Here is a 54,452-nt window from a genome sequence, read left to right as displayed (position 1 = left end):
TGGGCAAGGAAGTGCCGCATCGCTTCCTCGATGTGCAGAAGAAAGGACTCTTGCAGCGGCTGTTTGGAGGCCGGGAATGAATATTTTTGACTTCTTTCGCGAGCGCAAGAAGGAAACCCCTGCCTCGATCGCCAAAGAGCGTCTGTCGATCATCGTCGCCCACGAGCGCGGCCAGCGCAGCCAGCCGGACTACCTGCCGGCCCTGCAGAAAGAACTGGTCGAGGTGATCCGCAAGTACGTCAACATCGAGCAGGATCAGGTGCACGTTGCGCTGGAAAACCAGGGCAGCTGCTCCATTCTTGAACTCAACATCACCCTGCCGGATCGGTGAAAGCTACTGCGCTCGGTGATGCTGCGTTGAAATCAGGCTCAGACAGTGGCTTGCCACTGAGCGCCCAAGGGGCGACCCGCAAGGGCGAGCAGAGCGAGTAATGCTCATTTACGGCATGTAAACTCCGCTTCTTCGCCTGATTTCGCCTTGCCTGACCTTCGCTCGCTACGCTTTCACTGCACTGATGTTGAACAATGGCGGCCTTAATGGCCGCCATTTCATTTTGGGTCTCCTATGCCGCTGTCGAATGTCGAAATTCTCCACCAGGACCCTGCCCTGCTGGTGATCAACAAGCCCACCCTGCTGCTCTCGGTGCCCGGCCGCGCGGAAGACAACCGCGATTGCCTAGTGACCCGCCTGCAGGAAAACGGCTACCCGGAGGCGCGCATTGTCCACCGCCTGGACTGGGAAACTTCCGGCATCATCGTCCTCGCCCGCGACGCCGACAGCCACCGCGAGCTGTCCCGCCAGTTCCACGACCGCGAAACCGAGAAGGCCTACACCGCTCTGTGCTGGGGCCAGCCCGAACTAGACAGCGGCAGCATCGACCTGCCGCTGCGCTACGACCCACCGACCAAGCCGCGCCATATAGTCGACCACGAGCAGGGCAAGCACGCCCTGACCTTCTGGCGCGTGCTGGAGCGTTGCGGTGACTGGACCCGCGTGGAGCTGACGCCAATCACCGGCCGCTCGCACCAGTTGCGCGTGCATATGCTGTCCATCGGCCACCCGCTGCTCGGCGACGGCCTGTACGCCCACGAACAAGCCCTGGCCGCCTGGCCGCGTCTTTGCCTGCATGCCAGCATGCTCAGCCTGACCCACCCGCAAACCGGCGAGCGCCTGCGTTTCGAGTGCTCGGCGCCGTTCTGACCGCTGCCCCTGTAGGAGCGGACTCCCGCAAGAGCTTCGCGAGCAGAGCTCGTTCCTACAGGCTGCTAATCCCAGGCGTCATGGATGCGCATCCGGGCTCCTTTCCCCAAGCCAGTGCGATAAACTCGGCCATCGTTGTCTGGAGTCCGTTATGCGCGCCGAGCTGAATCAAGGCCTGATCGAGTTCCTCAAGTCCTCGCCTACCCCCTTCCACGCCACCCGCAGCCTGGCCCAGCGCCTGCAAGCCGCCGGCTACAAGGCACTGGACGAGCGCGAGCCGTGGCAGACCGAGCCGGGCGGGCGCTACTACGTGACCCGCAACGACTCCTCGATCATCGCCTTCCGTCTCGGCCATCGCGCGCCACTGGACGGCGGCCTGCGCCTGGTTGGCGCGCACACCGACAGCCCCTGCCTGCGCGTCAAGCCGCAGCCCGAGCTGCAGCGCCAGGGCTTCTTCCAGCTTGGCGTGGAAGTCTACGGCGGCGCCCTGCTCGCGCCGTGGTTCGACCGCGACCTGTCGCTGGCCGGGCGCGTAACCTTCCGCGAGGGCGGCAAGGTGCAGAGCCAGCTGATCGACTTCGAACTGCCAATCGCCATCGTCCCCAACCTGGCCATCCACCTCAACCGCGAGGCCAACCAGGGCTGGCCGATCAACCAGCAGAACGAACTGCCGCCGATCCTCGCCCAGCTCGCCGGCGAAGAGCGCGCCGACTTCCGCGCCCTGCTCGCCGACCGCCTAGCCAGCGAGCATGGCATCGCCGCCGACGCGGTACTGGACTATGAACTGAGCTTCTACGACACCCAGTCCGCAGCCGTGATAGGCCTCAACCAGGACTTCATCGCCGGCGCGCGCCTAGATAACCTGCTGTCCTGCTATGCCGGCCTGCAAGCGCTGCTGAATGCCGAGGGTGATGAAAGCTGTGTGCTGGTGTGCACCGACCACGAGGAAATCGGCTCCTGCTCGGCCTGTGGCGCCGACGGCCCGTTCCTCGAGCAGGTGCTGCGCCGCGTGCTGCCGGATGGCGATGCCTTCGTGCGCACCATCCAGAAATCCCTGCTGGTATCGGCCGACAACGCCCACGGCGTGCACCCCAACTACGCCGACAAGCACGACGCCAACCACGGTCCCAAGCTCAACGCCGGCCCGGTGATCAAGGTCAACAGCAACCAGCGCTACGCCACCAACAGCGAAACCGCTGGCTTCTTCCGCCACCTGTGCCTGGCCGAGGAAGTGCCGGTACAGAGCTTCGTGGTGCGCAGCGACATGGGCTGTGGCTCGACCATCGGCCCGATCACCGCCAGCCAGCTCGGCGTGCGCACCGTGGACATCGGCCTGCCGACCTTCGCCATGCACTCGATCCGCGAACTGGCCGGCAGCCATGACCTGGCCCACCTGGTCAAAGTGCTCGGCGCCTTCTACGCCAGCCCGGAGCTGGCGTAATGGCCCTGGCGATATTCGACCTCGACGAAACCCTGATCCACGGTGACTGCGCCAGCCTCTGGTGCCAGCACATGGCCGACTTGCAGTGGGTCGATCGCGAGTCCTTTCTCGGCCGGGAAGAGGAGCTGATGGCCCTCTACGCCGAAGGCAAGCTGGCCATGGAAGACTACATGGCCTACACCTTGTCGCCCCTGGTAGGCCGTACCCCGGAAGAAGTGGATTACGTGGTCGGCCCCTTCGTCGAAGACGTGATCGAACCGATCATCTACAGCGACGCCATGCGCTACCTGGCCAAGCACCGCGCGGCCGGCGACCGCCTGCTGGTGATCTCCGCCTCCGCGCATTTCCTGGTCAGCGCCATCGGCGAACGCCTGGGTGTCGAAGAGGTGCTGGCCATCGACCTGGAGCAGCAACATGGCTGCTACAGCGGCCAGACCTCGGGCGTGTTGACCTACCGCGAAGGCAAGGTGCAGCGCCTGCAAGACTGGCTGGCCAGCGAAGGCGAAAGCCTGGATGGCGCGCACTTCTACTCCGACTCGCGCAACGACCTGCCACTGCTATCGCTGGTCGAACATCCCCACGCGGTCAACCCCGACCCGACGCTCAAGGCCCACGCCGAGCAGCAGGGCTGGGAAATCCTCAGCTGGAAGTAACCTGCCCGCCGCTGTAGGCGCGAGCGCTGCTCGCACCTACAGCGGCGCACGCATGCCTATCAGGCCAGGCTTTCGTCGATCACCAGCACCAGCTTGCCGGACACCTGGTTGCTCGCCAGCGCGACAAATGCCGCATCGGCATCTTTCGCCGCAAATGCCTGCTCAAGCTGCGGCTTAAGACGCCCCTCACCGAACAGCGGCCAGACATGCTGCGCCAGGTCAGCCAGCAGATCGGCCTTGAACTGATCATCGCGATTGCGCAGGGTCGAACCGATCAACTGGATGCGTTTGCCCAACAGCAAGGCCATATCCAGCTGAGCCTTGCTGCCTCCCATCAGGCCGATATTCACCCAGCGCCCATCGCGCGCCAGCAATTGCAGATTGAGCTCGGCATAGCCGGCGCCGACCGGGTCGAGAATCACATCGAACGGGGCAAAGTCGCGCAGGCTGTCAAGGCTCTCGCCGCGTAATGCTCCGCCCTGGGCACCGAGGCCTTCGCAGTAGGCCAAGCGCTCGGCCGAACCCACGCTGACCCAGCAAGGGTTGCCGAATGCCTTGCACAACTGGATCGCCGCCGAGCCCACGCCACTGGCGCCAGCATGCAGCAACACCTTCTCGCCCGGTTTCAACCCGGCCAGCTGGAACAGGTTGAGCCAGGCCGTGGCATACACCTCGGGCAACGCCGCCGCTTCGATCAGCGACACACCCTCGGGCACCGGCAGGACATGGCTGGCATCGACCACCACTTCCTCAGCCATGCCGCCACCGGCGAGCAAGCTGCACACCCGGTCACCCACCTGCCAGGCGCTGCCCGCGCCCACTTCGCTGATTACCCCGGAACATTCCAGGCCGAGAGTCTGGCTGGCACCTGGCGGCGGTGGGTACAGACCACTGCGCTGCAGCAGATCGGCCCGATTGAGACCGGCCGCCGCCACCCGAATGCGGACCTGCCCCACATCGCAGACAGGACTGGGCTCCGCACGCCACTCCAACTGCCCCTCAACGCCTTGCAATGCCTTCATGCTGCCTCCATAGTGAGTTGAGCCCCCGGCACGCCAAGGCCCGGGGAAGACAGCCGCATCAGTTTTTTGCCGAGGCGGGAACAGTATTTTCTGCTCCCGGGCCTGTAATACTGACGCCGTCTTCCCGCTGACCGCTGGCCGCCGGGTTTCTGCATTAGCGCCGCCAGGCTCGCATGGAACCGGCGCCCGAACATACGGCCTAATATGCGTTATCAACTGCCATCGCGTCGAATCACTATGCAGCGTTTCCTTCCCAGTACCGCACTCGCCCTTCTCATCGGCCTCCAGGCCTTGCCGGCTGCCGCCAAGACGGGCCCGGAGAGCTGGGAATATCTGCAACCCGACCGTGAGCAGGTGATTGCCAGCCTCAATGTGGTCGAACTGCTCAAGCGCCATCACTACAACAAACCGCCGCTGGACGACTCCCGCTCGGTGAAGGTGTATGAGGGCTACCTGAAGATGCTCGACCCGGCGCGCAGCTACTTCACTGCCGCTGATATCGCCGAGTTCAACCAATGGCAGAAGAAGTTCGACGACTTCCTCAAAGGTGGTGATCTGGAGCCCGGCTTCAGCATCTACCGGCGCTACCTGCAACGCGCCCAGGAACGCCTGGACTACTCCCTCGGCCTGCTCGACAAGGGTGTCGATCAGTTCGATTTCAGTGTCGATGAAAGCCTGCTGGTGGACCGCGAGAAAGCCTCGTGGGCCAAGGACAACGCCGAACTGGACGACCTCTGGCGCAAGCGCGTGAAAGACGAAGTCCTGCGCCTGAAAATTGCCGGCAAAGAGCCCAAAGCGATCCAGGAACTGTTGACCAAGCGCTACAAGAACCAGCGCTCGCGTCTCGACCAGACCAGCGGCGAGGACGTGTTCCAGGCCTACGTCAACGCCTTCGCGCAGACCTACGACCCGCACACCAACTACCTCTCTCCGGACAGCGCGGAGAACTTCGACATCAACATGAGCCTGTCCCTGGAAGGCATCGGAGCAGTGCTGCAGAGCTCCAGTGAGTACGTTCAGGTGGTGCGCCTGGTGCCGGCCGGCCCGGCGGAAAAGAGCAAGCAGGTTGCCCCAGCGGACAAGATCATCGGCGTCGCCCAGGGTGACGGCGAAATGGTCGACGTGATCGGCTGGCGCCTGGATGAAGTGGTCAAGCTGATTCGCGGTCCGAAAGGCTCCAAGGTACGCCTGGAAGTGATTCCGGCCACCAACGCACCGAGCGACCAGACCACCAAAGTGGTCAGCATCATCCGCGAAGCGGTGAAGCTGGAAGAACAGGCCGCACAGAAGTCGGTACTCAAGCTCAAACACGAGGGCCACGACTACAAGCTCGGCATCATCAAGGTCCCGGCCTTCTACCTGGACTTCAAGGCGTACCGCGCCCAGGACCCGAACTACAAGAGCACCACCCGCGACGTGAAACGCCTGATCGGCGAGCTGAAGAAAGAGAAAGTCGACGGCCTGGTCATCGATCTGCGCGACAACGGCGGCGGCTCCCTGCAGGAAGCCACCGAGCTGACCGGCCTGTTCATCGACCAGGGCCCGACCGTACTGGTGCGCAACAGCGATGGCGAAGTCGACGTGCTGGCTGACGAAGACCCCGGCGTGCTCTACGACGGCCCGATGGCCGTACTGGTCGATCGCCTGTCCGCCTCGGCTTCAGAGATTTTCGCCGGCGCCATGCAGGACTACCACCGCGCCCTGATCCTCGGCGGCCAGACCTTCGGCAAAGGCACCGTGCAGACCATCCAGCCGCTCAACCATGGCGAGCTGAAACTGACCCTGGCCAAGTTCTACCGGGTTTCCGGGCAGAGCACCCAACACCAGGGCGTGCTGCCGGATATCGCCTACCCGAATACCGTCGACACCAAGGAAATCGGCGAGAGCGCCCTGCCCGAAGCCATGCCGTGGGACAGCATCAAGCCGGCCATTGGCCCGGAGAACAACCCGTACAAGCCGTTCCTGGCCGAGCTGACCAAGCGTCACGACGCGCGCACCCAGAACGATCCGGACTTCGTCCTGACCCGCGAGCGCCTGTCCCTGGCCCAGGAGCTGATGAAAGAAACCACCGTCAGCCTCAACGAGCAGAAGCGCCGAGCCCAGCACGCCAGCATCGAAGCCCGTCAATTGGCCCTGGAGAACGCCAACCGCACCGCCAAGGGCCAGGAGCCGCTCAAAGAGCTGAAAGAAGAAAGCGACGACGAGGTGCCCAAGGAACCGGAGAAAACCAAGCCGGAAGACGACGCCTACCTGAGCGAGAGCGGCCACATCCTGCTCGACTACCTGGGCCTGCAAACCTCGGTTGCCAAGCACTGACCGTCATTAAAGCGTCATAGCGCTGTCGTGAAATAAGGGGCCGGTAGCAATACCGGCCCCTTTGTTTTTATCGAGAGCCACCATGACCGTCACCGAGCAGTTGAGCGCATTGGGCCTGATCCTCGCTCACGGCGACCTGCACAGCCTGTTTCAACCCATCGTCTCGCTCTCCGAGCGACGCATCCTCGGCTACGAGGCGCTGACCCGCGGCCCGTCCAACAGCCCATTGCACGCCCCTATCGCCCTGTTCAGCGTGGCCCGCAACGCCGGCCGCCTGAGCGAGCTGGAGCAGGCTGCGCGCAAGAGTGCCTGCCGACGCTTTCGCGAGCTACAACTGGGCGGCAAGCTGTTCCTCAACGTCTCGCCGGAATCCCTGCTGGAACCCAGCCACCAGCCGGGGCGCACCCTCAAGCTGCTGCAGGACCTCGGCATCTCGCCGGATCAGGTGGTGATCGAGTTGACCGAGCAGGCACCCATCGACGACTTCAGCCTGCTCGACACCGCCCTGCACCACTACCGCGCCATGGGCTTCTCCATCGCCCTGGACGACCTCGGTGCCGGCTATTCGAGCCTGCGCCTGTGGTCGGAACTGCGCCCGGACTACGTGAAGATCGATCGCCACTTCATCGATGGCATCCACCTCGACGCGGTCAAGCGCGAGTTCGTCGGCTCCATCCTGAAAATGGCCAAGGCCTCGCGCGCGCAAGTGATCGCCGAAGGCATCGAACTGGTCGAGGAACTGGCCGTACTCATCGAGATGGGTGTGGACCTGGTCCAGGGCTACCTGCTCAGCCGTCCGCTGGAACAACCGCCGCGGGATGCGCACAAACTGCTGCCGCGCCTGGACGGCATCGCCACCCCACTCAGCGAAGACAGCGTCGACCTCAGCGCGCTGCTCAACGAGCAACCGGCCGTAAGCCAGGGCACCGCCACTGCCGAGGTGCTGGAAGCCTTCCGGGCCCAGGCCAACCTAAACTCCCTGGCCGTGCTCGATGAGCTGGCCCAGCCGGTCGGCATCGTCCATCGCTACTCGCTGTCGGAAGCGCTGCTCAAGCCATTCGCCACCGACCTGTTCGCGCGCAAGCCGATCAGCCGGCTGATGAGCACGGACTTCCTCGCCGTGGACATCGGCCAGTCGCTGCAACAGGTCAGCCGCCTGCTCACCAGCCGTGCGCGCCAACGCATGGAAGAAGACTTCATCATCACCCAGCACGGCCGCTACCGTGGCCTGGGCCGCGTGATTGACGTACTCAAGCTGATCACCGAACGCAAGATCCAGCAGGCCCGCCACGCCAACCCGCTGACTCTGTTGCCCGGCAATGTGCCGATCCAGCAGTGCCTCACCCGCCTGCTGCAGCAAGGGCGTGAGGCCGTGGTGTGCTACGTGGATATCGACAGCTTCAAGCCATTCAACGACCTCTACGGCTACGCCAAGGGCGACGAAGTGCTGCTGTGCCTGGCGCAGTGCCTGAACGAGCGAGTCGATCCCAGCCGTGATTTCGTCGGCCATATCGGCGGCGATGACTTCCTCCTGGTGCTCGGTTCGACAGACTGGCGCAAACGCCTCAACCACTTGCTGGAAGACTTCCAGAGCCAGTGCCGGCGCTTCTATCACGACGAACACCTACAGGCCGGCTGCTTTGTCGCGCACAACCGCCAGGGCAAGCGCGAGGAATTTCCGCTGCTGTCACTGTCGATTGGTGTGGTGCATCTGCATCCGCAGAGCTGTGCGCAGCTGGATGCCAGTCAGTTGGCCGGGTTGGCGTCGGAGGCCAAGCGCCATGCCAAGGCGGTGCCGGGCTACAGCCTGCACATCCTCGATACGCTCAGTCTTTCCGCGTGAAGCCCAGGGTCTCCGCGCGCTGAGCAAAGCGCTCGGCGAGAACGCTGTCGGCAGCCAGGCCGGGGCCGCCCTCGCGGTAGAGCGTCGCCAGTCGCTGTGCCGCGAGCGGATGACCGGCATCGGCGGCCAGCCCCCACCAGCGCGCGGCCTCGGCCGCATCAGGTGCCTGCCGCGTATCACCGGCCAGGCAGGCCAGGCCGACCTGATAGGCCGCCTTGCCCTCGCCATTGCTGGCCGCCAGCCGCAGCAGGCGCAAACCTTCCTCGCGTGCGCCGAAGCCCTGGCCGCGGAACAGCAGGATATGTCCGTAGAAGCTCTGTGCAGAGACGTCGCCGAGTGCGGCCATGCGGGCGTATTGTCCCTGCATCCAGGCCCACGCACGTGGCTGCTGCAGGAGCCAGCGCCAGTGAAACATGCGTCGGGCAGCCCAGTAGCCCAGGCGCGCCCGCAGCGGCCAAAGCACTCAGATTTCCTCGGGGTAGGTGAACTCGAAGACTCGCGCCACTTCTGCCGCATGCCAGGAGGCCGCGGCGATACCATCGGAAGGGCCGCTGAAACGCCCGAGGCGAGTGGCGCATTCGAAGAACCCGGTACGCGGCAGGCGACTGGCGCCCTGGCTGATCACCAACGCACTGCGCAGGGGCCGTTCGCCTTTGGCATCCAGTGCGGCCAGGTGCTCCAGGGCAGCGGTCAGGGTCTGCATGGCCGGGGTCGGCAACTGCAGGCGCTCGACCAGAGCCCGATAGGTCAATAGGTGACGTTGACGGCGGGCATCTTCCAGCTCGGTGAGCAGGGCCTGCCAGTGCTGGCGATGGATGCGCACACTCAAGAGTCTTGCTCCCAACCATCGATGCCGAGGGTGAACGCCAGGGAACGGCGAATCGCCGCATCCGGCTCGCGCTCGCCGCTCTCGATCATGTTCAGGTAGTGCGGGCTGATGCCCACTGCCCGGGCCAGGTCGGCCTGGGCCATGCCGCGCGCTTCACGCAGTGCGCTCAACTCACTTAGAGACGGCGCAGTCGCAGTCGCGGTATTGGCAGCCGCTGGAGCAACCGCCAGGGTCGCAGGCGCACGACCGGCAGCCTGCAGCAGCGCCTGGTACTCGGCCCAGGGCAGCACGGCGTATTCCGCCTGGCCTTCGCGCATGATCACTTGCACGCTCATTACTACTCTCCGTGGACAGCAGCGCCGCTGAGTACGGCGCTCTCCCTTGCAAGACGCCATCTTAACAGCCTGCTCCACGGATAGGACACGACCACTACACAGCCATGCAACGAGCGCCTAACGCTGGTGCACCTCGTCCTCGCCGGGGAGTTTCTCGATGCGCGACAGCGCCTGGGCGCCCTGCTGTTCACGCCACACACGATAGGCCTGCAACTCGCTATCCCAGGTACGCAGCACCCAGGCCAGCACGGCCAGATCATCGAGCAGCCCGACGCCGAGCAACCAGTCCGGCACCGCATCGAGCGGCATGAGGAAATACAGCAGGCCGGCAACAATGCTCAGCAGGGCCTGCGAACCCAGCGCCCGGTATTCACCGCGCCACCAGGCAACGCACAGCCCGAGAAGTAGGTCGAGATCCTCGCGCAGGCGACCGACCCGACCATCCTTTAGCGGCATCTTGCGAGATACCGCCAGCAGCAATGAAGGCAATCGCCCACCGGCGAGCAAGCGCTGCGCCAGGGCGAGGTAACGCGTCATATTCTCAGGAATTGCCATGCAAACTCTCCGTCATGCCGCATGCCTGCTGGGCTCGCCAATGTTATCCACCAAGCCTGTGGATAACCCTGTGCACAGAGTCGTGACAGCTCTGGCAAACGCCCACGCCACGCGGCCCCGCAACAGATCGGGCGTTTTTTGCTCAAGAACAAAAAACATTAAAAATCAGCTACTTACTGACCGAGCATTGCTCAGGAAAACTGTAACAGTCGGGACAAGGCAAGTAACCCGCACGATGTGCATAACCGTAACACCCGCGCAGTCCATACCCCTATTCAGACTGCCAGGTCGCACCGGGGTTCGCCCGCAGAAACGACAACGCCCCGACTGGCGGGGCGTTGTTGATCAGGCAGCAGGCTCTTATTGAGCAGGAGCGGCAGCCGGATCCTTGATGGCGATCAGTTCCAGATCGAAGACCAGGACCGAGTTGGCCGGAATGGTCGGGCTCGGGCTCTGCTCGCCGTAGGCCAGCTCACTCGGGATGTACAGTTTGTACTTCTCGCCAACGTGCATCAGTTGCAGGCCTTCGACCCAACCTGGGATTACACCACTGACCGGCAGATCGATCGGGCTGCCACGCTCAACGGAGCTGTCGAACACGGTGCCATCAGTCAGCTTGCCTTCGTAGTGAACGGTCACTACATCGGTAGCTTTCGGCTGGGCGCCGTCGGTTTTCTTCACGACTTCATATTGCAGGCCGGACTTGGTGGTAACCACGCCTTCCTTCTTGCCATTCTCTTCGAGGAACTTCTTGCCGGCCTCGGCCGCTTTATCGTTCAGCGCCTTCATGCGCTCTTCGGAACGCTTCTGCAGGAAGGAGAACGCTTCAGCCAGCTCTTCGTCCTTGATCTGCGGATCTTTCTTCGCCATGGCGTCTTCGATACCCAGCGCAACAGCTTTCGGATCGAGATCGTCCATGCCTTCGCGGGACAGGCTCTTGCCCATGTTCAGGCCGATGCCATAGGAAGCTTTCTGCGCCGGAGTCTTGAGCTCCACAGTGCTGGTCTGCGAGTCGCAACCAGCCAGTACCAGGCTTACCAGAGCAACCGCAGCCGCAAGACGATGTTGTTTCATGCTTGATCCTTGTTATAGCCGCGATGGGCCGGGGGGAGTGCGCGAGCTTAGCAGTCTGCGCCAAGCACTGGCTACGGCACAGTAGGAACCACGCAAGCGCGATTAGTTCATACGTCATCGAGAGAAAATGGGCACGCTGATATTGCCGACGGTAAATCGCGGGCAAAAAAAAACGACCTTTCGGTCGTTTCTTCCAGTCTTGGTCTTCAGTCTAACCAAGGCTTATGTATGGCGCAGCGGACGGGACTCGAACCCGCGACCCCCGGCGTGACAGGCCGGTATTCTAACCGACTGAACTACCGCTGCGCGTAACCTCGTGGAGCGAGATGGTGGGTGATGACGGGATCGAACCGCCGACCCTCTGCTTGTAAGGCAGATGCTCTCCCGGCTGAGCTAATCACCCTTCACTCTCGAAGTGGGGCGCATTCTAGACAGCGACCCGAACCTTGGCAAGCTCTTTTTTAAAAAGAATTTTCAGCAGTTCCAAAGGCTTAGGAGAACGGGGGCTGCTCGTCATTTTAAGCAGCAGATGACTCGACTGCAGCTTGGACAATCCGCCCCGGCGGAGAATAATGCGCGCTTTGCGCAATTGGAGAGTCAGCCCCATGTGGTTCCGCAACCTGCTTGTCTATCGCCTTACTCAGGATCTGCCCTTCGATGCCGAGGCGCTTGAGGCTGCACTCGCCACCAAACTGGCCCGTTCCTGCGCCAGCCAGGAACTCACCACCTACGGCTTCATCGCCCCGTTTGGTAAAGGCGAGGACGCTCCTCTGGTACACACCAGCGGTGACTTCCTGCTGGTTGCCGCGCGCAAGGAAGAACGCATCCTGCCGGGCAGCGTGGTGCGCGATGCACTGAAGGAAAAGGTCGACCAGATCGAAGCCGAACAGATGCGCAAGGTCTACAAGAAAGAGCGCGACCAGCTCAAGGACGAGATCATCCTGTCCTTCCTGCCGCGCGCCTTCGTCCGCCGCTCGGCTACCTTCGCCGCCATTGCGCCCAAGCTCGGCCTGATCCTGGTCGACTCGGCCAGCGCCAAGCGTGCCGAAGACCTGCTGTCGACCCTACGTGAAGTACTCGGCTCGCTGCCGGTGCGCCCGCTGTCGGTGAAGATGGCGCCGACCGCGACCATGACCGATTGGGTCAAGTCGCAACAGGCCGCGCCGGACTTCTTCGTACTCGACGAGTGCGAGCTGCGCGACACGGCCGAAGACGGCGGCGTGGTGCGTTGCAAGCGCCAGGACCTGACCAGCGAGGAAATCCAGTTGCACCTGTCCGCCGGCAAGCTGGTTACCCAGTTGTCCCTGGCCTGGCAGGACAAGCTGTCCTTCGTCCTCGACGACAAGCTGGTGGTCAAGCGCCTGCGCTTCGAAGACCTACTGCAGGACCAGGCCGCGCAGGATGGTGGCGACGACAACCTCGGCCAACTGGATGCCAGCTTCACCCTGATGATGCTGACCTTCTGCGACTTCCTGCCGGCGCTGTTCGAAGCCCTGGGCGGCGAGGAAGTCCCAGAGGGTATTTGACCCTTCAGACAATTCTCGCAACACCTGCCAGGGCCCGCTCATCCCGGTGAGCTTGCCCTGTGCAGTGGTATGTGCAAAATAACGCACAACGCAAGGACGACCTTGCAACTCCTTTCGAGTGACCATCCGGGACGGCCCGCAATTCCTTAGCTGTACTGCGGAGCACCTCATGTCCTGGATCATCCTGTTTCTCGCCGGCCTGTTCGAAGTCGGCTGGGCTGTCGGCCTGAAATACACCGACGGCTTCACCCGCCCCATCCCTACCCTGCTCACCGTTGGCGCGATGATCGTCAGCCTGGCCCTGCTCGGCCTGGCGATGAAGGAGCTGCCTCTGGGTACCGCCTATGCGATCTGGACCGGGGTCGGCGCCGTCGGCACGGTGATCGCCGGGATCATCCTGTTCGGCGAGTCCATGGCGCTGGTACGTCTGCTCAGCGTTGGCTTGATCGTCGCAGGCCTGCTCGGCCTCAAGCTCAGTCACTGAGACACAGGCAGAAAAAAGCCCGCCAATTGGCGGGCTTTTTCATTCCGGCAACACTCAGCGCACGCTGCCGCGCAAGGCTCTGACCTGTTCCTGCAGCACCAGTCGCCCAGTATCCGCCGGCAGCGGCTGGCCAGCCACCACGGTGATGCGCGACCAGAAGCGGCGGAACAGACCCTTGCTCGGATCACGACTGAAGAAGCTACCCCACAGGCCCTGCAGGGCCATGGGAATCACCGGTACCGGGTTGGCGCTGAGGATGCGTTCCACCCCGGCCTTGAACTCGTCGATCTCACCAGTGGTGGTCAGCTTGCCCTCGGGGAAGATACACACCACCTCGCCATCCTCCAGATATTGGGCGATGCGCTTGAACGCCTGCTCGTAGACCTCGGGGTCTTCGCTGCGCCCGGCAATCGGCACAGTGCCGGCGGTGCGAAAGATGAAGTTGAGTACCGGCAGGTTGTAGATCTTGTAGTACATGACGAAACGCATCGGCCGGCGCACCGCACCACCGATCAGCAGCGCATCGACGAACGACACGTGGTTGCACACTACCACCGCCGCGCCCTCGTCCGGGATCGCCTCCAGCCCCTGGTGCCGGACCCGGTACATCGAGTGGCCGAGCAGCCAGATGAGGAAGCGCATGGTGAATTCGGGGACGATCTTGAAGATGTAGGTGTTGACCGCCACGTTCATCAGCGACACCACCAGGAACAGCTCGGGAATGCTCAGCCCGGCGACGTTCAGCAGCACCATCGCCACCAGTGCCGACACCACCATGAACAGCGCATTGAGAATATTGTTGGCAGCGATCACCCGGGCGCGTTCGGTCTCCACGGTGCGCGACTGGATCAGCGCATACAGCGGCACGATATAGAAGCCGCCGAACACGCCGATGCCGAAGATATCCGCAAGAATCCACCAGGCCTGGCCGATGCCCAGCAGGCCCAGCCAGTCATGCGCGGCAGTGGCCGCCGGGAAGTCGCTCGAATGCCACCAGAGCAGGATGCCGAACAGGGTCATACCGATCGAGCCGAACGGCACCAGGCCGATCTCCACCTTGCGCCCGGAAAGCTTCTCGCACAGCACCGAACCGAGGGCGATACCCACCGAGAACACGGTGAGGATCAGGGTGATCACGCTCTTGTCGCCGTGCAGCAGATCCTTGGCGTAGGCCGGGATCTGCGCCAGGTAGATCGAGCCGAGGAACCAGAACCAGGAGTTGCCGAGCAGCGAGCGTGACACCGCCGGGCGCTGACGCAGGCCCAGCTGCACGGTCGCCCAGGTCTGGCGGAAGATGTTCCAGTCCAGCGGCAGCTCCGGCATCGCCGCCGCTGAGCGCGGGATCTGCCGGCTGGCGAAGTAGCCGAGGCAGGCCACCAGCACGATGGCCGCCGAGACCAGGCCGGCGGAATGACTACCGGACATGATCAGCCCGGCGCCGATGGTGCCGGCCAGGATCGCCAGAAAGGTGCCCATCTCCACCAGGGCGTTGCCGCCCACCAGCTCCTCCTCGCGCAGGGTCGCCGGCAGGATCGAGTACTTCACCGGGCCGAACAGTGCCGAGTGGGTACCCATGCCGAACAGCGCCAGCAGCAACAGGTAGAGGTTGTTGTAGAAGAAACCCAGGGCGCCGACCAGCATGATGGCGATCTCGGCCAGCTTGATCATGCGGATCAGCGCGTCCTTGGCGAACTTCTCGCCGAACTGCCCGCCAAGGGCGGAAAACAGGAAGAACGGCAGGATGAACAGCATGTGGCAGAAGTTGACCAGCAGGTTGCCGGTCTTGTCCGAGAACGCCATGCCGAACAGCACGACGAAGATCAGCCCCTGCTTGAATACGTTGTCGTTGAAGGCGCCGAGCAGCTGGGTCACGAAGAACGGCAGGAAGCGCCGGGTGCGCAGCAAGGCGAATTGCGAGTGTTGGGTCATCGTCCGTGTACCTGGCGGCGAAGCCGCCTTCGAGTAAAGAATCCAGGAGCAGAGCTGGGCTGAAATTTGGCCCGTCTGCTATTGGATTGCAATACCGCGCGCAGAGCCACATCCATGGCCCCGCGCACACATGATCAACCTCTCAGTACCGTAGCCCTGACTTCAGTCCGGGGCTGGCTGAGGGGCCCCGGACTGAAGTCCGGGCTACCGACGGGGTTATCGAGACTCGCTGCCAATCAGAGCGGCAGTTGCCCCAGCACCCAGCGCAGCACAAAGAACACCAGCAGGCCGCCGCCGATGGTCGCCAGCAGATGGCGGGTAACCGCGGCAATGGCAATCGTCGCCAGCCCTGCCAGCAGGTAGGCGTTATCCAGGCTCAGCGCCAGGTGCTGGCCATCGGGAAACAGCATGCCGGGCACGACGATGGCGGTGAGCACGGCGGTCGGCACGTAATGCAGGCCCTGGCGCACCAGCGGCGGGAAGCGCAGGTCGGGAAAGGCAAACAGGCTGTAGCGGGTAGCGAAGGTGATCGCCAACATGCCGAGAATCAGAATCCAGTTGTCCATCAGGCCACGTCCTCCACCATCAGGCGATCCCGCCGTTCCAGCACGATACCGACCAGGATGCCGCTGAAGGCAGCCGCCATGAGGCCAAGTTTGTACGGCAATCCATGACAGGCCAGCGCCACCGCCCCTGCCACCAGCGCGGCCGCCACCTGTGGGCGGTTGCGCAGCATCGGCACGACGATGCCGATGAAGGTCGCGAGCATGGCGAAGTCCAGCCCCCAGGCTGCGATGTTCGGTACGGCCTGGCCGAACACCAGGCCGATCAGGGTGCACAGCTGCCAATTGACGTACATCGCCAGCGCCGCACCTAGGAAATACCAGTGCTTGTAGGGTGATGCGTCGTTCTCCGCATAGCGGTGCTGAACCACGGCGAAGGCCTCGTCGGTCAACCAGAAGGCCAGCGGCACGCGCCAGCGCTTGGGCAGATGGCGCACGAAGGGCTGCAGGCTAGCGCTGTACAGCGCATGACGCAGGTTGACTACGACGGTGGTGAGCAGCAAAACGGCCAGGGTCGCACCACCACCGAGCAGGCTGATGGCAATGAACTGCGCCGAGCCGGCGAACACCAGCACGGACATGCCAATGGTCTGCCAGGGCGTGAGCCCGGCCGCGCCGGCCAGGCTGCCGAAGATGATGCCGAACGGCATCGCACCGAGCAGCATCGGCAGCATGTCGCGGACGGCTTGCAGGAATTCGTGTTGACGGGACATGGGGCCTCCTTGAGGTAGCGAGGCTAGTCGGTCGCAAGCGAGGCGTCTTGAACGATCTTGCGCAATTGGTCAGCTACTTGTGCGTTCAGCTGGCGCAGGCGCTGCGGTACTCGCCGGGACCAACGCCATAGGCCTGCTTGAACTGCCGGGTCAGATGGCTCTGGTCGGCAAAGCCCAGCTGCATGGCCACGCTCAGCGGCATGCAGCCGGACTTGAGCAAGGCGCGCGCCTGCTCCAGGCGACGCTGCTTGAGCCAGGCATGCGGCGGCAGGCCCGTGGCACGGCGGAACACCCGCGACAGATAGAAGGGCGAGAGATTGACCCGCGCCGCCAGCTCCTCCAGCGACGGCGGCTCGGCCAGGCTGGCGGCCAGCAGCTCCTTGGCCTGCGCCACGGCTTGCGGCTCACGCCCGGCCGGCGGCGCGACGGGAATTCGCGCGTGACGCTGGAACAGCAAAAGAATCGCCTCACGCCAGGCGGTCTGTTGCTGCAAGGCGCTGGCCGGACCGTCCAGCAGCCGATGCAGGGCACCAAAACAACGATGCAGCTCGGGGTCCTGCAGCACGCTGGCGGCGAACGATGGCATGCCGCCCGTGGCCAGCCCCAACTCGTCGAGCACACCGCTGACCTGCGCGTTGTCCGGGTAGAAGGCGCGGTATAGCCAGCCCTCGTCGTGGGCCTTGGAGCCGGTGTGCAGTTCGTCCGGGTTGATCAGCACCATGCTGCCGACCGGCGCCAGGTGGTCGCTACCGCGATGGCGAAAGCGCTGGGCGCCCGCCTCGATCACGGTGAACACGAAGCCCTCATGCACATGCGGGGCAAAGCGCTGCTGCACGTAGCGCGCGTGCAGCAGCTCGACCCCGGCCAAGCCGTCGGCCTGCCAGAAGCGCGTCTGCTCCGGGTTCAATGCCACAACGGATCAGGCGCCGAAGCGCGCTTCCAGTTGCAGTTTGACCTGCGGCCACTCGCTGTCGGTGATGCTGTACATCACCGTGTCGTCGAGGCGGCCATCGGCCAGGCGGCGGTGGTTGCGCAGCACGCCTTCGCGCTGGGCACCGAGTTTCTCGATGGCCCGCTGCGAGCGCAGGTTGCTGCCGGCGGTTTTCAACTGCACGCGCACCAGCTGCCACTCCTCGAAGGCGTGACGCAGCATCAGGTACTTGATCATGCTGTTCAGGCCGCTGCCATGCTGAGTGCTGGCGAGCCAGGTGTAACCGATCTCGGCGGCTGGCAGCGCCGAATTGAAGTCGAAGAAACGTGTGGTGCCGACCAGCTCGCCAGCCAGACGAATGACGAAGACCACGGCGCCGTGCGCCTTATGGTCAGCCAGGGCGCCGCGGTACCAGTCCGGGCGCTGGGTGCCGCTCATGTATTGCTGCGACTCGCTGTTAGCCTCGGCCAACTCCAGCAGCGCGGGCAAATCGGCTTCGCTCAGGGGGTCGAGGCGCAGAGCGCCCTGTTGCAGGGTGATCGGTTGGGGCTTGAACATCGCCAGACTCCAGAAAAAGCATCAGACAGGCTGACGGCAAAAATATCGCATGCAAAGGCGCCGACCGTGCAAAAAGGCGCTCGGCGGCCAAAGGCGGTCACGCTAGCAGGCTGAAAGGGACGGCTCAAGGGGCCTGCGACCTTGGTCGGCCTGACGTTGCGCGCGGCGCGTGCGAGACTAGCCTAACCCCGCAATCGCCTTGGCAGCCTGAGCTGCCCCCGCGCCGGCGGGCCTCTTCCATCCGCGCGCCCTGCTCCTGGAGTTTGCATGTCGCTGTCCGGCGGACTGATCGCCTTTGTCGCCCTGGCCTACATGGCCGTCCTGTTCTGCATCGCCTTCTATGGCGACCGTCGCCGTGCGCCGCTGTCGCCACGGGTGCGCGCCTGGGTCTACAGCCTGTCGCTGGCGGTCTACTGCACCAGCTGGACCTTCTTCGGCGCGGTTGGCCAAGCCGCCGGCGAGCTGTGGTCGTTCCTGCCGATCTACCTGGGGCCGATCCTCCTGCTGCTGTTCGCGCCCTGGGTGCTGCAGAAGATGGTGATGATCAGCAAGCAGGAAAACATCACCTCGATCGCCGACTTCATCGCCGCGCGCTACGGCAAGTCGCAAGCCCTGGCGGTGGTGGTGGCGCTGATCTGCCTGGTCGGCGTGCTGCCCTATATCGCCCTGCAACTGAAAGGCATCGTGCTCGGCGTCAACCTGCTGATCGGCGCCACGCCCAGCCCGACCCGCGCCCAGGACACCGCACTGATCGTGTCGCTGGTGCTGGCCCTGTTCACCGTGCTGTTCGGCACGCGCAACCTGGATGTCACCGAGCACCACCGTGGCATGGTCCTGGCGATTGCCTTCGAGGCGCTGGTCAAGCTGCTGGCCTTCCTCGCCGTCGGCGTGTTCGTCACCTGGGGGCTGTTCGATGGTTTCGAAGACCTGCTCGGGCAAACCACTCAAGCCCCCGCGCTGAACGAGTTCTGGCAGCAGACCGTGAGCTGGCCGGCGATGCTGGTGCAGACCGGCCTGGCCGCCACGGCCATCGTCTGCCTGCCCCGCCAGTTCCACGTCACCGTGGTGGAGAACATCGAACCCAAGGACCTGCGCCTGGCGCGCTGGGTGTTCCCGGTCTACCTGCTGCTGGCCGCGTTGTTCGTCATCCCCATCGCCCTGGCCGGCCAGTTGCTGCTGCCGGCCGGCATTCAGGTCGACTCCTTCGTCATCAGCCTGCCGCTGGCCGAGGCGCATCCGGCGCTGGCCCTGCTGGCATTTATCGGCGGTGCGTCGGCCGCCACCGGCATGGTCATCGTCGAGGCCGTAGCGCTGTCGACCATGGTCTCCAACGACATGCTGCTGCCGGTGCTGCTGCGCCGGCAGAACACCGAGCGCCCGTTCGAGGCCTTCCGCCACTGGATGCTCAGCGCGCGGCGGGTGAGCATCGTGGTGATCCTGCTGCTGGCCTACGTGTGCTATCGCCTGCTGGGCACCAACGCCAGCCTGGCCACCATCGGCCAACTGTCCTTTGCCGCCATCGGCCAACTGGCGCCGGCCATGTTCGGCGCCCTGGTGTGGAAGCAGGCCAACCGCCGTGGCGTGTTCGCCGGCCTCGCCGCCGGCTGCGCACTGTGGTTCTACACCCTGGTGCTGCCGCTGGTGGCCGGTGGCCTGCGCTGGTCACTGGACAGCTTCCCGCTGCTGCCGGAGCTGCTCTATTACCCGATCGGCATCGAGGTCGACCCGCTGACCCGCGGCGTGCTGATGTCGCTGGCCGGCAACTGGCTGCTGTTCGCCGGGGTGTCGTGGTTCTCCCGCACGCGGGTCTCGGAACACTGGCAGGCCGGGCGCTTCGTCGGCCAGGAACTGACGGCCAAACCTGGCGCCCGCAACCTGCTGGCGGTGCAGGTGGCCGACCTGATGGAGCTGGCCGCCCGCTTCGTCGGTGAAGACCGGGCCCGGCAGAGCTTCGTGCGTTTCTCCTACCAGTTGGACAAGCCCTTCAACCCCAACCAAAACGCCGACAGCGAGTGGATCGCCCACACCGAGCGCCTGCTCGCCGGCGTGCTCGGTGCGTCGAGCACCCGCGCCGTGGTACGCGCAGCCATCGAAGGCCGCGAGATGCAGGTCGAGGATGTGGTGCGCATCGTCGACGAAGCCAGCGAGGTGCTGCAGTTCAACCGCGCCCTGCTGCAAGGTGCGATCGAGAACATCACCCAAGGCATCAGCGTGGTCGACCAGTCCCTGCGCCTGGTGGCCTGGAACCGCCGCTATCAGGAACTGTTCGCCTACCCGGAAGGGCTGATCAGTGTCGGCCGGCCCATCGCCGAGATCATCCGCTACAACGCCGAACGCGGCCTGTGCGGCCCCGGCGATGTCGAAGAGCATGTGACCAAGCGCCTGTACTGGATGCGCCAGGGCAAGCAGCACACCTCCGAGCGCCTGTTCCCCAATGGTCGGGTCATCGAACTGATCGGCAACCCCATGCCGGGCGGCGGCTTCGTCATGAGTTTCACCGACATCACCGCCTTCCGCCGTGCCGAACACGACCTCAAGGAGGCCAACGAAGGCCTCGAACAACGGGTCGAGGCGCGCACTCGCGAGCTGTCGCAACTGAACCAGCAACTGGGCGAAGCCAAGGGCGTCGCGGAAAGCGCCAACCAGTCGAAGACCCGCTTCCTGGCGGCGGTCAGCCACGACCTGATGCAGCCGCTGAACGCCGCCCGGCTGTTCTCCGCCGCCCTCTCCCACCAGCAGGAAGCCCTGCCCCGTGAAGCCCAGGAACTGGTGCGTCACCTCGACAGCTCGCTGCGTTCGGCCGAAGACCTGATCACCGACCTGCTGGATATCTCGCGCCTGGAAAGCGGGCGCATCACCCCGGACATCAGCGCCTTCGCCCTGAGCAGCCTGTTCGACACCCTCGGCGCCGAGTTCAAGGCACTGGCCCAGGAACAGGGCGTGGATTTTCGCCTGAGCGGCAGCCGGCTGCGCATCGACAGCGACCCACGCCTGCTGCGCCGGGTGCTGCAGAACTTCCTGACCAACGCCTTCCGCTACGCCAAGGGCCATGTGCTGCTCGGCGTGCGCCGCGAGGGCAACAACCTGCGCCTGGAGGTCTGGGACCGCGGCCCCGGCATTCCCGAAGACAAGCGCAAGGTGATCTTCGAAGAGTTCAAGCGCCTGGACAGCCACCAGACTCGCGCGGAGAAGGGCCTGGGCCTGGGCCTGGCGATTGCCGACGGCTTGTGCCGGGTGCTTGGCCACCGCCTCGACGTGCGCTCCTGGCCAGGCAAGGGCAGCGTATTCAGCGTCAGCGTGCCGCTGGCCCGGCAGCCCGCAGCCGCCGCGCCACGGATCGCCGCCGAACAGAATGGCCATGCCCTCAGCGGTGCGCAGGTACTGTGCATAGACAACGAGGACAGCATCCTCGCCGGCATGCACAGCCTGCTCTCCCGCTGGGGTTGCCAGGTGTGGACGGCGCGCAACCGTCTGGAATGCGAGCACCTGCTGGACGAAGACGTGCGCCCGCAACTGGCGCTGGTCGACTATCACCTCGACGAGGGCGACACCGGCACCGAGCTGATGGCCTGGCTGCGTACGCGCCTGGGCGAGCCGCTGCCGGGCGTGGTGATCAGCGCCGATGGCCGCCCGGAGCTGGTGGCCGCAGTGCATGCCGCCGGCCTCGACTACCTGGCCAAGCCGGTCAAGCCGGCAGCCTTGCGCGCCCTGATCAGCCGCCATTTGCCGCTGGGCTGAAGAGCCTAAACAGGCCGCGGGTTCCATGGTCGTAGGGCGGGTGAAACCCGCGTGGCCCATCGCGGGTTTCACCCGCCCTACACAAGCAGCCCTCGTCCGCCACTAAAAAACATCCAATAAATCGATATTTAAGGCGGAGTTTTTGCGCTTTTTATCGAAACAAAATCGATAGATCATCCACTCCAACGCCACTGCACCGTAATCCCACGGCGCAGCAGATGGAGCACCGCCATGATCGACGTACGCCCCTTCGACAGCCTGGGCCATGCCCAGCACGGTTGGCTGAACGCACGCCACCATTTCTCCTTCGCCGAGTACCACGATGCCCAGCGGGTCAACTGGGGCAAGCTGCGCGTGTGGAACGACGATGAAATCGCCCCGCAGAGCGGCTTCCCACAGCACCCGCACCACGACATGGAAATCATCACCTACGTCCGCGAAGGCGCCATCACTCACCGCGACAACCTGGGCAACCAGGGCCGCACCGAGGCTGGCGACGTGCAGGTAATGAGCGCCGGCACCGGCATCGCTCACTCCGAGTACAACCTGGAGGACGTGACCACCAAGATCTTCCAGATCTGGGTGATCCCGGACCAGTTCGGCAAAGCCCCCTCCTGGGGCGCCAAGCCGTTCCCCAAAGACGAGCGCGCCGGCCAGTTCGTGGTGCTCGCCAGCGGTAATGAAGACGATGGCGATGCCCTGCGCATCCGCGCCGATGCACGCCTGGTAGCCGCCACGCTGAAGGCCGGGCAAAGCGCCGAGTACCCCATGGGCCGCCTGCGCAAAGGCTACCTGGTAGCGGCCAGCGGCCTGATCGAGGTCAACGGCGTACGCGCTGGTGAACGTGACGGCGTGGCCATCGCCAACGAGGAAGTGGTACGGGTTACCGCCGTGGAGGACAGTGAAGTGATTCTGGTGGAAGTTGCCTGATCCGGCGCAGCAATAAAAAAAAGCGGGCCACTGGCCCGCTTTTTCATGTCCGCCTACCTGCGCAATGCGTTTTGTAGGAGCCAGCGTGCTGGCGATGCTTTTTCTTCAGCACCCCATCGCCAGCAAGCTGGCTCCTACAGACGACCGCCTATTCAAATAGCGTCGAGGTAACGCTCCACATCCAGCGCCGCCATGCAGCCGGCACCGGCCGAGGTAATCGCCTGGCGGTACACCGAGTCGGCCACGTCACCGGCGGCAAAAACGCCCGGCACGCTGGTCGCGGTGGCATTGCCCTCGCGCCCGCCGTTGACCACCAGATAGCCATCCTTGAGCGCCAGCTGGCCCTCGAACAGCGAGGTATTGGGGGTATGGCCGATGGCGACGAACAAGCCATCGACCTTGAGCTCTACCGGGCTGCCATCGTTGCGTTTGAGGCGCACGCCGGTCACGCCCATGGCATCGCCCAGCACCTCGTCCACTTCGGCATTCAGCTGCAGCACGATCTTGCCCTCGGCCACCCGCGCCTGCAGCTTGTCCTGCAGGATCTTCTCGCCACGGAAGGTTTCGCGGCGATGCACCAGGGTCACCTTGCTGGCGATATTGGCCAGGTACAGCGCCTCCTCCACCGCCGTGTTACCGCCGCCGACCACCGCCACTTCGCGGTTGCGGTAGAAGAAGCCGTCACAGGTGGCGCAAGCGGACACGCCCTTGCCCATGAATGCTTCTTCCGATGGCAGGCCCAGGTAGCGCGCACTGGCGCCGGTGGCGATGATCAGCGCATCGCAACTGTAGGTGGCGTTGTCACCGATCAGGGTGAACGGTTTGCCAGCCAGGTCCACGGCATTGATGTGGTCGTAGACGATCTCCGTCTCGAAACGCTCGGCATGCTCCTGCATACGTTGCATCAGCGCCGGGCCGGTCAGGCCATGGGAATCGCCCGGCCAGTTGTCGACCTCGGTAGTGGTGGTCAATTGCCCACCGGCCTGGATACCGGTTATCAGCAACGGCTTGAGGTTGGCACGCGCCGCATAAACGGCGGCGCTGTAACCGGCGGGGCCGGAACCGAGGATGATCACGCGCGAATGACGGACAACGGACATGGCCTGCTCCTAGTAGGGCCTGTTTACGGTCTTCTGAATTAGAGCGATTTCTAACGCGGTATGGCCGCGAGTCAGGAGACCGTAAACAGGTTCGAATAAAAGGGAACCATCCAGAGCACAGGGGAAGGCTTGGAGGCGGATGGCCCCGCAAAGTGAATGCCGGCAAGGCTACGCAAGCCCCCGCTGCAGCGAAAATGCGCATTGCTTATGCGATCGATAGTCCGCCGCTATCCCATCAGGTTCGTAGCAGGGCCGTTGCTATACTCGCGACACACCCGCCACGCAGGCAATTGACCGAGATGACCCTGCGCAAACGCCTGTTCTGGCTGTTCGCCCCGCTGCTCGTCGTGGCCCTGGGCGTGGCCTATGGCCTGTCGCAAAGCCTGATCCTCAGCCGCTTCGACCGCCAGGACCAGATCCTCCTGGACGCCGAAGCCGAACGCCTGCGCGCGCTGCTCGACCACGAACTCAAGCGCAACCTCGACCTGGTGCAGAGCTACGCCAAGTGGGACGACAGCTACGAGTTCATGCACGGCCAGCACCCGGACTTCCAGCGCCGCAACATGGACCCCGAAGCCCTGCGCCAGCTGAACTTCGACTTCATGATCTACCTCGACCTCAAGGGCGAGGTACACGCCGAACAGTGGCTACCGCCCGACCTGCCGGACTTGCTGGCGATCGGTGGCAGGCGGCCGAGCAGCCAGGAATCGCTGCGCCGCAGCATCCTCGACGAAATCCAGCACCTGCGTACCCACAGCAACCTTGATCGACACGGCCAACTGCTGTTGGTCGAGGGTGTGCCGTTGATTCTCGCCACCGGCATGATCAACACCAACCAGAACAACCAGCCGGACGCCGGCATGCTGGTGGCCGGGCATTTTCTCGATGGCGAACGCCTGGAAAGCCTGCAGGGCCAGCTTGAGGGCGCCTTGCGCCTGTTGCCCTCGGGCGGCCCCGAGGATGCCTGGCGCTTCCTGCCCACCACCATCAGCAACGCACTCACGGACATCCGCATCAGCCCGCGCCGGGTACTCGACAGCCAGCACCAGCAGGTCTCGCTGCTGTTCAGCAACAGCTCGGGAGCACCGCAACTGCTGATGGAGATCACCACCGAACGGGCGATGCACCAAGAGGGCCGCAAGGCCATCGCGCTGTTCCTCGGCCAGGCATCGGCAGCCGGGCTGGTGGCCTGGCTGCTGATCTACCTGGGCCTGGAGCACTGGATTCTGCGCCGGGTGTTGCGCATGAAGCACGAAATCACCTCTATCGGCCCCGACTCCGCCAACCTGCGCCTGAGCGATGGCGGCCACGACGAACTGGGTCAACTGGCCGGCGACATCAACCACATGCTCGAACGCCTGGAGCAGAGCGAAACCCGCGACCGGGAAATCCTCGACGCGATCCAGGACGGCTACTTCGAGCTGGACGCACGCGGGCAGATCCTCACCGTCAACCGCGCCCTGTGCCAGATGCTCGGCTATTGCCCCGATGACCTGCTGCAACATTCCTTCGAAGACGTTCTGGCCAGCGAAGACGCCCAGCGCGCCCGCGAGCTGTTCAGCCAGGCCCTGGAGCGCGGCGAAAACACACGCTTCGCGGCCCCGCTGAAACGCCGTGATGACAGCTGGGGCTACTATGAAACGCGCTTCTCGCTGATTCACGACGCCCACGGCCACTTCACCGGTTACCGCGGCATCCTGCGCGACATCACCGACCAAGTGGCCTACCAGAACCAGTTGCTCGACATGGCCTATCGCGACCCACTAACCGGCCTCGGCAACCGCAAGGCTTTCGTCGAGCAGTTGCGCCTGCTGCTCGACCAGAGTCGCCATCAGCAGACCCAGCTGTCACTGCTGTACATGGACCTGGACCGTTTCAAGGAGGTCAACGACCGCTTCGGCCACGATGTCGGCGACAGCCTGCTGCAAGGCATCGCCGAGCGCCTGCGCAGCTCCGTGCGCAAGCCCGACCGGGTCTATCGGCTGGGCGGCGACGAGTTCACCCTGATCCTGCCCGACTCGCGCAATGACGCCGCCCTGCGACTCTCTACGCGCCTGCTGGCCGAGCTGCGCAAACCGCTGGAGATAGACGGCCAGCAGATCGACTTTGTAACCCCGAGTATCGGCATTGCCTACTTCCCCGACCACGCGGACAACCCGGAAAGCCTGGTGAAGGCGGCAGACAGCGCCATGTACCAGGCCAAACAGGAGCGCAACCGGTTCTGCGTGTACCAGGCAGACACGCTTTCGTCGACTTCGCAAAATAGGTAAGGTCGGCCCTTCGTTGCGCCAAGGAAACGCCCCCATGCCATCCCCCACCCTCTCTGGCCCGCAGTATCTGGGCGAAGGCCTGAAACTGGTGCTGAGCCCCGGCCTGCGCCTGTTCGTGCTGCTGCCGCTGACCATCAACCTGCTGCTGTTCATCGGCCTGATTATGCTGGCCATGCAGCAGTTCGGCGGCTGGGTCGACACCTTCATGCCCAGCCTGCCGAGCTGGCTGAGCTTCCTCGAATACGTCATCTGGCCACTGTTCGTGTTGCTGGTACTGCTGGTGATGTTCTTCAGCTTCACCCTGCTGGCCAACATCATCGCCGCGCCGTTCAACGGCTTCCTCGCGGAAAAGGTCGAGGTGGTGCTGCGCGGACGCGACGACTTCCCGCCCTTCAGCTGGGCCGAGCTGACAGCCATGGTGCCGCGCACCCTTGGCCGCGAACTGCGCAAGCTGGCGTACTTCCTGCCACGCGCCATTCCCCTGCTGATCCTCACCTTCATCCCCGTGCTCAACCTGATTGCCGCGCCGCTGTGGATCCTGTTTGGCGTGTGGATGATGGCCGTGCAGTACATCGACTACCCCTGCGACAACAACAAGGTCAGCTGGGACGAGATGCTCGCCTGGCTGCGCGAGAAGCGCTGGCAGTCGCTCGGCTTCGGCGGCGCCACCTACCTGGCGCTGATGATCCCGGTGGTGAACATCCTGGTGATGCCGGCTGCCGTGGCCGGGGCCACCCTGTTCTGGGTCCGTGAACGCGAGAGTCTATCCACGACCTCCTGACTCGCGGCCATACCGCGTTAAAAACGGCCTCGGAGTGCTCATTTACAACTTGTAAACTGCGCTTCCTCGGCCGTTTTTGCCTTGTCTGGCTCTAACTCAGGAGATCGTGAACAGACTCTGAGGCAGGCACCGTCACAACCCGGTAACCGCGCCGTCACACGCACTACATGGCAGCAGCCGAGACTGCTGCCATGACTGTCACAAGCCTGCATATCGCTCTCGTCAGCGAAACCTTCCCGCCCGAAATCAACGGCGTGGCCAATACCCTCGGCCGCCTCTGCCAGGGCCTGCGCGCGCGCGGCCATCGCCTGCAACTGGTGCGCCCACGCCAGGCCGACGAGGCGCAGCCCAGCGACGACAACCTGCTGTTGACCCGTGGCTGGCCACTGCCGGGCTATGCCGGCCTGCAGTGGGGCCAATCGTCGTTGCACAAGCTGCTGCGGCGCTGGAAGCGCAATCGTCCGGACGTGCTGTACGTCGCCACCGAAGGCCCGCTCGGCCTCTCCGCCATGCGCGCCGCACGGCGCCTGGGCATCCCGGTGGTCAGTGGCTTCCACACCAACTTCCAGCAGTACAGCGGCCACTACGGCCTGGGCCTGCTCAGCCGCCTGCTGACCGGCTACCTGCGCTGGTTCCACAACCGCACACGCATGACCCTGGTGCCCAGCACCAGCCAGCGCATGGAGCTGCAGCGTCGCGGCTTCGAACGCCTGGAACTGCTCGCCCGCGGGGTCGACGGGCAGCTGTTCCACCCGGCGCGGCGCTCGGCTGAACTGCGCCAGCAGTGGGGATTGGAGGACGGTGACATCGCCGTTTTGCACGTCGGTCGCCTGGCCCCGGAGAAGAACCTGGCGCTGCTGGTAAAAGCCTTCAACAGCCTGCAACAGGCCCTGCCGCACCAGCGCCTGAAGCTGATCCTGGTCGGCGACGGCCCCAGCCGTGCGCAACTCCAGGCCCAGCTGCCAGACGCTCTGTTCTGTGGCCTGCAACGTGGCGAAGAACTGGCCGCGCATTACGCCAGCGGCGATCTGTTCCTCTTCCCCAGCCTCTCGGAGACCTTCGGCAACGTGGTGCTCGAAGCCCTGGCCGCCGGCCTCGCCGTGGTTGCCTTCGACCAGGCCGCCGCCGCTCAGCACATTCGCCACGGCCACAACGGCGCGCTGGCCATGCCCGGTGACGACCAGGCCTTTATCGACGCCGCACAGTGGCTGCTGGGGGATCGCGAATGCCTGCGCCGCGTACGCCTCAATGCCCGCCAGCATGCCGGCAAGCAGGGCTGGGAAGCGATAGTCGAGCAGTTCGAAAACCTGCTGCAGAGCGCCCGCAACTGAGCAACCCGGCACGCACAAAGCGAGCATAAAAAAACCCGGCCTGAGCCGGGTTTTTCATGCAGCCTGAATCACTGGAACAACGCGTCACTCGACAGGCCATTCTTCTCCAGAATCTCGCGCAGGCGTTTCAGCGCCTCCACCTGGATCTGCCGCACACGCTCGCGGGTCAGGCCGATTTCCTGGCCAACCTCCTCCAGCGTGCAGCTTTCATGGCCGCGCAGACCGAAGCGGCGAATCACCACTTCACGCTGCTTCTCGGTCAGTTCCGACAGCCACTGATCGATGCTTTCCGACAGGTCATCGTCCTGCAGCAGATCGCAAGGGTCCGAGGGACGGTCATCGGTCAGGGTATCGAGCAGGGTCTTGTCCGAGTCTGGACCAAGGGAGACGTCAACCGAGGTCACCCGCTCGTTGAGACCCAGCATGCGCTTGACCTCGTCGACCGGTTTCTCCAGCAGGTTGGCGATTTCTTCGGCCGAGGGTTCGTGGTCGAGTTTCTGGGTCAGCTCGCGTGCGGCACGCAGGTAGACGTTGAGTTCCTTGACCACATGGATCGGCAGACGAATCGTGCGGGTCTGATTCATGATCGCCCGTTCGATGGTCTGGCGAATCCACCAGGTGGCGTAGGTCGAGAAGCGGAAGCCGCGCTCCGGGTCGAATTTCTCGACCGCGCGGATCAGGCCGAGGTTGCCCTCTTCGATCAGGTCCAGCAGAGACAGACCGCGATTGACGTAGCGGCGGGCGATTTTCACCACCAGTCGCAGGTTGCTCTCGATCATGCGCTTGCGCCCAGCAGGATCGCCCTTCTGCGCCAATCGCGCGAAGTGCACTTCTTCCTGTGGAGTCAGTAGAGGGGAAAATCCGATTTCGTTGAGATACAGCTGAGTGGCGTCTAGCGCCCGGGTGTAATCGATGTACTTGTGCTGTTTTAAACCAGTGGTCGAATTTTTGGATTTGGCGCTGGAACGAGGTTGCTCGGCTTCCTCAAAATCTTCCAGAACGATGCCGGGCTCCATCAGAAGCACCTCATCGTCGACGTCAAACTCCGGCGCTTCTTTGCTGAGTGCCATTGTTGTTGTCCTGTAATGGGTTCGACAACAAGCTCTGGCGTACCTTACCCCACAGTCGTCACAGAGAGAACGGCCCCCCAAGTTCGCCGAAAAACGAACCTGCCGCCGAAACATCACACCTGTTGGAAAGTTGGGTAACTCCCTGGCAACACCTGAGCCCGCTCCACCCACGAATGGCACAGGTTGTCGGCAGGCTCAACGACGCGGCAGATACTGCAGAGGATCTACAGGTTTTCCTTGTCGGCGAATCTCAAAATGGAGTTTCACCCGATCAGTCCCTGTGGAGCCCATTTCGGCAATATGCTGCCCGACCTTGACCTGCTGTCCCTCCCGGACCAGCAACCTGCGGTTATGACCGTAGGCGCTTACGTAGGTATCGCTGTGTTTGATGATCACCAGTTCGCCGTAGCCCCGTAATCCACTCCCGGCGTACACAACGGTGCCATCAGACGCAGCTAAAACAGGCTGGCCCAATTCCCCGGCGATATCAATTCCTTTATTCAAACTGCCGTTTGACGAGAATTTCCCGATCAAAACACCGCCTGCAGGCCACGCCCAGCCTTGCGCAGAGCGGGTTACCGGTTGCACCTTGCCGGCCACCGCAGGGGTTGCACTGACCGGCGCTGACGGCGTGCTCACTGGCGTTTGCGGCTGTGGTTGCGGCAACGGCGTCTTGACCGGTTGCTGCACCACAGGCCGCACAGGCGTTGCGGGTTGCGTCGTGATTGGAGCCACCACGGGCTTGCCGGCCTGGGCCACTAGGGGCGCCGAACCGCCGGGCACGTCGAAACGCACACGCTGGCCTGGGCGAATCACGAATGGCGCGGCAATGTTGTTACGCGCCGCCAGGGCTTTCCAGTCCCAGCCGAAACGAAAGGCGATCGAGTACAGAGTGTCGCCGGGCTGCACGATGTACTGGCCACCGGTAACCTGCGGGCGGCTGGGCGCCACCGCACCACCACCGGAATGAGTGCGATCCACCACCTGCACCGGCGTGCTGGGCGAGCTGCTGCAGCCCGACAGGATGACGGCGAAGACCACTCCCCCCAGGCCACTGCGGCCCATCAGGCGCTTTCGCTGCTGTCTGCTCGTGAGACTCACCCCGTGCTCCCCTGCCGGTGTTTCTTGGATATATAGGTACGTATTGTGCCGGAAATATCCGGCTGAGCCAGTCGCTTGCCCTGGGCAGGCAACCGGCCCGAATCGTCTACAGCCGCTTCACTCGATCGTCTCAGGCCAAGGGGCCATTGAGCAGCGGTACGAAACGCACCAGATCGAGGACATGACGGCTGTAGCCATCGTCTTCACGGATGATCAGCAGCAACTCCTGCACGTCACCCACGCCCACCGGGATCACCAGGCGTCCGCCCGGAGCCAGCTGGTCCAGCAGCGCCTGCGGCACTTCGGCGGCAGCGGCGGTGACGATGATGCCGTTGTACGGCCCCAGCGCGTTCCAGCCTTCCCAGCCATCCCCCCAGCGGAATACCACGTTGCGCAGGTTTAGCTCGACCAGACGCTCCTTGGCCTTGTCCTGCAGGCTCTGGATGCGTTCGACGGAGAACACCCGCTCGACCAGTTGGGCCAGCACGGCAGTCTGGTAACCGGAGCCGGTACCGATCTCCAGCACCTTGTCCAATGGGCCGGAAGCCAACAGCAGCTCGGTCATCCGCCCAACCATATAGGGCTGGGAGATGGTCTGGTTATGGCCGATGGGCAGCGCGGTGTCTTCGTAGGCACGATGGGCCAGCGCCTCGTCGACGAACAGATGGCGCGGCGTACGGCGAATGACTTCCAGCACCCGTGGGTTGGACAGGCCTTCCTCGTACAAGCGCTCGATCAGCCGCTCGCGGGTCCGTTGCGAGGTCATGCCGATCCCGTGGCGTTGCAGGTGATCCTGGCCGCGCATCAGAGCAGCCCCTCCAACCAGCCACCGAGGCTGTTGAAGCCCTCGTGGAAGGTGCGATCGAGCTGCAATGGGGTAATCGACACGTAACCCTGCATCACTGCATGGAAGTCGGTACCCGGGCCGCCGTCTTCGGCGTCGCCGGAAACGGAGATCCAGTAGCCTTCCTTGCCACGCGGGTTGACCACCTTGACCGGCGCCGCCGCACGGGCGCGATGGCCCAGGCGAGTGAGCTGGATGCCACGGATGCGGTCCAGCGGCAGGTTGGGTACGTTGACGTTGAGTACGGTGCGCGGCGGCAGGTCGAGTTGGCCATGGGCCTCGACCAGCTTGCGGGCGAAATAGGCGGCCGTCGGCAGGTTGTCCGGCTGACGCGACAACAGCGAGAAGGCAAAGGCCGGACGCGCGAGGAAGCGACCTTCCAGCGCAGCAGCGACAGTGCCGGAATACAGCACGTCGTCACCCAGGTTGGCGCCCAGGTTGATCCCCGACACCACCATCTCCGGCACCTGTTCGAGCAGGCCGTTGAGGCCCAGGTGCACGCAGTCGGTGGGGGTGCCGTTGAGGCTGATATAGCCATTGGGCAACGTTGTCGGGTGCAGCGGACGGTCGAGGGTCAACGCGCTGCTGGCGCCACTCTTGTCCTCGGCGGGGGCAACGATGACGCAGTCGGCATAGTCGGCCAGCGCGCCGTGCAGCGCGGCGATACCGGGTGCCATCACCCCGTCGTCGTTGGAAATCAGAATTCGCATGGATTTTCCGTCTGCCCTGCCGGCAGTAGATCGATCAGTTCGCGCACCACGACGGTGGCGAAGCATCCGGCCGGCAGGACGAATTGCAGTTGCAGAATGTCAGGCTCCGGATAATGCCACGTCAAACCGCCAATGGGGAGGCGCAGGATACGCCGTTCGTGCGCCATGCCCGCTTCGACCAGCCAGTCCGCCAGTGCCTGCTCGCTTGCCGCTACGCCCTGCTCCAGCGCGTGCGCGGCACCGGCTGTCGGCGACGGGCCACTGCCCCACAAGGGGCCGGTGGGATGCAGGTCGAGAATGGCCAGACGCGGATCACTGCACTCGGCTTCACCGGCCATGAAGAAGCTGCGGCTGCCGGTAAACGCCAGCAGATCGCCAACCGCGACCTGATTCCAACTACCCGCCGCCACGCGTTCAGCCAGCAGGCGATTGAACAGGTGGCTGCGCGCCGCCGAGAGCAGGCGCGAACGCAGGTTGCGCTGCTCCGGTAGCTCATGGCGCTCGGCGAACTGGCGGGCCTCGAAGACGTTGCCACCCTGGAAACCGAAACGCTGCAGGCCGTAATAGTTGGGTACGCCCTGGGCCTGGATCTGTTGTAGGCGCTGTTCCAGCGCGTCCTTGTCGCCATCGAACTGGGTCAGGCGCAGGGTGAAGCCGTTGGCCGAATGGGCGCCGCGCTGCAGCTTGCGCGAGTGCCGCGCGGTCTTGAGGATGCTCAGGCTATGGCCTTCGGCCGCGCTCAGGTCGGGATCGGCCTTGCCCGGCAGGTGCAGGCTGAACCACTGGCGGGTCAGTGCCTGACGGTCCTTCAAGCCGGCGTAGCTGATGTTGCGTTGCGATACACCAGCGGCCCGCGCCAGGCGCCGCGCCGCTTCCTCGGTATTCAGGCCTCGCTTCTCCACCCACAGCCAGAGGTGTTCACCCTGGCCGGACAGCGGAATATCGAGCACTTCATCGACCTGAAAGTCTTCCGCCGTGGCCTTGAGCACGGCGCGCCCGCAGGCCTCACCGTGGGCACGCGGGCCAAGCAGTTGCAGTTCGTTCATGCCTTCACCAACAGCGCCACGGCATGCACCGCGATGCCTTCCTCGCGACCGGTGAAGCCGAGCTTCTCGGTGGTGGTGGCCTTGACATTGACCTGGTCCAGTTCGACCTGCAGATCGGCGGCGATCAGCCCGCGCATGGTCTCGATGTGCGGCGCCATCTTCGGTGCCTGGGCGACGATGGTGGCGTCGACATTGCCGACCCGCCAGCCCTTGGCGTGAATCAGGCCGAGTACGTGACGCAGCAGTGCGCGGCTGTCGGCACCCTTGAAGGTCGGGTCGGTATCGGGGAAGTGCTTGCCGATATCGCCCAGCGCCGCGGCGCCGAGCAGCGCATCGCTGAGGGCATGCAGCAGCACGTCGCCATCGGAATGGGCCACCAGGCCGAATTTGTGCGGGATACGCACGCCGCCCAGGGTGATGAAATCGCCCTCGCCGAAGCGGTGTACGTCGTAGCCATGACCGATACGCATAAAAGAAAACGCCCTGCAGAAGTCAGGGCGTGATTCTAACCGGATTAGGCCTGTAAGGCCGCCGCATGATGTCTCAAGTGGTCATCGATGAAGCTGGCAATAAAGTAGTAGCTATGGTCGTAGCCCGGCTGCAGGCGCAGAGTCAGCGGATGGCCGGCCGCCTTGGCCGCCGCTTGCAAGGCCTCGGGTTTCAGTTGGCCCACCAGGAAGTCGTCGCGATCCCCTTGGTCGACCAGGATCGGCAGCTTTTCGGTGGCATCGGCCAGCAACGCACAGGCATCCCACTCGCGCCAGCGGCTGCGGTCTTCACCCAGGTAGCGGCCCAGTGCCTTCTCGCCCCAGGGGCAATTGCTCGGGTTGCTGATCGGCGCGAAGGCCGACAGCGAGTGGTAACGCCCCGGATTGCGCAAGGCGCAGACCAATGCACCATGGCCGCCCATGGAGTGACCGCTGATACCGCGTTTGCCCGACACCGGAAAGTTGGCCTCGACCAGCGCCGGTAGCTCGTGCACTACGTAGTCGTGCATACGGTAATGCCGCGCCCAGGGTTCCTGGGTGGCGTTGACGTAGAAGCCGGCGCCCAGACCGAAATCCCAGGCACCGTCCGGGTCGCCCGGCACATCGGCGCCGCGCGGGCTGGTGTCCGGGGCGACGATGATCAGGCCCAGCTCGGCGGCGAGCTTTTGCGCGCCGGCCTTCTGCATGAAGTTTTCGTCGGTGCAGGTCAGGCCGCTGAGCCAGTACAGCACCGGCAGCTTGGCGCCCTGCTCGGCCTGCGGCGGCAGGTAGACGGCGAACTGCATGTCGCAGCTCAACGTGCTGGAGCGGTGGCGATAGCGTTTGTGCCAACCACCGCAACTCTTGTTGCTGGAAACAATTTCGAGAGTCATGTCGATGCCTCGCGTAGGGTGGAAACCGCGTAGCGTTTCCACCGCCGCAGGTGGATAAGCCGTCATTCGACGGCGTTATCCACCCTACGATCAGTAATGGATAACGGTGCGGATGCTCTTGCCTTCGTGCATCAGGTCGAAGGCTTCGTTGATCCGCTCCAGGCCCATGGTGTGGGTGATGAAGGTGTCCAGCGGGATCTCGCCCTTCTGCGACTTCTCCACGTAGCTCGGCAGCTCGGTGCGGCCCTTGACGCCACCGAAGGCCGAACCACGCCAGACGCGGCCGGTGACCAACTGGAACGGACGGGTGCTGATTTCCTGACCGGCACCGGCGACGCCGATGATCACGCTTTCGCCCCAGCCCTTGTGCGCGCATTCCAGCGCAGCACGCATCAGCTGCACGTTGCCGACGCACTCGAAGCTGTAGTCGACGCCGCCGTCGGTCATCTCGACGATGACGTCCTGGATCGGCTTGGCATGGTCCTTCGGGTTGACGAAGTCGGTCGCGCCCAGCTCACGGGCCACGTCGAACTTGGCCGGGTTGATGTCGATGGCGATGATGCGGCTAGCCTTGGCCATCTTCGCGCCGATGATCGCCGCCAGGCCGATGCCGCCCAGGCCGAAGATCGCCACGGTGGCGCCCTCTTCCACCTTGGCGGTGTTGAGCACGGCGCCGATGCCGGTGGTCACGCCGCAACCGAGCAGGCAGACCTTTTCCAGCGGCGCGTCCTTGGGGATCACTGCCAGGGAGACTTCCGGCAGCACGGTGTACTCGGAGAAGGTCGAGCAGCCCATGTAGTGGTAGATCGGCTCGCCGTTGTAGGAGAAGCGCGAGGTGCCGTCGGGCATCAGGCCCTTGCCCTGTGTGGCGCGCACCGAGCTGCACAGGTTGGTCTTGCCGGATTTGCAGAATTTACACTCGCGGCATTCGGCCGTGTACAGCGGGATCACGTGGTCGCCAACCTGCACCGAGGTCACGCCCTCGCCGACTGCTTCGACGATGCCGCCACCTTCGTGACCGAGAATTGCCGGGAACACGCCCTCGGAGTCGGCACCGGACAGGGTATAGGCGTCGGTGTGGCAGACGCCGGTGGCGACGATGCGCACCAGCACTTCACCGGCCTTCGGTGGCGCGACGTCGACTTCGACGATCTGCAGCGGTTCGTTGGGGGCGAAGGCGACCGCGGCGCGGGACTTGATCATGGGGTTCTCCAAGGGTGGCTTTGAACGTGGCGTGCAGTGTAGTTGGCATCGATTTGAGGAATAATCCCCGACAAAGCAAAACATTATTGCCATGCAGGGATAATCAACCATGAATCGCTGGGAAGGCCTGGACGAATTCGTCGCCGTCGCCGAGTGCGGCCAGTTCACTGCAGCTGCCGAACGCCTGGGCCTGTCGTCGTCGCAGGTCAGTCGCCAGGTGGCGAAGCTGGAAGAACACCTGCAGGCCCGCCTGTTCTACCGCAGCACCCGCCGCGTGGTGCTGACCGAGGCCGGGCAGACCTTTCTGCAGCACTGCCAGCGCCTGCAGGACGCCCGCGAGGAAGCGCTGCGCGCGGTCGGCGACCTGGCCAACGAGCCCAAGGGCCTGCTGCGCATGACCTGCGCGGTCGCTTACGGTGAGCGCTTCATCGTGCCGCTGGTGAACGACTTCATGCAGCGCCATCCGCAATTGCGCGTGGAGATCGAGCTGAGCAACCAGACCCTCGACCTGCTGCACAGCGGCATGGACCTGGCCATCCGCCTCGGCCGCCTGCAGGACTCGCGCCTGGTGGCCACGCGCCTGGCGCCGCGGGTCATGCACCTGTGCGCGGCGCCGCTGTACCTGGAGCGTTACGGCCGGCCGCACAGCCTGTCGGAACTGGCGCGGCACAACTGCCTGATCGGCAGCAGCGACACCTGGAGCTTCCAGCAGGACGGCCGCGAGCTGTCGCAACGGGTGCAGGGTAACTGGCGCTGCAACAGCGGCGAGGCGGTGCTGGATGCGGCGCTGCGCGGTTTCGGCCTGTGTCAGTTGCCCGACTACTACGTGCAGGCCCACCTACGCAGCGGCGCACTGGTCGACCTGCTGGCCCAGCACAAGCCGCCGAACACCGCAGTGTGGGCGCTGTATCCGCAGCAGCGGCACCTGTCGCCCAAGGTGCGCCAGTTGGTCGAGTTATTGAAGGAAGGCCTGGCGCAGCGGCCGGAGTATCAGCAACTCGCCTGAGTCATTGGTGGAAAACGCTGCGCGGTTTTCCACCCTACTCGGGCTAAACCGTAGGGTGGATAACGCTTTGCTTATCCACCAACGTGAGCAGCGCAAACTATGGGCAGGACACCTGTCACGCCGGCGTCAGGCACTCCGGGGCATCCAGTTTGGGATCGTTGACCAGATTGGCCAACACCCGCTCGCGCAATGGCGGCGTGGGAATCAGCAGCAACGCCTGCAACTGCGCCAGGGGCGTGTCCTCGGCCAGCCAGGCGTGTTGCTGCGCCTCATCCAGCAGCAGCGGGCGACGCAAATGGGCGGCGGGCTGGGTAATCATGGCCACGCTCAGGTAGACCTGATCTCCCGCCGGATAGGCCTCCCACAGCGCGGCGAAGTGCAGCAGGCTGCCTTCGCCGGTCAGCCAGAACGGGCGCTTGCGCAACTCGCCGCGCCACTCGTAGAAGCCGTTGGCCGGCAGCAGGCAACGCCGCTGGCGAAAGGCCTCGCGGAACATCGGCTGCTCACTGAGGGTTTCCGCACGGGCATGGGCCGGCGATTTCGACAAATCATTGAGCCAGGGCGGGGTCAGCCCCCAGCGACCGCTGGCAGCCTGCAACTCGCCGCCGACATGGCGCAGGAACAGCACCTGATTACCGGGCGAAATATTCCAGTGCGGCGCCTGCCCAACAGGGAAGCCGGGCAAGGTTGCCAAGCTCTGCGACCAGCGAAACAGGGCAAAACGTCCACTCATAAGACAGCGGGCTCATCGAGGAAAACAAAGGAAAGGCAGCGACAGACCGGACTGGCGACACGCCATCAGCAAAGCAGCACACCGGGACAGGCATCCGGCTCGTCGCCAGGTAGTGGCGCGGCGGCATTGTACGCGGCGATCAGGTGGCGCGCGTGGTCGGCATCGTCATCCATCACCAGCAAGCCCAGCAGCCCCAGCGCCGGCAGCTCGCCGATGGCGCCCAGCAGGTGGCGGCCAGTGAGGTGTGCATCCACCCCTTCGCTGGCCAGCATGCCCAGCAACAGTTCGCCTTCCAGCAGGTCCTGCGGCTCGTAGACGCGCTGCATCATTCATCCTCCGTGCGCACGTCCAGTGACCAGTCGTCACCGTCGGTACGCAAATCGAAGATGATCGGCCGGCAGCACACCGGACAGTCCTCGATGTATTCCTGGTCACCGGCGGACAGATCAAGCAACGCCTCGGCCGGTTCGCCGCAATAGGGACATTGATACGCCTGTGTTTCCAGCATCACGACCTCCACTGTGACTTGCAGGTACAATCGCCGGTCTATTGCAGGCTCGCGGGACTCCCCCTGAGCCTAGGCACCCGTAACGATGAGAACATGATGGGCGAATTCGATTCCATCCGACCCTACGCCGACCACGAAGTCCGCGCCGTCCTCGACCGCCTGCTTGGCGACTCGACCTTTCTCGGCATGCTCACGCGCTTTCGCTTCCCGCGTCTGGCCGGGCCGCTCGGCTGGCTGCTTAAACCTCTTATAGCTCATCGGCTGCGCCAGCAGGTCGCCGGCATCGCCAGCGTTGCCGCGCTGCAGGACCGCATCGAGCTGTATGTGGACCGCACCCTGGAGAGCGCCACCGACGGTGTGAGCTATTCCGGCCTGGAGCAACTCAAGCCCGGCGCGCCTTACCTGTTCCTCGCCAACCACCGCGATATCGTCATGGACCCGGCCATCGTCAACTACGCCGTGTACCACGCCGGCCTGCCGACGCCGCGCATCGCCATTGGCGACAACCTGCTGCAGCGGCCCTTCGTCAGCGACCTGATGCGCCTGAACAAGAGCTTCATCGTGCACCGCTCGCTGACCGGGCGGCGCGAGAAGCTGGCGGCCTTCCAGCTGCTGTCGGCCTACATCAACCACTCGATCCGCGTCGACGGCCAGTCGGTCTGGATTGCCCAGGCCGAGGGCCGCGCCAAGGACGGCGACGATCGCACCGATTCGGCGATCCTCAAGATGTTCCACATGAGCCGCAAGGACGAGCCTTTTGCCCATGTGCTCAGCTCGCTGAACCTGATTCCGGTCTCGATCAGCTACGAGTACGACCCGTGCGACCAGGCCAAGGCCCGCGAGCTGTCGATCCGCGCCAGCAGCGGCAGCTACGAAAAGGCACCGGGCGAGGACGACGCTAGCATCGCCCTCGGCATCACCGGCTACAAAGGCCGCGTGCATGTGCACTTCGGCGCACAGGTGACGTCCGGCTTCGAGGATGCCAAGCAGCTGGCCGCCCTGATGGACCGCCATATCCTCGGCGGCTACCGGTTGTTCCCGGTGCATCACCTGGCCTACGCCCAGTGGGAAGAGCGCGACGCCGAGCTGGCCGTACCGGCGCTCGAACACCAGTTCACTGCCGATGAGTTGCAGAGCGCGCGCAGCGAGTGGCAGCGCCGCCTGGACGCCTGCCCGGTGGAGCAGCAGCCATGGCTGATCCGCCAGTACGCCATGCCGGTGCGCAACTACTATCGGGTCAAGGCGGGTTTGCCACTCTAGCTGTGGCCTGAAACGAAAAACGGCAGCCCGAGGGCTGCCGTTTTCATTCACTCACGCGAATCAGAACCTGTTCACAATCTTCTGGACTAGAGCCAGACAAGGCGCTACGCCAGTAACAGCCTCCGGCTGGTCAAAGCGGCGAGGAAGCGGAGTTTACGAGCTGTAAATGAGCATGACTCGTTTCACTCGCCCTTCGGGCCGCGCTAAAGCGCGTTAGCCGCAGCGGCTTGCCGAGCCTGGTTTTAACGCAGGCTGGCCGACGGACAGGAGACCGTGAGCAGGTTCTCAGAGCTGCGTGCTAACCCAGGACATTAGCAGGGCGACGCCCAGGCTGGCGCCACCGAAACGGTAGAAGAACCGATTGAGGCGCTGGGTAGGCTCGTCCAGCAGCGACGCTTCTTCATCCAGCTCATTCAGCTCACCGTCGGCGGCCAGACGGGCCACGGCGCGCTGCTCGCGCACGCGGGTGGCCAGCAGCAGCCAGCTGCCGGCAGCGGCAAAGAACAGCGCCAGGGTATTCACGGCTTGCGCCGGGTGAGCCAGAAACAACGACCACAAAGCCTGCAACGACATCATCAACCTCAACTTCGGGTAGCCCGCGTGCGAGCCGTCAAAAGGGATACGATGCACCGGCGCGCGGCCGGCAGTCAGAATACGGTCGCGGAGTCTACCGAAGCGCCCCCTTGCCCGCCGGGCATTCCGACGAACACCCGCGGCCATTCATCGCCTGGTCACAGAGGCCTGCCATCGTGACGCCTCGCTCACAGGAGGCCGCCATGTTGCACGCCCAGCTTCAGGATCATCTCTACCGCATCGCCCACGACGAAGAGCAGCGCGCGCTGGTCGACGCCTTCGCCATCAACGTGCAGGACCGCCAGTGGCTGGTCTACTGCGCCCTCGGCGGTCATGAACACGCTGAATACCCCGACGCAGACCCGCAGACCGGGATCAGCCTGCCGGAGCTGTACCAGCAGGCCGCCTGAATGCCAGGCACAAAAAAGCCCGGCATCAGGCCGGGCTTTTTCGTTGGAGCGGGAACCGTTACTGGCCGTTGAGCAACTGGCCAATGGTTGGATCCTTGAAGGTGCGGGTCAGGGCGTCACTGAGCACGTCGCTGACCAGCTTGGTGTTGGTTTCCTGGTTCGGCGCCATGCCGAAACGCTGGTTCAGCGAAGCACCGTAACGGCCGCTGTAGCGGCGGTTGCTGTTCTGCACGTCGGCACGGAAGCTGGCACTGATGTCAGCCTCGGTGACGTAGGTGCCTTCTTTCGGCGACTGGTACTTGAGGTCGGCCAGGGTCAGGGTCAGCTGCGGCGCATTGTAGGCATTGGCGCTCGGGGTGAAGCCGAGCAGGCGTACAGCCGCTTCGGCCTCGGCCTGCAGGCGCGGCAGGATGTCCTTGCCCTGAACGCTGATCGCGCTGGTTTCCGGGTAAAGACCACCGCGAGTGCCCAGTACCGGCGACTGACGACCATCGACCACACGCACCACCACGGGCTGACCCTGACCGACTGCGGCCAGAGGCGCGGTGAGCTTGGGTTGCGGCAGCAGTTGCTGCGGGCTGTGGGCACAACCGACCAGGCTCAGGCCGAGCACGGCGATCAGACCGAACAGCGCACGATTCTTCATGCTTGATCTCTCCAGAACGATGAGGGGGGACTAAAAGTGGCGGGCAGTATAACCAGCGCCACCGGGCGCGACATCTGCTTTTCAGACCCCATCACGGCCTCCGGGGTTCCACTGTCACAGGGCTGTCACTGCCGCGTGCGATAAGGATCAGGCACTCGAAGAGGAAAGAATGATGATGAGTCTGTGGAGTTTGCTGAACCTGGCCCCGCGCATGCGCTGCTATGCCCTGCTGGACAATCGCGGCATCTGCCGCGCGCTGCGCCAGGCATCCAGCGCCCCTGAACAGAATGGCTGGGTGGAAGTCAGCGCCATGCACCTGGGCTGGATCGGCCAGCAGCTGCCGCTCGAAGCGGTCATGCAGGCCAGCCCGAGCGCCCGCCGACCGCTGCCCGCCCTCGCCGCCTGAAGATCTGGCCATAAAAAAACCGCCCCGAGGGGCGGTTTTTCATGAGCGCATCGCCAATCAGGCGTTGAGCTGCAGGTTGGCACTGCACTGCGTGCTGACCTGGCGGTACAGCTCGGCGTCGTCTTCCAGCGGCTTCTCGCGCGCCGGGAAGATTTCCTTCAGCTTGGTGGCCCAGGCTTCGCTGCCCGCTTGTTCGGCGAAGCAACGCTCGATCAGGTTGAGCATGATCGACACGGTCACCGAAGCGCCCGGCGAAGCGCCCAACAGGGCGGCGATGGAGCCGTCCTCGGCCGCCACCAGTTCGGTACCGAACTGCAGCACGCCGCCTTTCTTGGCGTCTTTCTTGATGATCTGCACGCGCTGACCAGCAATTTCCAGGCGCCAGTCCTCGGCCTTCACGTTCGGGTAGAACTTGCGCAGGGCGTCCAGGCGCTGGTCCTGGGACTGCAGCACTTCCTTGATCAGGTAGCGGGTCAGGTCCATGTTGTCGCGCGCCACGGCCAGCATCGGGCCGATGTTGCTCGGGCGCACCGACAGCGGCAGGTCGAGGAACGAGCCGTGCTTGAGGAACTTGGTGGTGAAGCCAGCGTACGGGCCGAACAGCAGCGAGGTCTTGCCGTCTACCACGCGGGTGTCGAGATGCGGCACCGACATCGGCGGCGCGCCGACTTCAGCCTGGCTGTAGACCTTGGCCTGGTGCAGCTTGACCACGTCCTGGTTGTCGCAGCGCAGCCACTGGCCGCTGACCGGGAAGCCGCCGAAGCCCTTGCCTTCTTCGATGCCCGACATCTGCAGCAGTGGCAGAGCACCGCCACCGGCGCCGAGGAATACGAACTTGGCCGCAACCGAACGGGTGCTGCCGTCCTGGGAGTTCTTGATCGTCACATCCCAGCCCTGCGCGGTGCGCAACAGGCCGGTGACTTTCTGGTTGTAGCTGACGCTGGTGCCGCCCTGGCTGGCCAGGTACTGCAGCAGCTGGTTGGTCAGCGCACCAAAGTTGACGTCGGTGCCATTCAGCGCACGGGTCGCGGCGATGCGCTCACCGGCAGCGCGGCCCTGCATCATCAGCGGCATCCACTCGGCCATGGTGGCCGCGTCTTCGCTGTATTCCATGTCGGCGAAGGCGTGGTGCTGGCTCAGTTCGGCAAAGCGCGCCTTGAGGAAGCCCACATCCTTCTCGCCACGCACGAAGCTCAGGTGCGGCACCGAGTTGATGAAGTTCTTCGGCGAACCGAATGCGCTCTTGCCGCACAGGTAGGACCAGAACTGCTTGGAGACTTCGAACTGGGTATTGATGTTGACGGCTTTCTTGATGTCCACCGAACCATCCGCCGCCTGCGGCGTGTAGTTCAGCTCACACAAGCCGGCATGGCCGGTACCGGCATTGTTCCAGGGGTTGGAACTTTCGATGGCGCCGGACTCGCGCAGTTCGGCGATTTCCAGCTTGAGGCCAGGATCGAGCTCCTTGAGCAACACCGCCAGGGTGGCGCTCATGATGCCGGCGCCGACCAGCAGCACATCCACAGTTTCGTGATTGTTTTGCGTCATTAACGCTTCTCCAAGATCTGCAGTACCAAATTGATGCCATCGACCTTTTGAGCCGCGCATCAACCACTAATCACTGACAGCCAGGCGGGTGCCTGGAATATCGGAGGGGCGACGGTCAGGGGCCGGTGACCCGGCCTGACCCGATCCTTCGCAACCTCTATCGATACGTGCCACCTGTGGGTCGCCCGTACCATTCAAATACTGAAATCAGTGCCGCTTCCGTCGATCGAGCGCCCTGCGCTCCAGACCACTTTGCGCAACAGCCCGCCGTGCGGGCCCTGCCCGACTTTGCCGGGCAGGCTTTTTCCGGCGCGCACGATACCATTAATGACGCATTTTCAGACGCAAAAATTGCGCCGATACCACCTGGCAATCCTGTTTATTGGCCGAATCAGCCGCGCGCGGCCTTGATCGCCTCGACATAGGGCTCAGCCAGGCGCTGATCCTGGATCAGTGCCACGAAATCATGCCCCTGGGCATCGGTGGCGTTGAGGTCATAGCCGGCGTCCTTGAAGAAGCCGAGAAAACGCTCGAAATCGTCGATACGCAGGCCGCGGTAGGCCTTGACCAGCTTGTGCAGGGACGGCGGCGTAGCATCGGCCGGCTCGACCGCGAGGAACAGCTTGATCGACTCGTCGCTGATTTCTTCGCCAATCACCTGTTTCTTGTCTTTACGCATCACGCACTCCAGCTCAGCGGGCATCACGGGGCCGGCAGTTTACCCTTGCCCGGCAGCGCGCTCAACGCGACGAAGGAATCCTTTACGGGCGATGCAACGATCCAGCTCGCACGACAGTGGGAGAACAGTGATTTCCGGAGGGAATCGATGGTCAGGCGTCGAACTGCGCGCGCATCCAGGCCAGATACTCAAGCGCAGCAGGCTCGCCCTCGCGCGGCGCCCAGAAGGCCTGTTCATCCTCGCCCAGCGGGCGATAAGGGCCGGCCTTGCACTCGAACAGCACGCTGTCGGCGCTCAGCACCACCAGGGCGTGGAACTGGCCGGGCGCCAGATCGACACCAACGCACTCGCCACCGGCTTCGAGCAGGCGGGTCTGCTGCACGCTGCCATCTTCGGCGAACAGCAACAGGCCGATGCGGCCCTGCAGCACCAGCAGGGTCTCGGCCTTGTCCGCCGCCAGGTGGCGGTGCGGGGCGATATAGGTGTCGGGCTGCAGCCCTACCGCCAGGCGGTGGCAGGGCTCTTCCATGGCGTGGAAGTTGTGATGGGTACGCTGGCGCGGACTGGCCGTCGCCTGCTCAGCCAGGCTGGCGAACAGGCTGCGGTCGAGAAACGCCGCGGGGCGCAAATTACAGGCCTTTGACGGCGAAGATCCCGGCGGCATTGCGCCAGTAGCCCTTGTAGTCCATGCCGTAGCCGAAGATGAAGCGGTCTTCGCACGGCAGGCCGACGTAGTTGGCCTTGAGGTCCGGGCGCGCCTTGCGGTCGTGCTGTTTGTCGATCAGTACGGCGGTGTGCACCTTGGTGGCGCCGGCGTGCTTGCAGAACTCGATGATGGCCGAGAGGGTGTGCCCTTCGTCGAGGATGTCGTCGATGATCAGCACTTCACGGTCAATGAAGGAGATTTCCGGCTTGGCCTTCCAGAACAGCTCGCCGCCGGTGGTTTCGCTGCGGTAGCGGGTGGCGTGCAGGTACGACAGTTCCAGCGGGAAACCCAGCTTGGGCAACAGCTTGCCTGCGAAGATCAGGCCGCCGTTCATCACACAGAACACCACCGGATTGCTCTCGGCCAGCTCGCCATTGATGGCCTCGGCGACCTGATCGATGGCCGCCTCGACCTGCGCGTCGGTGTACAGGCAATCGGCTTCGGCCATGATTTGGCGGATGTGGGCGAGGTCGGCAGACATGGTCTTCTCCAGATAAATAGACAAGGCTGGTTAAAAAATTGCCGGGAGCAATTCTTAACGTCGCGCCAGCGACGGCCCGAAGGGTGACCGCCAGGGACGGCAGGTCATAAAAAATGGTCGGCAAAGGTACTCAGAGTCATGCGTCAGGGCAAGCCTGGACGGATATTTTCTGACCACTCGCTCAAGTCAGTCAGTAAACTGGGCGCCTTCTAGCTGGCATGACCAGTGCTTTACTCTAGCCAGTATTCCGCCGCCTTCCCCGGAGACCCTGCATGCCCATCCGAGAAATTCGCCACCCGCTGATCCGCCACAAGATCGGCCTGATGCGCCGCGCCGACATCAGCACGAAGAACTTCCGCGAACTGGCCCAGGAAGTGGGCGCCCTGCTCACCTATGAAGCGACCAACGATCTGCCGCTGGAAGACTGCGAGATCCAGGGCTGGGCCGGCACCGTGCAGGTGGAGAAGATCGCCGGCAAGAAAATCACCGTGGTGCCGATCCTGCGGGCCGGCATCGGCATGCTCGACGGCGTGCTCAGCCTGATTCCCGGCGCCAAGGTCAGCGCCGTGGGCGTGGCGCGCAACGAGGAAACCCTGGAAGCGCACACCTACCTGGAAAAACTCGCCCCGGAAATCGACGAGCGCCTGGCCCTGATCATCGACCCGATGCTGGCCACCGGCGGCTCCATGGTCGCCACCATCAACCTGCTGAAGAAGGCCGGTTGCAAGGAAATCCGCGCCATGGTCCTGGTCGCCGCGCCGGAAGGCATCAAGGTGGTCAACGATGCACACCCGGACGTGATGATCTTCACCGCCTCCATCGACCAGTGCCTCAACGAACACGGCTATATCATTCCGGGCCTCGGCGATGCCGGCGACAAGATCTTCGGCACCAAACAAAAGGACGCATGACCATGCAGGATGAATACAAGGACCCGCTCTGGCGCCAGGTGATTTCCGGCGCACAGATGCTCTTCGTTGCCTTTGGCGCCCTGGTGCTGATGCCACTGATTACCGGCATGGACCCCAACGTCGCGCTGTTCACCGCCGGTATCGGCACCCTGCTGTTCCAGCTTGCCACCGGCCGCCAGGTGCCAGTTTTCCTGGCCTCGAGCTTCGCCTTCATCGCCCCGATCATCGCCGCCAAGGGTGAGTTCGGCATGCCGGCGGTGCTGGGCGGCGTGGTTGCCGCCGGTTTCGTCTACATGCTCCTCGGCCTGGCCGTGAAGCTCAAAGGCCCCGGTTTCATCGACCGCGTCCTGCCACCGGTGGTAATCGGCCCGGTGATCATCGCCATCGGCCTGGCCCTGTCGCCGGTCGCGGTGAACATGGCCATGGGCAAGACTGGCGACGCCAGCGCGCAACTGGTGCCTTACCAGACCGCCATGTTCATCTCCATGCCGGCCCTGATCACCACCCTGCTGGTGGCCGTGCTCGGTCGTGGCCTGCTGCGCCTGGTGCCGATCCTCGCCGGCATTGCCGTGGGCTGCAGCCTGTCCGTGGTCTTCGGCATTTTCGACACCACCGGCATCGCCGCCGCCCCGTGGCTGGCCATCCCGCACTTCGTCACCCCGGAACTGCACTGGGGCGCGATCCTGTACATGGTGCCGGTCGCCCTGGCTCCGGCCATCGAGCACATTGGTGGGGTGATCGCGGTCGGCACCGTGACCGGCAAGGATTTCGTGCGCAAGCCCGGCCTGCACCGCACCCTGCTCGGTGACGGCCTGGCCACTTCGGCAGCCGGCCTGTTCGGCGGCCCGCCCAACACCACCTACGCCGAAGTGACCGGCGCAGTGATGCTGACCAAGAGCTTCAACCCGAAAGTGATGACCTGGGCGGCGATCTTCGCCATCACCCTGGCCTTCATCGGCAAGTTCGGCGCCGCGCTGCAGGCCATCCCGGTGCCGGTGATGGGCGGCATCCTCTGCCTGCTGTTCGGTTCGATTGCGGTAGTCGGCCTGAATACCCTGATTCGCCATCAGGTCGACTTGTCCGAGGCACGCAACCTGATCATCGTCTCGGTGACCCTGGTGTTCGGCATCGGCGGTATGGTCATCGGCGGCAACGAGTTCGCCCTGTCTGGTATCTCGCTGTGCGCCATCAGCGCCCTGGGCCTGAACCTGCTGCTACCCGGCGGCGCGGCCTGGCACAAACACCCGCCGATCGATCCGGAGATCTGATCGCAGCATAAAAAAAGCCCCGCAGATGCGGGGCTTTTTTATGCGGCTCACGTAGGGTGGGTGCAACCCGCGCAATCCGCGACGCGGGCTTCACCCGCCCTACGCCTCAGAATGGCTCGGCAATGTACTTGAAGGGAAAGTTGGCCGCCTTGTAGCGGCCGACCCGACGCTTGGGCAGCTCCACCTTGGGCTGTTCAACCGGCTGGTAGGGAACCTGCTGCAGCAGATGGCTGATCAGGTTCAGGCGCACGCGCTTCTTATCCTCGGAACGTGCGACGAACCAGGGCGCCCAGGGTGTGTCGGTGGCTTCGAACATCTCGTCACGGGCGCGGGTGTAGTCGTCCCAGCGATTGAACGACTTGATGTCCATCGGCGACAGCTTCCAGGTCTTGCGCCCATCGTCGATGCGCGAGCGCAGACGGCGCTCCTGTTCCGCCGGGCTGACCTCCAGCCAGTACTTGAGCAGGATGATTCCCGAGTCCACCACCGTGCGTTCGAACATCGGCGCCTGCTGCAGGAACTTCTGCACCTGGCTTTCTTTGCAGAAGCCCATGACCCGCTCCACGCCGGCGCGGTTGTACCAGCTGCGGTCGAAGATCACGACTTCTCCCGCCGCCGGCATCTGCGTCAGGTAGCGCTGGATATACATCTGGCTCTTCTCGCGATCGGTCGGCGCCGGCAGCGCCACCACGCGAAACACCCGTGGGCTGACCCGCTCGGTCAGCGCCTTGATGGTACCGCCCTTGCCAGCGCCGTCACGCCCCTCGAACACCACCACCACCCGCGCCCCAGTGGCGACCACCCACTGCTGCAACTTGACCAGTTCGACATGCAAGTCATACAGCTGCTGCTCGTACTCCTTGCGCGAGAGCTTCTCCGTGGTGTCTTGCGGTTTGCTCTTGGTTGCTTGCGGCTTTTCCTTGCTGGCTTTGCGCTTGGCCATGGCCAATCCCTCGGTAATGAATGCGTCACTCGAGACTAGCCGGCCAAGGCCCTGACTGCATAGTACCCGGCCGAAACCTGTCGAGCTGGCCTCGCCACGGTCGGCGCGCTATGGTCAGCGCCCTTTCCGCTGCTCACGGGGCCACGTTAATGCTCACCACCCTCGCCCGCGTCTTCGGCTTCTCCCAACTGCGCCCCGGCCAGCAACGCGTGGTCGAGGCCGTACTGGCCGGCCGCTCGGCGGCGGCGATCTTCCCCACCGGTTCCGGCAAGTCGCTGTGCTACCAGCTGCCGGCCCTGCACCTGCCGCACCTGACCCTGGTGGTGTCGCCGCTGCTGGCCTTGATGCAGGACCAATTGGCCTTCCTGCATGCCCGCGGCATCAGCGCCGCCAGCATCGATTCGGCGCAGAGCCGCGAGCAGGCCGCCGAGACCATGGCCAAGGCCAAATCCGGCGAACTGAAGATCCTGATGATCTCGGTCGAGCGCCTGAAGAACGAACGCTTTCGCAACTTCATCAGCCAGGTGCCGATCTCCCTGCTGGTGGTCGACGAGGCCCACTGCATTTCCGAATGGGGCCACAACTTCCGCCCGGACTACCTCAAGCTGCCCGACTACCAGCGTCAGTTCGGCATTCCCCAGGTGCTGCTGCTCACCGCCACGGCCACCCCGCCGGTGATCGCCGACATGCAGAAGAAGTTTGCGATTGCCGCAGACGATGTAGTCACCACCGGCTTCTACCGCCCCAACCTCAACCTGCTGGTGGAGCCCGTGGCCGGGCGCGACAAGCAGCGCCGGCTGAGCGAATGGCTGGGCGCCAAGGCCGGCCAGCCGAGCATCGTCTACGTCACCCAGCAGAAGACTGCCGAACAGGTGGCCGAGCAGCTCAGCCAGCGCGGCTTTCCCGCCAGCGCCTACCACGCCGGCATGCCGCACGAGACGCGCGAGGCGATCCAGCGCCAGTTCATGGACGGGCGGATCAACTGCATCGTCGCCACCATCGCCTTCGGCATGGGCATCGACAAGGCCGACATCCGCAACGTGGTGCACTTCGACCTGCCCAAATCCACCGAGAACTACAGCCAGGAGATCGGCCGCGCCGGGCGCGACGGCCAGCCGTCCGACTGCCTGGTGCTGGCCAACCGCGACAGCCTCAACGTGCTGGAAAACTTCGTCTATGGCGACACGCCGGAGCTGGCCGGCATCCGCTGCGTGCTGGATGAATTGCTCAGTGCAGGCCAGGACGGCCAGTGGGAGCTGATGCTCAACCGGCTCTCCGACCAAAGCAATATTCGCCAGTTACCGCTGAAAACCCTGCTGGTGCAGCTGGAGCTGCGCGGCATCATTGCCCCGCGCTACGCCTACTTCGCCGAGTACCGCTTCAAATATCGGGTCGAGCCCGAGGTGCTGCTGGGCAAGTTCGAGGGTGAGCGGCGGCAGTTCGTCGAGGCCATCGTCACCAGCTCCAGCCGTGCGCGCACCTGGTGCACGGTGGATTTCGACGCGCTGTACAGCCAGCACCAGGCCGAGCGCGGGCGGGTGGTCAAGGCTCTGGATTTCTTCCAGGAACGCGGCTGGATCGAGCTGGAAAGCAAGCAGATGACCGAGGTCTACGCCCTGCTCGACGCCAGCTTCGACCCACAACAGCTCGGTAACGAACTGCACGCCTACTTCAAACAGCAGGAAGCCAGCGAGATTGCCCGCATCCAGGCCATGCTCGAACTGTTCGCCAGCCCGCAATGCCTGAGCCAGCGCCTGGCCGCCTACTTCGGCGACACCCAGGCACCGCAGCGCTGCGGCCATTGCTCGGTGTGCCGCGGTCAGGTTGCCCAGCTGCCGCCCGCCCCCGTGCTGCAACCACTGGCCGAGCTGGACTGCCACGCACTGTGCGCGGCCTTCAGCCAGCGTCACCAGGAAGCCCGTGGCGAACAACCCAGCAGCGAATGCCTGACGCGCTTTCTCTGCGGCATCAGCGTGCCGCTGTTCACCAAGCTCAAGGCACGGCAGATCAACGGGTTTGCAAGACTGGAGGATTACCCCTACGCCGAGGTGCGTAGCTGGGTCGAACAACAGCGCTAGGAGGGTGCTGAGCGCAGCTCAACAGGGTGTAGCGGGAGGGTTTTAGCAGAGCGGTGCGACCAGACGGGCTGGCCGCGCCATTGCAGCGCTACTTCACGGCTTGAAGGTACGCGCGTCCTTGGCCCAGGAGTCCAGGGCTGGCTTGAGGTCATTCACCGTCAGCTGGGTGCTCTTGTTTTCCAGGTCGAGGCCGTGGCCTTTGCGCACAATTTTTGCCACGGGCTGGCTGGTGCGGGCATCGAGGGCTTCCATCTCGACATAGATATCGGTGTCGCGGTCGCGGGTGCCGATGGCGGTGCTGGCAGCAGCGGCCACCAGGGCGATTGGAATCACTTCATAGAATTTCAGGCCTTCGGCGGAAACATCCACGGCAGTGATCGCGGTACGCAGCACCAGGGTGTCCTGGTTGGGCTGGTCGACCACTTGCATGCGCCCGGCCAGCTCACGCTGCATGGCTTGTTGCAGGTAGACGGCGATATCGTCGAGGGCTTTCTGGCTGACTTGGTCGCTCGGCTGCGGCTTGGGGAAGAAGACCGGCTTCTCCACCATTACCGACGGGTAGTTGTTCAGGTCGAGACCCGGCGCCACCCAACGCAGAACAGGCACACCACTGGCCGAAGTGGCCGGCTGCAGCTGTGAGTAATCTTTCAGGAAACCCGAATACTGCTCGGGCTTGGTTGTCTGGCTGGAGCATGCAGCCAACAACAGGCTCAGACTCAAGCCCAGGGTGCGCAGCGCGTAGCGTTTCATCCTTGTACTCCTAATGCTAATGGTGGCGCGGCACAGCGTTGGTGCCGCTGCAGACATCCTAGTCTTACTGATCGCGCTTTTTCTACACCATCGGACAATTCTTAAAAGGCTCTGGAATAAGCGTTTGCCTGTCATCAGGCGGTCACGTCAATGAAGTAGGGAAAAGCTGCCTATCCCTACTGCACCGTCAAGCGCACCCGGTAGGTGCGATCCGCATCGATCTCGCCCACCCCGCCCGGCGAGCCCAGCAGCAGATCATCGCCGCTCTGCACCACGCTGCTGAAACTGGGCAGGTTGGCGCCGGTGGAGGCCTGCAGGGTTTCCTGCACGCGGCCCTCGCCGTCGAAGCGGAATACAAAGGGATAGGTCACCGGCTTGGTCAGCAGCGCACGTGGCAGACGTGAGGCAATCTTGCGCGCCAACGGCCAGGGTGCCAGTGCGTCCAGCACCGCCTTGCGCGGCGAGAAGAACGAGCACCAGTAGCTGCCATCCGGGGCGATCGACAGGTCGCCAGGGAACGCCGGCAGGTTGTCCAGCAACACCTCGCGCTCGCCGGCTCGTGGCCCGTTCAGCCACAGGCGGGTAATGCGGTAGGCGCCGGTTTCCGCCACCAGCAGGTAGGACTCGTCCGGAGCGAGAACCACGCCGTTGGCGAACTCCAGGCCATCGAGTACCAGCTCGATCCGCCCATCCGGGTAACGCACGAATACCTTGCCGTCGCCGCCATGCTCGAGCAGCGCCAGCTTGTTGTCAGCCAGGCCCCAGCGGCTGGAAGCCTCGGTAAAGAACAGGCGGCCGTCGCGGGCGATGAACACGTCATTGAGGAAGGTAAAGGGCTGCTGCGTCGTGCTCTGCACCACGCGCTCGGCCTGGCCCTGTGGCGAGATGCGCCAGACCTGGGCATGGGCCTCGTCGGCGGCGTACAGGCTGCCGTCCGGACCGAAGTTCAGCCCCACCGGACGGCCATCCAGCTGCACGAAGGTCTGCGCCGGCTCACCCGCACGCCAGCGCACGATGCGTCCGTCGCCGATGCCGCTGTAGCGCCGCCCCTGGTCGTCCACCACCACGGTGTCCGGCCCGGACAAGCCCTGCTGCTCCAGCACCGCGCCATCCAGGCGCTGATTGGGCGCCCAAATGCCAGTTGCAGCAGGAACCGGCTGCGGCTGCCAGGCCACGGGTTGCAGGCCGGTTGGCCAGAACAGCAGGTAAGCGAGACCGGCGAGCGGGAGCATGAGCAGGAGCTTGCGCATGGGGGCAATCCTTGTTGGCGTTATTGTCCGCCCAGCCTAGTGAAGCGGCCTGCCGGACAACATCGCCGGCCAGGCCAAAGCACTGACTTTGCCGTTAGCTGCAGAGCCACGCCGGCCGCTTCAGCGCTGACCAATCGCCAGGATCTGCGCGATCAGCCACTGCAGCGCCGCATCGCGCTGGCGCAGGCCGAGGCTGACCACATCCAAATGGAACGGGCCCAACTCAAAGGGTAACGGGTGCAGGCTCAGCGGCAGCAGATCGGCGAAATAGCGCGCCAGGCGCGTGGGCAGCACCGCCACCAGCTCGCTACTGGCGACGATATGCGCGGCCTGCAGGTAGTTCGGCGTGGTGTAGACGATACGCCGCTCCAGACCCTGTTCGCCCAGCCACTGATCGACCATGCCGCGGGTCTGGCCGCCATGCACCCAGAGGTGACGCAGTTGCAGGAAGCGCTGCAGATCGAGCCCCTCGGCCAACTGCGGGTGCTCGCGCTGCGCCAGCAGTTGCAGGGTTTCGCTGACCCAGTGCTGGCTGTTGAATCGCGCCGGCACCTGTTCGAAGCGCCCCAGCACCAGGTCCAGCTCGCCCTTGTCCAGGGCATCGGCGGGCAGGCTCGGGCTCAGGTGCTGAATGTCGATCTGCAGCCCTGGCGCCAGTTCGGCCAGTAGCTTCAGGAGACGCGGCATGAGGATCAGCTCGACATAATCGGTCACCGCGATGCGAAAGCGCTGGCGGCTGCGGGCCGGATCGAACGGCGCGCCGTCGCTGAGGCTCTGCTCGATGTGCTGCAGGGCATCGCGAATCGGCATTTCCAGGGCCAGGGCGCGAGGCGTCGGCTGCATGCTCCGACCGACCCGCACCAGCAGCGGATCATCCAGCTGGTCACGTAGCCGACTGAGCGCGTTGCTCACCGCCGGCTGGCTCAACGACAGACGCTCGGCCGCGCGCGAGACGTTGCGCTCGCGCAGCAGGGCATCAAGGACGCGCAGCAGGTTGAGGTCAAAGGTCGATATATTCACGAGGCAAATTCAACTTATCACAAGACTAAATTTCTCAAATAGTAATGCCTTACCTAAGGTGCGTCTCTTTCTGTATCGCCATGTGGGGAAGATCGATGAGCAACAGTCCTAGCATCCAGCAAGCCGCCGTGATCGGCGCCGGCACCATGGGCCGCGGTATTGTGATGAGCCTGGCCAACGCCGGCATCCCGGTACTCTGGCTGGACAACAACCCGCAGATGCTCGAACAGGCACTGGCCAACATCGCCGACACCTGGGCGCACAACGTGCGTCAGGGCCGCATCGACGAAGCCCAGGCCGGCGCCCGGCGCACCCTGGTCAGCGCGGTGGGCGACTACGCCGCGCTGGCCGATGCCGACCTGGTGATCGAGGCGGTGTACGAGAACCTGGAGCTCAAGCAACAGATCTTCCGTACCCTCGACGGCCTGCTGAAGCCCTCGGCCATCCTCGCCAGCAACACCTCGGCACTGGATATCGACGCCATCGCCGCCGTCACCCAGCGTCCGCAACAGGTGCTCGGTCTGCACTTCTTCAGCCCGGCGCACATCATGAAACTGCTGGAAATCGTGCGCGGCGGCAAAACCGCCCCGGCCGTGCTGGACGCCGCCCTCGACCTGGGCAAGCGCATCGGCAAGATCAGCGTGGTAGCGGGTAACTGCGACGGTTTCATCGGCAACCGCATGCTCCACACCTACGTATTCGAGGCCCGCAGCATGCTCCTCGAAGGCGCCTACCCGCATCAGGTCGACGCTGCGCTGCAGGGCTTCGGCTTCGCCATGGGCCCGTTCCGCATGTATGACGTGGTCGGCATCGACCTCGAATGGCGCGCACGCGAGCTGGCCGGCAAGGGCCAGGACGTGCCGCAAGTACAGGTCGACAACCGCCTGTGCGAACTCGGCCGCTTCGGCCAGAAAGCCGGCAAGGGCTACTACAGTTATGCGCCAGGCAGCCGCCAGGCCGAGCACGATCCGGAAGTCGACGCCCTGGTGCTGCAGGTTTCCGAAAGTCTGGGCTACGACCGCCGCAGCATCGGCGCCGAGGAAATCCTCGAGCGCTGCCTGCTGGCCCTGGTTAACGAAGGGGCGAAAATCCTCGAAGAGAACATCGCCGCCAACAGCCATGACGTCGACCTGGTCTACCTCAACGGCTATGGTTTCCCCGCCGACAAGGGTGGGCCGATGAGCTGGGCCGACAGCCAGGGCGCGGCATCCATTCGCGACCGCCTGCTGCACCTGAGCGAGCGCTTTGGCGCACACTGGCAACCAGCCAAACTGATCGAGACGCTCGCCGCCAATGGCAAGCGCTTCGCCGATGTGAAGGAAGGCAACGTATGAGCTATCAAGCCCCACTGCGCGACATGCGCTTCGTGCTGCACGAACTGTTCGATGTCAGCGCCCACTGCGAGCTGCTCGGCAACGGCCTCGACCGCGAGCTGATCGACGGCGTGCTGGAAGAAGCCGCCGCCTTTACCGGCAACGAAATCGCCCCGCTCAACCGCAACAGCGATGAAGAAGGCTGCCAACTGGTCGACGGCAACGTGACCACACCCAAGGGCTTCCGCGCCGCCTACCAGCAATTCGTCGACAACGGCTGGGCGAGCATGACCGGCCCGGTCGACTTCGGCGGCCAGGGTTTCCCGCAGCTGGTGGCGTTCACCTTCCATGAAATGCTGATGGCCTCGTCGCTGTCGTTCCGCGTCTACTCGGGCCTGACCGAGGGCGCCGTACTGGCCCTGCACAAGCACGGCAGCGCGGAGCTGCAGAAGGACTACCTGGCGAAGATGGTCAGCGGCCAGTGGACCGGCACCATGTGCCTGACC

General features: G+C 64.2%; 56 protein-coding genes and 2 tRNA genes (2 of these 58 only partly in view). 23 read left to right on the top strand and 35 right to left on the bottom strand.

The annotated features are described in order from the left end of the window. The 5 genes from minD to H3H51_RS12215 form a co-directional block, all read left to right on the top strand. Positions 1-80 carry the end of a septum site-determining protein MinD gene (gene minD, locus H3H51_RS12235; protein ID WP_183089306.1) on the top strand. It extends 736 nt beyond the left edge of the window, so 80 of the gene's 816 nt are visible here — the last part of the coding sequence; its start codon lies off the left edge, out of view; its stop codon occupies positions 78-80. Then, on the top strand, positions 77-331 hold the full coding sequence (gene minE / locus H3H51_RS12230) for a cell division topological specificity factor MinE (RefSeq protein ID WP_183089305.1): 255 nt from the start codon (positions 77-79) through the stop codon (positions 329-331). The genes minD and minE overlap by 4 nt, the downstream gene beginning before the upstream one ends. A gap of 234 nt (positions 332-565) precedes the next feature. Beyond that, the gene (locus H3H51_RS12225) at positions 566-1,201 is read left to right on the top strand and encodes an RluA family pseudouridine synthase (RefSeq protein WP_183089304.1); all 636 of its coding nucleotides are present in this window, start codon (positions 566-568) and stop codon (positions 1,199-1,201) included. Positions 1,202-1,352: 151 nt separating this feature from the next. Next, the gene (locus H3H51_RS12220) at positions 1,353-2,642 is read left to right on the top strand and encodes a M18 family aminopeptidase (protein WP_183089303.1); all 1,290 of its coding nucleotides are present in this window, start codon (positions 1,353-1,355) and stop codon (positions 2,640-2,642) included. After that, positions 2,642-3,295 carry an HAD family hydrolase gene (locus H3H51_RS12215; RefSeq protein WP_183089302.1) on the top strand — a complete coding sequence of 218 codons (654 nt, stop codon included), beginning with the start codon at positions 2,642-2,644 and terminating at the stop codon, positions 3,293-3,295. The genes H3H51_RS12220 and H3H51_RS12215 overlap by 1 nt, the downstream gene beginning before the upstream one ends. A gap of 59 nt (positions 3,296-3,354) precedes the next feature. Here H3H51_RS12215 and H3H51_RS12210 read toward each other — a convergent pair whose 3' ends face one another. Then, on the bottom strand, positions 3,355-4,317 hold the full coding sequence (locus H3H51_RS12210) for an NAD(P)H-quinone oxidoreductase (protein WP_183089301.1): 963 nt from the start codon (positions 4,315-4,317) through the stop codon (positions 3,355-3,357). A gap of 237 nt (positions 4,318-4,554) precedes the next feature. Between H3H51_RS12210 and H3H51_RS12205 the strand changes: the two genes are divergently transcribed. Together H3H51_RS12205 and H3H51_RS12200 are read left to right on the top strand one after the other, a co-directional pair. Next, on the top strand, positions 4,555-6,633 hold the full coding sequence (locus tag H3H51_RS12205; protein ID WP_183089300.1) for a carboxy terminal-processing peptidase: 2,079 nt from the start codon (positions 4,555-4,557) through the stop codon (positions 6,631-6,633). 82 nt (positions 6,634-6,715) lie between these two features. Then, positions 6,716-8,476: a bifunctional diguanylate cyclase/phosphodiesterase gene (locus H3H51_RS12200; RefSeq protein ID WP_183089299.1), complete on the top strand. Its 1,761-nt coding sequence runs from the start codon at positions 6,716-6,718 to the stop codon at positions 8,474-8,476. On the opposite strand, the gene H3H51_RS12195 is transcribed toward H3H51_RS12200, so the two are convergent. From H3H51_RS12195 to H3H51_RS12165, 7 genes are all read right to left on the bottom strand, one after another. Further along, positions 8,460-8,891, bottom strand: coding sequence for a sel1 repeat family protein (locus H3H51_RS12195; RefSeq protein WP_183089366.1), 432 nt, complete (start codon positions 8,889-8,891; stop codon positions 8,460-8,462). The two genes, H3H51_RS12200 and H3H51_RS12195, sit on opposite strands and share 17 nt — an antisense overlap. A 48-nt stretch (positions 8,892-8,939) precedes the next feature. Further along, on the bottom strand, positions 8,940-9,305 hold the full coding sequence (locus H3H51_RS12190) for a hypothetical protein (RefSeq protein WP_183089298.1): 366 nt from the start codon (positions 9,303-9,305) through the stop codon (positions 8,940-8,942). Next, entirely contained in the window at positions 9,302-9,640 is a 339-nt protein-coding gene (locus H3H51_RS12185; RefSeq protein ID WP_183089297.1) for a helix-turn-helix transcriptional regulator, read from the bottom strand. The genes H3H51_RS12190 and H3H51_RS12185 overlap by 4 nt, the downstream gene beginning before the upstream one ends. A gap of 117 nt (positions 9,641-9,757) precedes the next feature. Next, complete coding sequence (locus tag H3H51_RS12180; RefSeq protein ID WP_183089296.1) at positions 9,758-10,195, bottom strand: YkvA family protein; 438 nt, start codon at positions 10,193-10,195, stop codon at positions 9,758-9,760. Positions 10,196-10,555: 360 nt separating this feature from the next. After that, the gene (locus H3H51_RS12175; protein WP_183089295.1) at positions 10,556-11,269 is read right to left on the bottom strand and encodes an FKBP-type peptidyl-prolyl cis-trans isomerase; all 714 of its coding nucleotides are present in this window, start codon (positions 11,267-11,269) and stop codon (positions 10,556-10,558) included. Positions 11,270-11,498: 229 nt separating this feature from the next. Continuing rightward, positions 11,499-11,575, bottom strand: a tRNA-Asp gene (locus tag H3H51_RS12170). Positions 11,576-11,596: 21 nt separating this feature from the next. Next, positions 11,597-11,672 (bottom strand) — tRNA-Val (locus H3H51_RS12165). 202 nt (positions 11,673-11,874) lie between these two features. Here H3H51_RS12165 and rdgC point away from each other — a divergent pair. Then, on the top strand, positions 11,875-12,795 hold the full coding sequence (rdgC, locus tag H3H51_RS12160) for a recombination-associated protein RdgC (protein ID WP_183089294.1): 921 nt from the start codon (positions 11,875-11,877) through the stop codon (positions 12,793-12,795). 169 nt (positions 12,796-12,964) lie between these two features. Continuing rightward, positions 12,965-13,279, top strand: a complete 315-nt coding sequence (gene sugE, locus H3H51_RS12155) for a quaternary ammonium compound efflux SMR transporter SugE (protein ID WP_183089293.1) — start codon at positions 12,965-12,967, stop codon at positions 13,277-13,279. Between the two features lie 54 nt (positions 13,280-13,333). Here sugE and H3H51_RS12150 read toward each other — a convergent pair whose 3' ends face one another. From H3H51_RS12150 to H3H51_RS12130, 5 genes are all read right to left on the bottom strand, one after another. After that, positions 13,334-15,208, bottom strand: coding sequence for an MFS transporter (locus tag H3H51_RS12150; protein ID WP_183089292.1), 1,875 nt, complete (start codon positions 15,206-15,208; stop codon positions 13,334-13,336). 236 nt (positions 15,209-15,444) lie between these two features. Continuing rightward, positions 15,445-15,774 (bottom strand): AzlD domain-containing protein, encoded by a 330-nt coding sequence (locus H3H51_RS12145; protein WP_183089291.1) that lies wholly within the window; start codon positions 15,772-15,774, stop codon positions 15,445-15,447. Beyond that, positions 15,774-16,484 (bottom strand): AzlC family ABC transporter permease, encoded by a 711-nt coding sequence (locus tag H3H51_RS12140; RefSeq protein ID WP_183089290.1) that lies wholly within the window; start codon positions 16,482-16,484, stop codon positions 15,774-15,776. The genes H3H51_RS12145 and H3H51_RS12140 overlap by 1 nt, the downstream gene beginning before the upstream one ends. An 85-nt stretch (positions 16,485-16,569) precedes the next feature. Beyond that, positions 16,570-17,397, bottom strand: coding sequence for a helix-turn-helix transcriptional regulator (locus tag H3H51_RS12135; RefSeq protein ID WP_183089289.1), 828 nt, complete (start codon positions 17,395-17,397; stop codon positions 16,570-16,572). A 6-nt stretch (positions 17,398-17,403) separates the two neighbouring features. Then, positions 17,404-17,973 (bottom strand): GNAT family N-acetyltransferase, encoded by a 570-nt coding sequence (locus H3H51_RS12130; protein ID WP_183089288.1) that lies wholly within the window; start codon positions 17,971-17,973, stop codon positions 17,404-17,406. Positions 17,974-18,240: 267 nt separating this feature from the next. Between H3H51_RS12130 and H3H51_RS12125 the strand changes: the two genes are divergently transcribed. After that, positions 18,241-21,711 carry a hybrid sensor histidine kinase/response regulator gene (locus H3H51_RS12125; RefSeq protein WP_183089287.1) on the top strand — a complete coding sequence of 1,157 codons (3,471 nt, stop codon included), beginning with the start codon at positions 18,241-18,243 and terminating at the stop codon, positions 21,709-21,711. A 231-nt stretch (positions 21,712-21,942) separates the two neighbouring features. Next, positions 21,943-22,641: a pirin family protein gene (locus H3H51_RS12120; RefSeq protein ID WP_183089286.1), complete on the top strand. Its 699-nt coding sequence runs from the start codon at positions 21,943-21,945 to the stop codon at positions 22,639-22,641. A 152-nt stretch (positions 22,642-22,793) separates the two neighbouring features. Here the strand turns inward: H3H51_RS12120 and trxB are convergent, their stop codons facing one another. Beyond that, a complete protein-coding gene (trxB, locus tag H3H51_RS12115) occupies positions 22,794-23,741 on the bottom strand; it encodes a thioredoxin-disulfide reductase (RefSeq protein WP_183089285.1) in 948 nt (315 codons plus the stop codon). A 299-nt stretch (positions 23,742-24,040) separates the two neighbouring features. Between trxB and H3H51_RS12110 the strand changes: the two genes are divergently transcribed. The 3 genes from H3H51_RS12110 to H3H51_RS12100 all read left to right on the top strand — a co-directional run bounded on the left by H3H51_RS12110 (position 24,041) and on the right by H3H51_RS12100 (position 28,123). After that, a complete protein-coding gene (locus H3H51_RS12110) occupies positions 24,041-26,011 on the top strand; it encodes a sensor domain-containing diguanylate cyclase (protein ID WP_183089284.1) in 1,971 nt (656 codons plus the stop codon). Positions 26,012-26,045: 34 nt separating this feature from the next. Next, positions 26,046-26,792: a sulfate transporter CysZ gene (gene cysZ / locus H3H51_RS12105; RefSeq protein WP_183089283.1), complete on the top strand. Its 747-nt coding sequence runs from the start codon at positions 26,046-26,048 to the stop codon at positions 26,790-26,792. A 167-nt stretch (positions 26,793-26,959) separates the two neighbouring features. Further along, the gene (locus H3H51_RS12100) at positions 26,960-28,123 is read left to right on the top strand and encodes a glycosyltransferase family 4 protein (RefSeq protein ID WP_183089282.1); all 1,164 of its coding nucleotides are present in this window, start codon (positions 26,960-26,962) and stop codon (positions 28,121-28,123) included. A gap of 68 nt (positions 28,124-28,191) precedes the next feature. Here H3H51_RS12100 and rpoS read toward each other — a convergent pair whose 3' ends face one another. The 8 genes from rpoS to H3H51_RS12060 all read right to left on the bottom strand — a co-directional run bounded on the left by rpoS (position 28,192) and on the right by H3H51_RS12060 (position 35,457). Continuing rightward, the gene (gene rpoS / locus H3H51_RS12095; RefSeq protein WP_183089281.1) at positions 28,192-29,193 is read right to left on the bottom strand and encodes an RNA polymerase sigma factor RpoS; all 1,002 of its coding nucleotides are present in this window, start codon (positions 29,191-29,193) and stop codon (positions 28,192-28,194) included. Positions 29,194-29,388: 195 nt separating this feature from the next. After that, the gene (locus H3H51_RS12090) at positions 29,389-30,258 is read right to left on the bottom strand and encodes a peptidoglycan DD-metalloendopeptidase family protein (RefSeq protein ID WP_183089365.1); all 870 of its coding nucleotides are present in this window, start codon (positions 30,256-30,258) and stop codon (positions 29,389-29,391) included. Positions 30,259-30,424: 166 nt separating this feature from the next. After that, complete coding sequence (locus tag H3H51_RS12085; protein WP_407926496.1) at positions 30,425-31,099, bottom strand: protein-L-isoaspartate(D-aspartate) O-methyltransferase; 675 nt, start codon at positions 31,097-31,099, stop codon at positions 30,425-30,427. Next, positions 31,099-31,848, bottom strand: coding sequence for a 5'/3'-nucleotidase SurE (surE, locus tag H3H51_RS12080; RefSeq protein WP_183089280.1), 750 nt, complete (start codon positions 31,846-31,848; stop codon positions 31,099-31,101). Before surE ends, H3H51_RS12085 begins: the two co-directional genes overlap by 1 nt. Beyond that, a complete protein-coding gene (truD, locus tag H3H51_RS12075) occupies positions 31,836-32,894 on the bottom strand; it encodes a tRNA pseudouridine(13) synthase TruD (protein ID WP_183089279.1) in 1,059 nt (352 codons plus the stop codon). Before truD ends, surE begins: the two co-directional genes overlap by 13 nt. Further along, positions 32,891-33,364 carry a 2-C-methyl-D-erythritol 2,4-cyclodiphosphate synthase gene (gene ispF, locus H3H51_RS12070; protein ID WP_183089278.1) on the bottom strand — a complete coding sequence of 158 codons (474 nt, stop codon included), beginning with the start codon at positions 33,362-33,364 and terminating at the stop codon, positions 32,891-32,893. Before ispF ends, truD begins: the two co-directional genes overlap by 4 nt. Before the next feature lie 44 nt (positions 33,365-33,408). Then, positions 33,409-34,254 (bottom strand): S-formylglutathione hydrolase, encoded by an 846-nt coding sequence (fghA, locus tag H3H51_RS12065; RefSeq protein WP_220790960.1) that lies wholly within the window; start codon positions 34,252-34,254, stop codon positions 33,409-33,411. A gap of 90 nt (positions 34,255-34,344) precedes the next feature. Next, complete coding sequence (locus H3H51_RS12060; protein WP_183089277.1) at positions 34,345-35,457, bottom strand: S-(hydroxymethyl)glutathione dehydrogenase/class III alcohol dehydrogenase; 1,113 nt, start codon at positions 35,455-35,457, stop codon at positions 34,345-34,347. 109 nt (positions 35,458-35,566) lie between these two features. Here H3H51_RS12060 and H3H51_RS12055 point away from each other — a divergent pair, with 109 nt between their 5' ends. Beyond that, positions 35,567-36,463 (top strand): LysR substrate-binding domain-containing protein, encoded by an 897-nt coding sequence (locus H3H51_RS12055; RefSeq protein ID WP_183089276.1) that lies wholly within the window; start codon positions 35,567-35,569, stop codon positions 36,461-36,463. Positions 36,464-36,578: 115 nt separating this feature from the next. On the opposite strand, the gene H3H51_RS12050 is transcribed toward H3H51_RS12055, so the two are convergent. From H3H51_RS12050 to H3H51_RS12040, 3 genes are all read right to left on the bottom strand, one after another. Then, positions 36,579-37,196, bottom strand: a complete 618-nt coding sequence (locus H3H51_RS12050; protein WP_183089275.1) for an SOS response-associated peptidase — start codon at positions 37,194-37,196, stop codon at positions 36,579-36,581. A gap of 65 nt (positions 37,197-37,261) precedes the next feature. Then, positions 37,262-37,522 carry a putative signal transducing protein gene (locus tag H3H51_RS12045; RefSeq protein ID WP_183089362.1) on the bottom strand — a complete coding sequence of 87 codons (261 nt, stop codon included), beginning with the start codon at positions 37,520-37,522 and terminating at the stop codon, positions 37,262-37,264. After that, entirely contained in the window at positions 37,522-37,704 is a 183-nt protein-coding gene (locus tag H3H51_RS12040; RefSeq protein WP_183089274.1) for a CPXCG motif-containing cysteine-rich protein, read from the bottom strand. The genes H3H51_RS12045 and H3H51_RS12040 overlap by 1 nt, the downstream gene beginning before the upstream one ends. A gap of 93 nt (positions 37,705-37,797) precedes the next feature. On the opposite strand from H3H51_RS12040, the gene H3H51_RS12035 reads away from it, so the two are divergent. After that, a complete protein-coding gene (locus tag H3H51_RS12035) occupies positions 37,798-38,964 on the top strand; it encodes a 1-acyl-sn-glycerol-3-phosphate acyltransferase (RefSeq protein ID WP_183089273.1) in 1,167 nt (388 codons plus the stop codon). Positions 38,965-39,249: 285 nt separating this feature from the next. Here the strand turns inward: H3H51_RS12035 and H3H51_RS12030 are convergent, their stop codons facing one another. Next, positions 39,250-39,537, bottom strand: a complete 288-nt coding sequence (locus tag H3H51_RS12030) for a hypothetical protein (protein ID WP_183089272.1) — start codon at positions 39,535-39,537, stop codon at positions 39,250-39,252. Between the two features lie 203 nt (positions 39,538-39,740). Here H3H51_RS12030 and H3H51_RS12025 point away from each other — a divergent pair, with 203 nt between their 5' ends. Then, a complete protein-coding gene (locus tag H3H51_RS12025; protein WP_183089271.1) occupies positions 39,741-39,947 on the top strand; it encodes a hypothetical protein in 207 nt (68 codons plus the stop codon). 58 nt (positions 39,948-40,005) lie between these two features. Here H3H51_RS12025 and H3H51_RS12020 read toward each other — a convergent pair whose 3' ends face one another. Further along, positions 40,006-40,593, bottom strand: a complete 588-nt coding sequence (locus H3H51_RS12020; RefSeq protein WP_183089270.1) for a YajG family lipoprotein — start codon at positions 40,591-40,593, stop codon at positions 40,006-40,008. A 175-nt stretch (positions 40,594-40,768) separates the two neighbouring features. Between H3H51_RS12020 and H3H51_RS12015 the strand changes: the two genes are divergently transcribed. Next, complete coding sequence (locus H3H51_RS12015) at positions 40,769-40,999, top strand: hypothetical protein (protein ID WP_183089269.1); 231 nt, start codon at positions 40,769-40,771, stop codon at positions 40,997-40,999. A 57-nt stretch (positions 41,000-41,056) separates the two neighbouring features. Here the strand turns inward: H3H51_RS12015 and mqo are convergent, their stop codons facing one another. The 4 genes from mqo to H3H51_RS11995 form a co-directional block, all read right to left on the bottom strand. After that, entirely contained in the window at positions 41,057-42,547 is a 1,491-nt protein-coding gene (gene mqo, locus H3H51_RS12010) for a malate dehydrogenase (quinone) (protein ID WP_183089268.1), read from the bottom strand. 391 nt (positions 42,548-42,938) lie between these two features. After that, positions 42,939-43,226, bottom strand: coding sequence for a PA4642 family protein (locus H3H51_RS12005; RefSeq protein ID WP_183089267.1), 288 nt, complete (start codon positions 43,224-43,226; stop codon positions 42,939-42,941). A gap of 151 nt (positions 43,227-43,377) precedes the next feature. Then, complete coding sequence (locus tag H3H51_RS12000) at positions 43,378-43,854, bottom strand: WbuC family cupin fold metalloprotein (RefSeq protein ID WP_183089266.1); 477 nt, start codon at positions 43,852-43,854, stop codon at positions 43,378-43,380. Position 43,855: 1 nt separating this feature from the next. Continuing rightward, a complete protein-coding gene (locus H3H51_RS11995; RefSeq protein ID WP_183089265.1) occupies positions 43,856-44,413 on the bottom strand; it encodes a hypoxanthine-guanine phosphoribosyltransferase in 558 nt (185 codons plus the stop codon). A 272-nt stretch (positions 44,414-44,685) separates the two neighbouring features. Between H3H51_RS11995 and upp the strand changes: the two genes are divergently transcribed. Beyond that, entirely contained in the window at positions 44,686-45,324 is a 639-nt protein-coding gene (upp, locus tag H3H51_RS11990) for a uracil phosphoribosyltransferase (protein WP_183089264.1), read from the top strand. 2 nt (positions 45,325-45,326) lie between these two features. After that, complete coding sequence (locus H3H51_RS11985) at positions 45,327-46,592, top strand: uracil-xanthine permease family protein (RefSeq protein WP_183089263.1); 1,266 nt, start codon at positions 45,327-45,329, stop codon at positions 46,590-46,592. Positions 46,593-46,698: 106 nt separating this feature from the next. Here H3H51_RS11985 and ppk2 read toward each other — a convergent pair whose 3' ends face one another. After that, complete coding sequence (gene ppk2 / locus H3H51_RS11980) at positions 46,699-47,535, bottom strand: polyphosphate kinase 2 (protein ID WP_183089262.1); 837 nt, start codon at positions 47,533-47,535, stop codon at positions 46,699-46,701. Between the two features lie 149 nt (positions 47,536-47,684). On the opposite strand from ppk2, the gene H3H51_RS11975 reads away from it, so the two are divergent. Continuing rightward, positions 47,685-49,613, top strand: a complete 1,929-nt coding sequence (locus H3H51_RS11975; protein WP_183089261.1) for a RecQ family ATP-dependent DNA helicase — start codon at positions 47,685-47,687, stop codon at positions 49,611-49,613. Positions 49,614-49,706: 93 nt separating this feature from the next. Here the strand turns inward: H3H51_RS11975 and H3H51_RS11970 are convergent, their stop codons facing one another. The 3 genes from H3H51_RS11970 to H3H51_RS11960 all read right to left on the bottom strand — a co-directional run bounded on the left by H3H51_RS11970 (position 49,707) and on the right by H3H51_RS11960 (position 52,633). Next, positions 49,707-50,363: a DUF3313 domain-containing protein gene (locus H3H51_RS11970; protein WP_183089260.1), complete on the bottom strand. Its 657-nt coding sequence runs from the start codon at positions 50,361-50,363 to the stop codon at positions 49,707-49,709. Positions 50,364-50,539: 176 nt separating this feature from the next. Further along, positions 50,540-51,613, bottom strand: coding sequence for an SMP-30/gluconolactonase/LRE family protein (locus H3H51_RS11965; protein WP_183089259.1), 1,074 nt, complete (start codon positions 51,611-51,613; stop codon positions 50,540-50,542). Positions 51,614-51,733: 120 nt separating this feature from the next. Further along, positions 51,734-52,633 carry a LysR family transcriptional regulator gene (locus H3H51_RS11960; protein WP_183089258.1) on the bottom strand — a complete coding sequence of 300 codons (900 nt, stop codon included), beginning with the start codon at positions 52,631-52,633 and terminating at the stop codon, positions 51,734-51,736. A 95-nt stretch (positions 52,634-52,728) separates the two neighbouring features. Here H3H51_RS11960 and H3H51_RS11955 point away from each other — a divergent pair, with 95 nt between their 5' ends. Both H3H51_RS11955 and H3H51_RS11950 read left to right on the top strand, forming a co-directional pair. Continuing rightward, positions 52,729-53,967 (top strand): 3-hydroxyacyl-CoA dehydrogenase, encoded by a 1,239-nt coding sequence (locus H3H51_RS11955; protein ID WP_183089257.1) that lies wholly within the window; start codon positions 52,729-52,731, stop codon positions 53,965-53,967. Then, positions 53,964-54,452, top strand: the 5' portion of a protein-coding gene (locus H3H51_RS11950; protein ID WP_183089256.1) for an acyl-CoA dehydrogenase C-terminal domain-containing protein. Its footprint extends 1,302 nt past the window's final position; the window shows 489 of its 1,791 coding nt (coding positions 1-489); its start codon is at positions 53,964-53,966; its stop codon lies beyond the right edge, outside the window. Before H3H51_RS11955 ends, H3H51_RS11950 begins: the two co-directional genes overlap by 4 nt.

The organism is Aquipseudomonas ullengensis (assembly GCF_014174475.1).
GTDB lineage: Bacteria > Pseudomonadota > Gammaproteobacteria > Pseudomonadales > Pseudomonadaceae > Aquipseudomonas > Aquipseudomonas ullengensis.
This window is presented reverse-complemented; position numbering and strand designations above follow the sequence as displayed.

Excerpts from the sequence above, each read along its gene's own strand:
- rdgC (WP_183089294.1), top strand. The coding sequence starts at position 11,875 with ATGTGGTTCCGCAACCTGCTTGTCTATCGCCTTACTCAGGATCTGCCC.
- rpoS (WP_183089281.1), bottom strand. The coding sequence starts at position 29,193 with ATGGCACTCAGCAAAGAAGCGCCGGAGTTTGACGTCGACGATGAGGTG.
- H3H51_RS12015 (WP_183089269.1), top strand. The coding sequence starts at position 40,769 with ATGAGTCTGTGGAGTTTGCTGAACCTGGCCCCGCGCATGCGCTGCTAT.
- H3H51_RS12060 (WP_183089277.1), bottom strand. The coding sequence starts at position 35,457 with ATGATCAAGTCCCGCGCCGCGGTCGCCTTCGCCCCCAACGAACCGCTG.
- H3H51_RS12210 (WP_183089301.1), bottom strand. The coding sequence starts at position 4,317 with ATGAAGGCATTGCAAGGCGTTGAGGGGCAGTTGGAGTGGCGTGCGGAG.
- H3H51_RS12040 (WP_183089274.1), bottom strand. The coding sequence starts at position 37,704 with ATGCTGGAAACACAGGCGTATCAATGTCCCTATTGCGGCGAACCGGCC.
- H3H51_RS12055 (WP_183089276.1), top strand. The coding sequence starts at position 35,567 with ATGAATCGCTGGGAAGGCCTGGACGAATTCGTCGCCGTCGCCGAGTGC.
- H3H51_RS12120 (WP_183089286.1), top strand. The coding sequence starts at position 21,943 with ATGATCGACGTACGCCCCTTCGACAGCCTGGGCCATGCCCAGCACGGT.
- H3H51_RS12050 (WP_183089275.1), bottom strand. The coding sequence starts at position 37,196 with ATGAGTGGACGTTTTGCCCTGTTTCGCTGGTCGCAGAGCTTGGCAACC.
- mqo (WP_183089268.1), bottom strand. The coding sequence starts at position 42,547 with ATGACGCAAAACAATCACGAAACTGTGGATGTGCTGCTGGTCGGCGCC.
- H3H51_RS12220 (WP_183089303.1), top strand. The coding sequence starts at position 1,353 with ATGCGCGCCGAGCTGAATCAAGGCCTGATCGAGTTCCTCAAGTCCTCG.
- H3H51_RS12090 (WP_183089365.1), bottom strand. The coding sequence starts at position 30,258 with ATGGGCCGCAGTGGCCTGGGGGGAGTGGTCTTCGCCGTCATCCTGTCG.
- H3H51_RS12045 (WP_183089362.1), bottom strand. The coding sequence starts at position 37,522 with ATGCAGCGCGTCTACGAGCCGCAGGACCTGCTGGAAGGCGAACTGTTG.
- H3H51_RS12225 (WP_183089304.1), top strand. The coding sequence starts at position 566 with ATGCCGCTGTCGAATGTCGAAATTCTCCACCAGGACCCTGCCCTGCTG.
- H3H51_RS12175 (WP_183089295.1), bottom strand. The coding sequence starts at position 11,269 with ATGAAACAACATCGTCTTGCGGCTGCGGTTGCTCTGGTAAGCCTGGTA.
- H3H51_RS11970 (WP_183089260.1), bottom strand. The coding sequence starts at position 50,363 with ATGAAACGCTACGCGCTGCGCACCCTGGGCTTGAGTCTGAGCCTGTTG.
- H3H51_RS11965 (WP_183089259.1), bottom strand. The coding sequence starts at position 51,613 with ATGCGCAAGCTCCTGCTCATGCTCCCGCTCGCCGGTCTCGCTTACCTG.
- H3H51_RS12035 (WP_183089273.1), top strand. The coding sequence starts at position 37,798 with ATGATGGGCGAATTCGATTCCATCCGACCCTACGCCGACCACGAAGTC.
- H3H51_RS12025 (WP_183089271.1), top strand. The coding sequence starts at position 39,741 with ATGTTGCACGCCCAGCTTCAGGATCATCTCTACCGCATCGCCCACGAC.
- H3H51_RS12020 (WP_183089270.1), bottom strand. The coding sequence starts at position 40,593 with ATGAAGAATCGTGCGCTGTTCGGTCTGATCGCCGTGCTCGGCCTGAGC.
- cysZ (WP_183089283.1), top strand. The coding sequence starts at position 26,046 with ATGCCATCCCCCACCCTCTCTGGCCCGCAGTATCTGGGCGAAGGCCTG.
- truD (WP_183089279.1), bottom strand. The coding sequence starts at position 32,894 with ATGAACGAACTGCAACTGCTTGGCCCGCGTGCCCACGGTGAGGCCTGC.
- upp (WP_183089264.1), top strand. The coding sequence starts at position 44,686 with ATGCCCATCCGAGAAATTCGCCACCCGCTGATCCGCCACAAGATCGGC.
- H3H51_RS11955 (WP_183089257.1), top strand. The coding sequence starts at position 52,729 with ATGAGCAACAGTCCTAGCATCCAGCAAGCCGCCGTGATCGGCGCCGGC.
- trxB (WP_183089285.1), bottom strand. The coding sequence starts at position 23,741 with ATGTCCGTTGTCCGTCATTCGCGCGTGATCATCCTCGGTTCCGGCCCC.
- H3H51_RS12125 (WP_183089287.1), top strand. The coding sequence starts at position 18,241 with ATGTCGCTGTCCGGCGGACTGATCGCCTTTGTCGCCCTGGCCTACATG.
- H3H51_RS11985 (WP_183089263.1), top strand. The coding sequence starts at position 45,327 with ATGCAGGATGAATACAAGGACCCGCTCTGGCGCCAGGTGATTTCCGGC.
- H3H51_RS11995 (WP_183089265.1), bottom strand. The coding sequence starts at position 44,413 with ATGTCTGCCGACCTCGCCCACATCCGCCAAATCATGGCCGAAGCCGAT.
- H3H51_RS12140 (WP_183089290.1), bottom strand. The coding sequence starts at position 16,484 with ATGTCCCGTCAACACGAATTCCTGCAAGCCGTCCGCGACATGCTGCCG.
- H3H51_RS12005 (WP_183089267.1), bottom strand. The coding sequence starts at position 43,226 with ATGCGTAAAGACAAGAAACAGGTGATTGGCGAAGAAATCAGCGACGAG.
- H3H51_RS12150 (WP_183089292.1), bottom strand. The coding sequence starts at position 15,208 with ATGACCCAACACTCGCAATTCGCCTTGCTGCGCACCCGGCGCTTCCTG.
- H3H51_RS12130 (WP_183089288.1), bottom strand. The coding sequence starts at position 17,973 with ATGTTCAAGCCCCAACCGATCACCCTGCAACAGGGCGCTCTGCGCCTC.
- H3H51_RS12185 (WP_183089297.1), bottom strand. The coding sequence starts at position 9,640 with ATGAGCGTGCAAGTGATCATGCGCGAAGGCCAGGCGGAATACGCCGTG.
- H3H51_RS12030 (WP_183089272.1), bottom strand. The coding sequence starts at position 39,537 with ATGTCGTTGCAGGCTTTGTGGTCGTTGTTTCTGGCTCACCCGGCGCAA.
- H3H51_RS12205 (WP_183089300.1), top strand. The coding sequence starts at position 4,555 with ATGCAGCGTTTCCTTCCCAGTACCGCACTCGCCCTTCTCATCGGCCTC.
- ispF (WP_183089278.1), bottom strand. The coding sequence starts at position 33,364 with ATGCGTATCGGTCATGGCTACGACGTACACCGCTTCGGCGAGGGCGAT.
- H3H51_RS12110 (WP_183089284.1), top strand. The coding sequence starts at position 24,041 with ATGACCCTGCGCAAACGCCTGTTCTGGCTGTTCGCCCCGCTGCTCGTC.
- H3H51_RS12200 (WP_183089299.1), top strand. The coding sequence starts at position 6,716 with ATGACCGTCACCGAGCAGTTGAGCGCATTGGGCCTGATCCTCGCTCAC.
- H3H51_RS12180 (WP_183089296.1), bottom strand. The coding sequence starts at position 10,195 with ATGGCAATTCCTGAGAATATGACGCGTTACCTCGCCCTGGCGCAGCGC.
- surE (WP_183089280.1), bottom strand. The coding sequence starts at position 31,848 with ATGCGAATTCTGATTTCCAACGACGACGGGGTGATGGCACCCGGTATC.
- H3H51_RS12100 (WP_183089282.1), top strand. The coding sequence starts at position 26,960 with ATGGCAGCAGCCGAGACTGCTGCCATGACTGTCACAAGCCTGCATATC.
- sugE (WP_183089293.1), top strand. The coding sequence starts at position 12,965 with ATGTCCTGGATCATCCTGTTTCTCGCCGGCCTGTTCGAAGTCGGCTGG.
- H3H51_RS11975 (WP_183089261.1), top strand. The coding sequence starts at position 47,685 with ATGCTCACCACCCTCGCCCGCGTCTTCGGCTTCTCCCAACTGCGCCCC.
- H3H51_RS12215 (WP_183089302.1), top strand. The coding sequence starts at position 2,642 with ATGGCCCTGGCGATATTCGACCTCGACGAAACCCTGATCCACGGTGAC.
- H3H51_RS12195 (WP_183089366.1), bottom strand. The coding sequence starts at position 8,891 with ATGTTTCACTGGCGCTGGCTCCTGCAGCAGCCACGTGCGTGGGCCTGG.
- H3H51_RS12145 (WP_183089291.1), bottom strand. The coding sequence starts at position 15,774 with ATGGACAACTGGATTCTGATTCTCGGCATGTTGGCGATCACCTTCGCT.
- H3H51_RS12085 (WP_407926496.1), bottom strand. The coding sequence starts at position 31,099 with ATGCGCGGCCAGGATCACCTGCAACGCCACGGGATCGGCATGACCTCG.
- ppk2 (WP_183089262.1), bottom strand. The coding sequence starts at position 47,535 with ATGGCCAAGCGCAAAGCCAGCAAGGAAAAGCCGCAAGCAACCAAGAGC.
- minE (WP_183089305.1), top strand. The coding sequence starts at position 77 with ATGAATATTTTTGACTTCTTTCGCGAGCGCAAGAAGGAAACCCCTGCC.
- fghA (WP_220790960.1), bottom strand. The coding sequence starts at position 34,254 with ATGACTCTCGAAATTGTTTCCAGCAACAAGAGTTGCGGTGGTTGGCAC.